At 52.4% G+C, this 57,671-nt stretch carries 56 protein-coding genes, 1 tRNA gene and 1 pseudogene (2 of these 58 only partly in view); 32 read left to right on the forward strand and 26 right to left on the reverse strand.

Annotated elements, in window-relative coordinates; translation table 11 throughout:
• Positions 1-508 carry the 3' portion of a hypothetical protein gene (locus tag BLO43_RS07700; RefSeq protein WP_090906580.1) on the forward strand. 122 nt of this gene lie to the left of the window's left edge, so 508 of the gene's 630 nt are visible here — the last part of the coding sequence; its start codon lies beyond the left edge, outside the window; its stop codon occupies positions 506-508.
• Positions 509-920: 412 nt separating this feature from the next.
• Here the strand turns inward: BLO43_RS07700 and BLO43_RS07710 are convergent.
• The 9 genes and pseudogenes from BLO43_RS07710 to BLO43_RS07750 all read right to left on the reverse strand — a co-directional run.
• Positions 921-1,121: pseudogene (locus BLO43_RS07710) on the reverse strand (helix-turn-helix domain-containing protein); the annotation flags it as partial.
• Positions 1,122-1,222: 101 nt separating this feature from the next.
• Positions 1,223-2,314 carry a redox-regulated ATPase YchF gene (gene ychF, locus BLO43_RS07715; RefSeq protein ID WP_090906582.1) on the reverse strand — a complete coding sequence of 364 codons (1,092 nt, stop codon included), beginning with the start codon at positions 2,312-2,314 and terminating at the stop codon, positions 1,223-1,225.
• A 73-nt stretch (positions 2,315-2,387) separates the two neighbouring features.
• Entirely contained in the window at positions 2,388-2,972 is a 585-nt protein-coding gene (gene pth / locus BLO43_RS07720; RefSeq protein WP_090906583.1) for an aminoacyl-tRNA hydrolase, read from the reverse strand.
• Between the two features lie 88 nt (positions 2,973-3,060).
• Entirely contained in the window at positions 3,061-3,747 is a 687-nt protein-coding gene (locus tag BLO43_RS07725) for a 50S ribosomal protein L25/general stress protein Ctc (protein ID WP_090906584.1), read from the reverse strand.
• 57 nt (positions 3,748-3,804) lie between these two features.
• Positions 3,805-4,755, reverse strand: coding sequence for a ribose-phosphate pyrophosphokinase (locus BLO43_RS07730; protein ID WP_074631217.1), 951 nt, complete (start codon positions 4,753-4,755; stop codon positions 3,805-3,807).
• 101 nt (positions 4,756-4,856) lie between these two features.
• Positions 4,857-4,931: transfer RNA gene (locus BLO43_RS07735), tRNA-Gln, on the reverse strand.
• 2 nt (positions 4,932-4,933) lie between these two features.
• Positions 4,934-5,782 (reverse strand): 4-(cytidine 5'-diphospho)-2-C-methyl-D-erythritol kinase, encoded by an 849-nt coding sequence (ispE, locus tag BLO43_RS07740; RefSeq protein ID WP_090906585.1) that lies wholly within the window; start codon positions 5,780-5,782, stop codon positions 4,934-4,936.
• Between the two features lie 16 nt (positions 5,783-5,798).
• Complete coding sequence (gene lolB / locus BLO43_RS07745; RefSeq protein ID WP_090906586.1) at positions 5,799-6,497, reverse strand: lipoprotein insertase outer membrane protein LolB; 699 nt, start codon at positions 6,495-6,497, stop codon at positions 5,799-5,801.
• 5 nt (positions 6,498-6,502) lie between these two features.
• Entirely contained in the window at positions 6,503-8,224 is a 1,722-nt protein-coding gene (locus tag BLO43_RS07750) for a tetratricopeptide repeat protein (RefSeq protein ID WP_090906587.1), read from the reverse strand.
• Positions 8,225-8,751: 527 nt separating this feature from the next.
• On the opposite strand from BLO43_RS07750, the gene BLO43_RS07755 reads away from it, so the two are divergent.
• The 8 genes from BLO43_RS07755 (at position 8,752) to BLO43_RS07790 (ending at position 15,021) form a co-directional block, all read left to right on the forward strand.
• The gene (locus BLO43_RS07755; RefSeq protein ID WP_090906588.1) at positions 8,752-9,486 is read left to right on the forward strand and encodes an ABC transporter ATP-binding protein; all 735 of its coding nucleotides are present in this window, start codon (positions 8,752-8,754) and stop codon (positions 9,484-9,486) included.
• 22 nt (positions 9,487-9,508) lie between these two features.
• Positions 9,509-10,255, forward strand: a complete 747-nt coding sequence (locus BLO43_RS07760) for an ABC transporter permease (RefSeq protein WP_090906589.1) — start codon at positions 9,509-9,511, stop codon at positions 10,253-10,255.
• Positions 10,256-10,275: 20 nt separating this feature from the next.
• Positions 10,276-11,631 carry a GldG family protein gene (locus BLO43_RS07765; RefSeq protein ID WP_368086135.1) on the forward strand — a complete coding sequence of 452 codons (1,356 nt, stop codon included), beginning with the start codon at positions 10,276-10,278 and terminating at the stop codon, positions 11,629-11,631.
• Positions 11,632-11,658: 27 nt separating this feature from the next.
• Positions 11,659-12,474, forward strand: coding sequence for a bifunctional DNA-formamidopyrimidine glycosylase/DNA-(apurinic or apyrimidinic site) lyase (mutM, locus tag BLO43_RS07770; RefSeq protein WP_090906590.1), 816 nt, complete (start codon positions 11,659-11,661; stop codon positions 12,472-12,474).
• An 84-nt stretch (positions 12,475-12,558) separates the two neighbouring features.
• On the forward strand, positions 12,559-13,371 hold the full coding sequence (proC, locus tag BLO43_RS07775) for a pyrroline-5-carboxylate reductase (RefSeq protein WP_090906591.1): 813 nt from the start codon (positions 12,559-12,561) through the stop codon (positions 13,369-13,371).
• Between the two features lie 38 nt (positions 13,372-13,409).
• A complete protein-coding gene (locus BLO43_RS07780; protein WP_074631197.1) occupies positions 13,410-13,982 on the forward strand; it encodes a YggT family protein in 573 nt (190 codons plus the stop codon).
• Between the two features lie 59 nt (positions 13,983-14,041).
• Positions 14,042-14,371, forward strand: a complete 330-nt coding sequence (locus tag BLO43_RS07785) for a DUF167 domain-containing protein (protein ID WP_254773385.1) — start codon at positions 14,042-14,044, stop codon at positions 14,369-14,371.
• A 95-nt stretch (positions 14,372-14,466) separates the two neighbouring features.
• A complete protein-coding gene (locus BLO43_RS07790; RefSeq protein ID WP_090906715.1) occupies positions 14,467-15,021 on the forward strand; it encodes a pseudouridine synthase in 555 nt (184 codons plus the stop codon).
• Positions 15,022-15,144: 123 nt separating this feature from the next.
• Here the strand turns inward: BLO43_RS07790 and BLO43_RS07795 are convergent, their stop codons facing one another.
• Positions 15,145-16,365, reverse strand: a complete 1,221-nt coding sequence (locus tag BLO43_RS07795; RefSeq protein ID WP_090906592.1) for a hypothetical protein — start codon at positions 16,363-16,365, stop codon at positions 15,145-15,147.
• Between the two features lie 544 nt (positions 16,366-16,909).
• Here BLO43_RS07795 and BLO43_RS07800 point away from each other — a divergent pair.
• Genes BLO43_RS07800 through BLO43_RS07810 form a run of 3 tightly spaced genes read left to right on the forward strand, consistent with a single transcriptional unit; the run spans position 16,910 to position 18,518 of the window.
• Positions 16,910-17,386, forward strand: a complete 477-nt coding sequence (locus BLO43_RS07800) for a cupredoxin domain-containing protein (protein WP_090906593.1) — start codon at positions 16,910-16,912, stop codon at positions 17,384-17,386.
• Positions 17,383-17,865, forward strand: coding sequence for a DUF411 domain-containing protein (locus BLO43_RS07805; RefSeq protein ID WP_090906594.1), 483 nt, complete (start codon positions 17,383-17,385; stop codon positions 17,863-17,865). The genes BLO43_RS07800 and BLO43_RS07805 overlap by 4 nt, the downstream gene beginning before the upstream one ends.
• Positions 17,866-17,870: 5 nt before the next feature.
• Positions 17,871-18,518: a c-type cytochrome gene (locus BLO43_RS07810; RefSeq protein ID WP_254773386.1), complete on the forward strand. Its 648-nt coding sequence runs from the start codon at positions 17,871-17,873 to the stop codon at positions 18,516-18,518.
• A gap of 187 nt (positions 18,519-18,705) precedes the next feature.
• Here BLO43_RS07810 and rplS read toward each other — a convergent pair whose 3' ends face one another.
• From rplS to polA, 5 genes are all read right to left on the reverse strand, one after another.
• The gene (gene rplS / locus BLO43_RS07815; RefSeq protein WP_074631182.1) at positions 18,706-19,104 is read right to left on the reverse strand and encodes a 50S ribosomal protein L19; all 399 of its coding nucleotides are present in this window, start codon (positions 19,102-19,104) and stop codon (positions 18,706-18,708) included.
• Positions 19,105-19,143: 39 nt separating this feature from the next.
• Positions 19,144-19,914, reverse strand: coding sequence for a tRNA (guanosine(37)-N1)-methyltransferase TrmD (gene trmD, locus BLO43_RS07820; RefSeq protein WP_090906596.1), 771 nt, complete (start codon positions 19,912-19,914; stop codon positions 19,144-19,146).
• A gap of 2 nt (positions 19,915-19,916) precedes the next feature.
• A complete protein-coding gene (gene rimM / locus BLO43_RS07825) occupies positions 19,917-20,429 on the reverse strand; it encodes a ribosome maturation factor RimM (RefSeq protein ID WP_090906597.1) in 513 nt (170 codons plus the stop codon).
• Positions 20,430-20,451: 22 nt separating this feature from the next.
• On the reverse strand, positions 20,452-20,718 hold the full coding sequence (rpsP, locus tag BLO43_RS07830; protein ID WP_090906598.1) for a 30S ribosomal protein S16: 267 nt from the start codon (positions 20,716-20,718) through the stop codon (positions 20,452-20,454).
• A gap of 212 nt (positions 20,719-20,930) precedes the next feature.
• Positions 20,931-23,693: a DNA polymerase I gene (gene polA, locus BLO43_RS07835; RefSeq protein ID WP_090906599.1), complete on the reverse strand. Its 2,763-nt coding sequence runs from the start codon at positions 23,691-23,693 to the stop codon at positions 20,931-20,933.
• A gap of 20 nt (positions 23,694-23,713) precedes the next feature.
• Between polA and BLO43_RS07840 the strand changes: the two genes are divergently transcribed.
• From BLO43_RS07840 to BLO43_RS07855, 4 genes are all read left to right on the forward strand, one after another.
• A complete protein-coding gene (locus BLO43_RS07840; protein WP_090906716.1) occupies positions 23,714-24,442 on the forward strand; it encodes an LOG family protein in 729 nt (242 codons plus the stop codon).
• A gap of 51 nt (positions 24,443-24,493) precedes the next feature.
• Entirely contained in the window at positions 24,494-24,856 is a 363-nt protein-coding gene (locus BLO43_RS07845) for a DUF2782 domain-containing protein (RefSeq protein WP_074631166.1), read from the forward strand.
• A 183-nt stretch (positions 24,857-25,039) separates the two neighbouring features.
• Positions 25,040-25,990 carry a homoserine kinase gene (locus tag BLO43_RS07850; protein WP_090906600.1) on the forward strand — a complete coding sequence of 317 codons (951 nt, stop codon included), beginning with the start codon at positions 25,040-25,042 and terminating at the stop codon, positions 25,988-25,990.
• A gap of 57 nt (positions 25,991-26,047) precedes the next feature.
• Complete coding sequence (locus BLO43_RS07855; protein WP_090906601.1) at positions 26,048-26,770, forward strand: BPSS1780 family membrane protein; 723 nt, start codon at positions 26,048-26,050, stop codon at positions 26,768-26,770.
• A gap of 8 nt (positions 26,771-26,778) precedes the next feature.
• Here the strand turns inward: BLO43_RS07855 and BLO43_RS07860 are convergent, their stop codons facing one another.
• Together BLO43_RS07860 and BLO43_RS07865 are read right to left on the reverse strand one after the other, a co-directional pair.
• A complete protein-coding gene (locus BLO43_RS07860; protein WP_090906602.1) occupies positions 26,779-29,025 on the reverse strand; it encodes a UvrD-helicase domain-containing protein in 2,247 nt (748 codons plus the stop codon).
• Between the two features lie 240 nt (positions 29,026-29,265).
• The gene (locus BLO43_RS07865; RefSeq protein WP_090906603.1) at positions 29,266-30,138 is read right to left on the reverse strand and encodes a phosphoribulokinase; all 873 of its coding nucleotides are present in this window, start codon (positions 30,136-30,138) and stop codon (positions 29,266-29,268) included.
• Positions 30,139-30,763: 625 nt separating this feature from the next.
• Between BLO43_RS07865 and rplM the strand changes: the two genes are divergently transcribed.
• The 6 genes from rplM (at position 30,764) to erpA (ending at position 34,823) form a co-directional block, all read left to right on the forward strand.
• Positions 30,764-31,198, forward strand: a complete 435-nt coding sequence (gene rplM / locus BLO43_RS07870; protein WP_090906604.1) for a 50S ribosomal protein L13 — start codon at positions 30,764-30,766, stop codon at positions 31,196-31,198.
• A gap of 3 nt (positions 31,199-31,201) precedes the next feature.
• Complete coding sequence (gene rpsI, locus BLO43_RS07875; RefSeq protein ID WP_074631155.1) at positions 31,202-31,594, forward strand: 30S ribosomal protein S9; 393 nt, start codon at positions 31,202-31,204, stop codon at positions 31,592-31,594.
• A 396-nt stretch (positions 31,595-31,990) separates the two neighbouring features.
• The gene (gene argC, locus BLO43_RS07880) at positions 31,991-33,019 is read left to right on the forward strand and encodes an N-acetyl-gamma-glutamyl-phosphate reductase (RefSeq protein WP_090906717.1); all 1,029 of its coding nucleotides are present in this window, start codon (positions 31,991-31,993) and stop codon (positions 33,017-33,019) included.
• A 201-nt stretch (positions 33,020-33,220) separates the two neighbouring features.
• Positions 33,221-33,961 carry a DUF6776 family protein gene (locus BLO43_RS07885; protein WP_074631152.1) on the forward strand — a complete coding sequence of 247 codons (741 nt, stop codon included), beginning with the start codon at positions 33,221-33,223 and terminating at the stop codon, positions 33,959-33,961.
• A gap of 10 nt (positions 33,962-33,971) precedes the next feature.
• Positions 33,972-34,391 carry a bactofilin family protein gene (locus tag BLO43_RS07890; protein WP_074631150.1) on the forward strand — a complete coding sequence of 140 codons (420 nt, stop codon included), beginning with the start codon at positions 33,972-33,974 and terminating at the stop codon, positions 34,389-34,391.
• A 63-nt stretch (positions 34,392-34,454) separates the two neighbouring features.
• Entirely contained in the window at positions 34,455-34,823 is a 369-nt protein-coding gene (gene erpA / locus BLO43_RS07895; protein WP_090906605.1) for an iron-sulfur cluster insertion protein ErpA, read from the forward strand.
• A 105-nt stretch (positions 34,824-34,928) separates the two neighbouring features.
• Here erpA and BLO43_RS07900 read toward each other — a convergent pair whose 3' ends face one another.
• Positions 34,929-36,035 (reverse strand): anhydro-N-acetylmuramic acid kinase, encoded by a 1,107-nt coding sequence (locus BLO43_RS07900; protein ID WP_090906606.1) that lies wholly within the window; start codon positions 36,033-36,035, stop codon positions 34,929-34,931.
• A gap of 79 nt (positions 36,036-36,114) precedes the next feature.
• On the reverse strand, positions 36,115-37,467 hold the full coding sequence (locus BLO43_RS07905; protein WP_254773387.1) for a M23 family metallopeptidase: 1,353 nt from the start codon (positions 37,465-37,467) through the stop codon (positions 36,115-36,117).
• Positions 37,468-37,681: 214 nt separating this feature from the next.
• Between BLO43_RS07905 and BLO43_RS07910 the strand changes: the two genes are divergently transcribed.
• The 8 genes from BLO43_RS07910 to BLO43_RS07945 all read left to right on the forward strand — a co-directional run bounded on the left by BLO43_RS07910 (position 37,682) and on the right by BLO43_RS07945 (position 47,534).
• A complete protein-coding gene (locus BLO43_RS07910) occupies positions 37,682-38,878 on the forward strand; it encodes a sensor histidine kinase (protein WP_254773388.1) in 1,197 nt (398 codons plus the stop codon).
• Positions 38,879-39,025: 147 nt separating this feature from the next.
• Positions 39,026-40,531: an apolipoprotein N-acyltransferase gene (lnt, locus tag BLO43_RS07915; protein ID WP_090906607.1), complete on the forward strand. Its 1,506-nt coding sequence runs from the start codon at positions 39,026-39,028 to the stop codon at positions 40,529-40,531.
• A 186-nt stretch (positions 40,532-40,717) separates the two neighbouring features.
• A complete protein-coding gene (gene glyQ, locus BLO43_RS07920; protein ID WP_090906608.1) occupies positions 40,718-41,623 on the forward strand; it encodes a glycine--tRNA ligase subunit alpha in 906 nt (301 codons plus the stop codon).
• A complete protein-coding gene (glyS, locus tag BLO43_RS07925; protein ID WP_090906609.1) occupies positions 41,620-43,743 on the forward strand; it encodes a glycine--tRNA ligase subunit beta in 2,124 nt (707 codons plus the stop codon). The genes glyQ and glyS overlap by 4 nt, the downstream gene beginning before the upstream one ends.
• Before the next feature lie 14 nt (positions 43,744-43,757).
• The gene (gene gmhB / locus BLO43_RS07930; RefSeq protein WP_090906610.1) at positions 43,758-44,291 is read left to right on the forward strand and encodes a D-glycero-beta-D-manno-heptose 1,7-bisphosphate 7-phosphatase; all 534 of its coding nucleotides are present in this window, start codon (positions 43,758-43,760) and stop codon (positions 44,289-44,291) included.
• Positions 44,288-45,058: a lysophospholipid acyltransferase family protein gene (locus BLO43_RS07935; protein ID WP_175443894.1), complete on the forward strand. Its 771-nt coding sequence runs from the start codon at positions 44,288-44,290 to the stop codon at positions 45,056-45,058. Before gmhB ends, BLO43_RS07935 begins: the two co-directional genes overlap by 4 nt.
• Positions 45,021-45,782, forward strand: coding sequence for a M48 family metallopeptidase (locus tag BLO43_RS07940; RefSeq protein WP_090906611.1), 762 nt, complete (start codon positions 45,021-45,023; stop codon positions 45,780-45,782). The genes BLO43_RS07935 and BLO43_RS07940 overlap by 38 nt, the downstream gene beginning before the upstream one ends.
• Positions 45,783-46,064: 282 nt before the next feature.
• Complete coding sequence (locus BLO43_RS07945) at positions 46,065-47,534, forward strand: patatin-like phospholipase family protein (protein ID WP_090906721.1); 1,470 nt, start codon at positions 46,065-46,067, stop codon at positions 47,532-47,534.
• 230 nt (positions 47,535-47,764) lie between these two features.
• Here BLO43_RS07945 and BLO43_RS07950 read toward each other — a convergent pair whose 3' ends face one another.
• Together BLO43_RS07950 and BLO43_RS16920 are read right to left on the reverse strand one after the other, a co-directional pair.
• Positions 47,765-48,436, reverse strand: a complete 672-nt coding sequence (locus tag BLO43_RS07950) for a PEP-CTERM sorting domain-containing protein (protein ID WP_090906612.1) — start codon at positions 48,434-48,436, stop codon at positions 47,765-47,767.
• 378 nt (positions 48,437-48,814) lie between these two features.
• A complete protein-coding gene (locus BLO43_RS16920; protein ID WP_217628050.1) occupies positions 48,815-49,372 on the reverse strand; it encodes an FxDxF family PEP-CTERM protein in 558 nt (185 codons plus the stop codon).
• Between the two features lie 504 nt (positions 49,373-49,876).
• Here BLO43_RS16920 and BLO43_RS17065 point away from each other — a divergent pair.
• Positions 49,877-50,011: an LPS translocon maturation chaperone LptM gene (locus tag BLO43_RS17065; protein ID WP_074631108.1), complete on the forward strand. Its 135-nt coding sequence runs from the start codon at positions 49,877-49,879 to the stop codon at positions 50,009-50,011.
• Positions 50,008-51,261 carry a diaminopimelate decarboxylase gene (lysA, locus tag BLO43_RS07965; protein ID WP_090906614.1) on the forward strand — a complete coding sequence of 418 codons (1,254 nt, stop codon included), beginning with the start codon at positions 50,008-50,010 and terminating at the stop codon, positions 51,259-51,261. Before BLO43_RS17065 ends, lysA begins: the two co-directional genes overlap by 4 nt.
• A gap of 25 nt (positions 51,262-51,286) precedes the next feature.
• Here the strand turns inward: lysA and mgtE are convergent, their stop codons facing one another.
• From mgtE to BLO43_RS07995, 5 genes are all read right to left on the reverse strand, one after another.
• Positions 51,287-52,729: a magnesium transporter gene (mgtE, locus tag BLO43_RS07970; RefSeq protein WP_090906615.1), complete on the reverse strand. Its 1,443-nt coding sequence runs from the start codon at positions 52,727-52,729 to the stop codon at positions 51,287-51,289.
• A 427-nt stretch (positions 52,730-53,156) separates the two neighbouring features.
• Entirely contained in the window at positions 53,157-53,855 is a 699-nt protein-coding gene (mtgA, locus tag BLO43_RS07980) for a monofunctional biosynthetic peptidoglycan transglycosylase (protein ID WP_090906617.1), read from the reverse strand.
• Between the two features lie 153 nt (positions 53,856-54,008).
• Positions 54,009-54,827, reverse strand: a complete 819-nt coding sequence (aroE, locus tag BLO43_RS07985; RefSeq protein WP_074631104.1) for a shikimate dehydrogenase — start codon at positions 54,825-54,827, stop codon at positions 54,009-54,011.
• A 96-nt stretch (positions 54,828-54,923) separates the two neighbouring features.
• Positions 54,924-55,706, reverse strand: coding sequence for an energy transducer TonB (locus BLO43_RS07990; protein WP_254773389.1), 783 nt, complete (start codon positions 55,704-55,706; stop codon positions 54,924-54,926).
• 329 nt (positions 55,707-56,035) lie between these two features.
• On the reverse strand, positions 56,036-57,671 hold the 3' portion of the coding sequence (locus BLO43_RS07995) for a ribonuclease catalytic domain-containing protein (RefSeq protein ID WP_090906619.1). It continues 221 nt past the right edge of the window; the window shows 1,636 of its 1,857 coding nt (coding positions 222-1,857); its start codon lies beyond the right edge, outside the window; it ends in the stop codon at positions 56,036-56,038.

Genomic DNA, 57,671 nt, shown 5'->3' on the forward strand with positions numbered 1-57,671 from the left:
CCGTTTCGGGCGCACTGGAAAAGCTTTCGAGTATCGAATGCAGAACATTTCTGCCGTGCTTCACGAACAAGGCAGAAGCTGGATTCCCGGGTTGAAGCCAGCAGGAAACGTTGGAGCCAACGTAAAGCCTCGCGTCATTGCCTTAATACAGTGTTGGGAGGATGACAAACTGCTTAGGACTGAAAAAGCGGTCTCATATAAGAAGAAGTTGCCCGCCATACGAGACTGGCTTATTGAGGTTGCTCGACACAGGGATCAAGTTACATATGGACTGGTAATGGAGGCATTCGGCGTGGATCGCTTCAGCCTGCGCCACGGTATAGACTTTCTGGGCCATCAAGTTGATAACTTGAGCGAGCCGATCCTCACGGCACTGATTGTGGGAAAGAAGACACGAAATGTTCTTCTGGTTTTGCCAAAGAGTTTGACGTTAATGACGATGAAGCTGAACGCCAGCGCTTGTACAATTTCTGGAGCATCCATAAGGAGCCTGCTAAGGTCGAGATAGAGCCATTGGACCTGGAAGTCAGAGCTGCCCGGTTTGTCAGTGTAGAAGCTCGACCGGATCAGGCAGCCTTCCGGCATCGTGTCTCCCTTGCCTTCAAAGGAAAGTGCGTGATCAGCGGCTGTAATGTATGGAAAGCGCTTGATGCAGCACATAAACATGGCCGTGACTGGCGTCTTGGCCATAACCGTGCTGAGGAGGGATATCTACTGCGAAAGGATCTGCACGCCCTTTACGCACAAACTACTTTCGATTACCGATAAGGGAAAGGTTGAATTGGATTCATCCATATTGGAACATTACGGATTGTTTGCAGGAATTAATATTATGGAGCTAAGGAACGCTGGAAGTTAAAAAAATATACCTTTTCATAGCCATACTTATGGCTGCACAGGTGCGACACACCATATCCCTGCTAATTTCGGAGGTACTGATAAAGCGTTTCCCGGCTTATCCCAAACTCTTTTGCCAGCTTTGTTTTGTTAGAACCTGTCGCGGCTTGCTCACGCAGCTGAGCGATCCTCTCCGCGTTTAATGCGGGCTTCCTGCCCTTGTAGACGTTTCCTTTAGCTTTTGCCAGGGCTATTCCCTCCCGCTGTCGTTCCTTTATGAGCGCAACGGATCAATGCGGATGCACAGGGACTAAAATTCCCGATACTTCCATGATATATCAGGATTTAGTTGTCCGCTAAGATGCGGAATAATCCAATATACCGCTTAGACGTTGAATCGGAAATGCATCACATCACCATCCTTGACTACATATTCCTTGCCTTCCAGCCGCATCTTGCCTGCTTCCTTCGCGCCCTGTTCACCTCTGCAAGCGATGAAGTCGTCATAAGCAATGACTTCAGCGCGGATGAAACCTTTCTCGAAATCGGTATGAATCACGGCGGCTGCCTGCGGGGCGGTATCGCCCCTGGATATGGTCCAGGCGCGCACTTCCTTTACGCCTGCGGTGAAATAGGTTTGCAGCCCGAGTAGCTGGTAGGCGGCGCGAACCAGTCGATTCAGCCCCGGTTCTTCCAGATTCATATCGGCCAGAAAGACCTGTTTATCCTCGTCCGGCATTTCCGCAATTTCCGCTTCCAGGGCTGCACAGATCACCACCACCGGCGCGCCCTCCCGCGCAGCATATTCCTGTACGCGTGCCAGCAGCGGATTTCCGGTGAACCCCTTTTCGTCAACATTGGCGACATAAATAGCGGGTTTGCCGGTCAGCAGGCAGAGCGGCTTCAGTAATTGCTGTTGCTCCTCATCCAACCCCAGGCTTCTGGCGGGATTGCCCTGATCAAGGTGAGCCCGTGTCTTTTCCAGCAGCGCCACCAACTTGATCGCGTCCTTGTTGCCGGACTTGGCCAGCTTGGTTTCGCGTTGCAATCCCTTTTCCACTGTCGCCAGATCGGCCAGGGCCAGCTCGGTCTGTATGGTCTCGATGTCCGAAATCGGGTCCACGTTGCCGCTGACATGCACGACGTTGTCATTGACGAAACAACGCACCATATTGACGATGCCATCGGTTTCACGAATGGTAGCAAGGAATTTATTTCCCAGCCCTTCTCCCTTGGATGCGCCCGCGACAAGGCCGGCGATATCGACGAACTCGACGATGGCGGGCTGCACCTTTTGCGGGTTGACGATTGCACTGAGTTTGGATAAGCGCTGATCCGGCACTTCGACGATGCCGATATTCGGCTCGATGGTACAAAAAGGATAGTTTTCTGCCGAGATACCCGCCTTGGTCAGCGCGTTAAACAGCGTGGATTTTCCTACATTGGGCAGACCCACGATACCGCATTTCAGGCTCATAAGTTTTTTGAGTTATAGATGATGGATTCGGGCCACAAGTGGCTGGAGGAGAAAAATGAGATGTACACCTTCCTTACATATCATCTTTGATTACTTTTGTATGCAGCTTCAGCATGGCCGCCTGGCAATTGCCTTCCGCAATAAGCGACCAGACTTCCAAGCTGCGATGGATCGCTTCGTCTATCAGCGGGGTTTCTTCCTTGCGCGGCGGCTGCAGCACATAATTTACCACGGCATTTCTGTCGCCAGGATGGCCAATGCCAATGCGCAGGCGCCAGAAATCCTTGGTCGCAAGATGGGCGGCGATATCCTTCAAACCATTGTGCCCGCCTAGGCCGCCGCCCAGTTTCAGTCTGGAAACACCCGGCGGCAAATCCAGTTCATCATGAACCACGAGAACTTGTTCAGGCTGAATTTTATAATAGCGGCATAACGCCGCAACGGCTTTCCCGCTGGCATTCATATACGTCTGCGGATTGAGCAACCACAACTCCGCATCGCCTTGACCGGTACGCGCACACAAACCATGAAACCTCGTCTCGGCTTTTAACGTCATGCGCAATTCATCCGCCAGGCGAAATATCCACCAGGCGCCGGCATTATGACGCGTGGCGGCATATTCCCTGCCTGGATTGCCGAGACCGACGATGAGCTTCATCGAACGTTACAGAAGTGGCTACGTACTAAAAAGAAAAACCCGCCGGAACTGAGGAACCCAGCGGGCTGCATGAAAAAACGACAAGTTACTATTTCTTTTTCCCTGCGTCTTTCTTCTCTCCTTCTTTTGCAGCACCCTCTTTCTTCTGTACGGTCGTCGGAATGTCCCCTGCGGCCACGTGGGCGGCCGCTTCCTCGGCGGCCACTGCACGCGGAATGACGATAGTTGCCACCGGCAAATTTTCGCCTTTGATCAGCGCGGGAATCTCCACGCCTTCCGGCAGTTTCAGATCGCTCAGGTGCAAGGTATTTCCAGCGGCAAGGTCGGTCAGATCAACCGTAATGAATTCGGGCAGATCTTTCGGCAAACAGGAAACGTCCAATTCGGTGAGCACATGACTGACGAGACCGCCAGACAATTTCACCCCTGGTGAAATCTCCGCGTTAATAAAGTGCAACGGCACTTTCATGTGTATCTTCTTATTCTTGTCCACACGCTGGAAGTCGATGTGCAGTACTTGCAATTTGAACGGGTGCATTTGTATATCACGCAACAGCACCTGTTCTTTTTCCCCATCCAGATCCATGGACAGGATGGAAGCATGAAAAGCTTCCTGCTTGAGCTTGTGATAAAGACCGTTATGATCCAGCTCAATCGCTTGTGCCGGATTTTCTCCGCCATAAATAACGCCCGGCACCTTGCCGGAACCACGCAGGCGGCGGCTCGCACCTTTGCCCTGTAACGTGCGCTTGTTGGCGCTGATTTCAATTTGCATCTTGCTTTCTCCAGAATGGGGAGCATCCGCGACCAGATGACTCCGATTAATAAACGCTTACTCCATGAACAATGAACTTACTGAATCCTCGTTACTGATCCTCAACATCGTTTCCGCCAGCAGGCTCGCCACGCTCAGCTGATGAATGCGAACGCAGGCTTTGGCATCCTCACGTAACGGGATAGTATCGGTGACGACCAGCTTGTCGAGTGAGGAATTCTCAATCCGCTCCACCGCTTTGCCCGATAATACCGCATGAGTACAATAAGCCAGCACGCTTTCCGCGCCCTCCTCTTTCAAGGCGCGGGCCGCTTCACATAATGTATTGGCGGTATCCACCATGTCATCCATGATGACGCAGGTGCGTCCATCCACCTCGCCAATGATGTTCATCACCTTGGCAACGTTAAATTTGGGACGGCGCTTGTCGATGATCGCCAGATCGCATTCCAGGCGTTTCGCCATTTGCCTCGCTCGCACCACACCGCCTACATCGGGCGAGACCACCACCAGATTCTGATAATCGCTTTTCCACAAGTCTCCCAGCAGAATCGGCATGCTGTAGATATTATCCACCGGGATGTCGAAAAATCCCTGGATCTGATCCGAATGCAAATCCATGGTCAGCAGCCGGTCTATCCCGACCGTGGTCAGCATGTTCGCCACCACTTTGGCGGTAATCGGTACTCGTACCGAACGCGGCCTCCTGTCCTGACGGGCATAGCCGAAATAAGGCATTGCCGCGGTGATACGTCCCGCAGATGCCCGCTTCAGCGCATCCACCAGTACCAGCAATTCCATCAACGTATCGTTGGTGGGCATACAGGTGGATTGCAAAACAAATACGTCCTTGCCGCGGACATTCTCGAGGATCTCCACCATCACCTCGCCGTCGCTGAAACGGCCCACCGTCGCGCGTCCCACGTGGATGTTGAGATGCCGCACCACATCCTGCGCCAGCTTAGGATTGGCGTTGCCGGTGAAAACCATCAAGCTATCGTAGGCCATGGGCAAGTGACTATTTGAAATTCTTAACCGGCACTGAAGGACAAAAGAGATACGAGCGGCTCCTCGCATATCTTGTATGACTGAACTGGCACTTCAAAACTTGGCTGGGGAGGTAGGGATCGAACCTACGAATGCCGGAATCAAAATCCGGTGCCTTACCACTTGGCGACTCCCCAATTTACTGCTCTGCAAAATCATGCATGGGATGGCGATCCAATCCTTGCGCCATAAAACCTGTCATATCGGCCGGAACTTTTGCCAAAGCCAATTGCGCCGCCGGCTCCGTGGCAAACTCGGCAAATACACAAGCGCCCGAGCCCGTCATCGCCACCTTCCGGGTGTTATCGAGCCGCCTGAGCCACTCCAGATGACGCGCTACCTCGGGAAAAGTCCGGCATACCACCGGCTCCAGATCGTTATGCCCATGCTCGACGGAAAAGGGCGGTATTTTGATTGGAATCGTGTTTCGTGTCAATTCTTTACTGGCAAAAACCTGCGGGGTGGATACGTGCACAGGTGGCATCAGGATGAGATACCACGCGGGCGGGAGCATGATGGATGAAAGCTTTTCACCTATACCTTCCGCAAAAGCATTTTCACCAAAGATAAATACAGGCACATCCGCACCCAGTCCGAGCCCAAGTGTCAACAACTGATTTCTTTTCCAGCCTAGTCCCCATAAACGGTTGAGTGCCAGCAGCGTCGTCGCCGCATCGGAACTACCACCGCCCAACCCGCCTCCCATTGGGATACGCTTTTCCAGAAAAATATCGACACCCAGGGAAATGCCGCTTTCCCGCTGTAGCAATTTTGCAGCGCGTACACACAAATCTTTATCTTCAGGTACACCGGGAGTAGGCGTATGAAGTTTGATCGCGCCATCTTCCCGCAAAGCAAAATTGAACCGGTCCGAAAAATCCACGAAGCGGAAAACCGTTTGCAATAAATGATAGCCATCTTCTCTACGCCCGACCACATGCAGGAACAGATTGAGCTTGGCCGGGGCGAGGCAAACGAGCTTGGTCATCAGTTCAGACTTGGCTTCATTGATTACCCGGATTCCAGCTATCCACCATAAGTTTTATTTGAAGGCCGGGACGTTTAAGCATCAATAATTTTGGACGTGCGGCTTGCGCCTGCTTGGTTTGTGTTTCCGGCACGGGAAAATGACTCAAATAACTAATCTCCCATCCATCCTGACGCATAGCCACAATGGTCCCATCGATATCCCTATCTACCTCGGCTACGGTCGCGGGTGAATTCACGCTTTGTACCCAATATTGCAAACCCATGAGCGGCAGCCGCCAGCCCAATACCCGCTCTGTCAGGGTTTCCACATCAAAGGCATAAAAGGTTTCCTGCTCGGAAGTCGTCAGATATACGCCTTCAGGATTGCGTTGTATCTGTGCCACAGCCTGCCCAAGCGGAGAAAGGAGAAGGATTTCATCGCTCGTATCGACATGATGCCATTGTACGCCACCGGAAAAACTATCTTTGCCACCCGTTACCGAGACTCTGCCAATCAGCCTGAAGGCCGCCGGCTTTGCTTCCACAGTACCCGTCATGGGTTCAATGACGATGGTACTGACAGCGGTGCGTTTATGAATAGGGGTGGTGCAGCCAGGGGAAAGAAACAACACACATAGCATCAGGCCCCACCCCGCAACATTGCGCCACTCCTTAAAAAGTGAAAGCGGCCGAGATCTGCATTGCACCGGCGTTACACCAGCATGGCCCATCATCTGTACTACTTCATGAATTTCTTCATAGTACTAATCAACGTCTCGTTACCGGGATTATTTTTGAGCGCGGTTTGCCAGATTTCTTTTGCCTCATCCTTTATTCCTTGCACCCAGAGAACCTCGCCGAGATGGGCGGCAATTTCCGGATCGGGATTCATTCCGAAGGCTTGTCTCAGATAACTGAGCCCCTGATTGAGGTTGCCCATACGGTAATGCACCCATCCGAGACTATCCATGATATAGGGATCATTAGGGGAAAGCATGATAGCTTTTTCGATAAGTTCCAGTGCTTCCGGCAGACGATCGCTGTGTTCCGCAAGGCCATAGCCTAGCGCATTATAAGCATGAGCGTGATCAGGCTTCAATTGTATGAGCTTGCGCAAATCCTGTTCCATGATATCGGATTTGCCGATTTTTTCTGCTGCCAGCGCACGGTCGTAGAGCAGATCGACATGATCTGGCAGTTTCTCCAAGCCATCACTAAGCAACTGAAACGCTTTCTGATAGGCACCCGTCTCGCGCAACAATTGGGATTCGGCAATTATCAACTGGGCACGTTGCTGATTATTCGTAGCCGGCAATTGCTGCAAGTGCTTGAGGGCCTCATCCGCTTTACCCTTCTTGGTCAGCAGAACGGCATACCGTATCTGTGCCGGAATGTATTGACTTCCACCGGTGACGGAGCGATACCACTCCATCGCCTCATCAGAACGCTGGGTTTTCTCGTATATTCCACCGAGATAATAGCGCACCATACCCGGGTCCCTGTAGTCCAGCTCCAACGCTTTCTTGAAATTCGACTCGGCAATGTCGTACTCGCGTAACTCCATGGATAGCAAACCCACTGCTAGGGCGACGTCAGCGTTACCCGGATTCTCCGCCAGCAATCTTTCGAATTGTTCGCGTGCCTTGACATAATCTTTTTCGACCAGCAATAGCCGGGCATACGTTATGCGCGTATCGTTGGCCTTGGGATAAGTTTTGAGATAGCCTTTGTAAAATTCCATTGCATTGGCATTGGAAGTTCGCGCCAATATCCGCCCTTGATAAATTGCCGCCATCTCCCACTCCGGGCGAAGTACCAAAGCCTGCTTCATTTCGGCCAGTGCAATATCAAAGTGATTAGCAAACCACGCCGCCTGAGACACGGCAAAATGCGCCTCCGGTAACTCGGGATAAGGTTGAGCAAGCTGTCGTACCAATTCGAATGTCGCATTTTTATTGGAATTGCGTACCAGCAGGCTATTCAATTGCATGAAAGCCTCGTCGATACTGCCCCCCTCCGATGCGAGCAGCTTCTCCAGATGAGGCCGCGCCTCATCCAGTCTGTCCGAATTCACCAATAGCGCCGCAATCGTCTGACGGGCAGTTACCGAATTCGGATCGAGTTCCACCCAGATTTTTGCTGCTTCAAGCGCGGGCGCGGCTTGACGTGAATGAAGCGCGATTTCGGTGGCCCGCTGGGCGACGCGTGGATCGCGGGTGCTTCTCGCCAGCTTGAGATAAGTGCGGGTAGCGATTTCCTGATCACCGCGCTGTAAAGCCGTTTCACCCAGTAAAAAGTCGAACAGGATGGGCGGGGTCAAATCCTGATTGGGTAATTTTGACTGTCCAGCCTCAGCTTGCTGCGTCGGCTTGCTCGCATTGAGAGCGGTCTTGCCTGGAATCTGCGCACAGGCGGCGAGAAAAAACAGCAGCAGCAATGCGCCGGGAATTTTAAGATTCATGGAAAATTAAGACAGGGTCCGAAAATAAGGCTAATAGGGAAATATGGAGCGGAATCGACCTTCAGCACAGCCCACATATTAGGTATATTTTACACTTCTCACAAGTGGACGTTGCCAAGCAAGAATGCTTGGAGCGCACATTCATAGGCAGCCTTATAAATTCAAAGTTCCAAATGAGTCTATTTACCGGGCGAACAAACGTAGAAAACAATTAATGAACCTCTGAATATGTCCTTCATGAAGCACGCATCGGCAAAACGAGTTGGCACATGGCTGGGCAAAATCGGAATGAACACAAAGCATGCAACACAGGTTATGGTTGGACCCGCCAATTGCCTGGAGAGTGTACCGCAGTGAGATCTGATTTTACCACAACCCATATCGACGGTATTTTGCGGGCGACCTGCCTGACCAGGCTTGTACCCAAGGAAAGGCACCCCTGATACGGAAAGAGGCGATTGTTTGCAAATTCCGGTTTATAGTGATGCTCTTCCGCACACGCCGCCCAGTCAAACCACCGGACTCAGATGACTGAACCAATCGCTTCATCAACCATTTCCGCGCGTGGCTTATCCCGCTATTTCGGCAACCGCGCCGCCGTGCGTGAAATCAATCTGGAGCTCAAACATGGGGAAATTCTGGGATTTCTCGGCCCCAATGGTGCGGGTAAGACCACCACTATGCGCATGCTCACCGGCAATCTTGCCCCGAGCGCCGGTAGCGTTGAAATCTGTGGGATAGATCTGCTGGATAAACCCCGCGATGCCAAAGCACGTATCGGTTATCTACCCGAGATACCGCCACTCTATCGGGAGTTAACTGTCAATGAATACTTGCAACTCGCCGCCAGGCTGCATCGGGTCAACAACGCAAAAATCCGTTTTGCGCTGGACAGTGTTATACAACGCTGCGGGTTGAATGATACAGGTAAGCGTCTGATTGGTTCGCTGTCAAAAGGCTATCAGCAGCGTGTGGGAATTGCCCAGGCTATCATTCATGATCCGGATGTGATCATTCTTGATGAGCCAACAGTCGGACTCGATCCCAACCAGATACGGGAAATCCGTACTCTCATCCGTGAACTGGGTACGGAGCGCAGCGTCATTCTCTCGACTCACCTCCTGCCGGAAGTTGAGAGCGTGTGCGACCGGGTGCAGATCATGCATAAGGGAAGCACGGTATTTAGTGACTCCGTCATTGGTCTAAAACAGAAGGGAATCAGCCTGGAAGAGATCTTCATGCAGTTCACCATGAATAAGTAAAATTCCAAAAGTTTTCATCGCCATGATTTTGATTATTACCCGGAAAGAACTAAAAATCTTGTTTGGCTCGCCGCTAGCCTGGATATTGCTTGCACTGGTGCAATTAGTGCTGGCCTGGATTTTTCTGGTACATCTCGATACATTTCTGCAGATACAGCCGCAGCTTATGGCAATCGCCAATCCGCCGGGCGCGACGGAAACGATTATTGCGCCGGTATTCGCCATGGCCGCGGTAGTACTGCTTATGATCACCCCCCTTTTAACCGCACGCCTCATCGCCGAGGAGCGCCGCAATCACACCATGACCTTTCTCATTTCGGCACCCATTTCGATGATCGATATCGTTGTGGGAAAATTCCTCAGCCTGATGATTTTCTTTTCCGTGGTGATTGCGCTGGTCGTAACACTGTCAATGTCTCTGCTGGTGGGAGGGACACTGGATCTTGGCTTGTTGCTGAGCAATGTCGCCGGCCTATTCCTGATAACCGCCTGTTTCGCCTCTCTCGGACTTTATTTTTCCTGCCTCAGTGCCCATCCGGCGATTGCGGCTGCCGGCGCTCTGGGCACACTGCTGATTTTGTGGGTATTGGACATTGCGGCGGGGGACGACAGTGACAGCGTCACACGTGATTTCTCTCTGCTCGCACATTATGAAAATTTCAATCGTGGCATGATCGATACTTTTGATCTGGCATACTTCTCGCTGTTCATCCTTGTCTTTCTGGTGCTATCTGTTCGCCGGCTGGATAAGGAGCGGCTGCGTGGTTAACCCTGGCGTCATGTGACTAAATGGCCATGATCACTCACCAACGGCGCAGGTACTGGTTGATACAAAACAGCGTGTTTGTAGTGCTGCTGATATCGTTGGCCGGGTTGCTAGGCTACCTTGCGCGTGAAGCTCGTGTTCAATGGGATATCAGCCAGAATGGCCACAACAGCCTAAGCCAGGCAAGCGTAAAGATACTAGAAAAAATCAACGGCCCGCTTAACGCCACCGTCTACGCCACATCTAAAGACGCGCAATTGGGAAATATTCGTAAAGTCATCCATGAATTCCTCTCGCGTTATCAGCGTGTCAAACCCGATTTCATGGTCACATTCATCGATCCCGCCGAGCAGCCGAAACTCACACGGGAAGCGGGAGTTCAGGTCAATGGGGAAATGGTGGTAACGTTCAATGGCAGAAGCGAACACCTCAGCACGTTCAACGAGCAAGCGTTCACCAATCTGCTGATGCGGTTGGCGCGCCCCAGTGAGAAACTCATAACAATGCTCAGCGGCCATGGTGAGCGCAAGCTGGACGGTAGCGCGAGTCATGACCTGGGAGAATTCGGCAAGCAATTGATGGGGAAAGGGTTCAAGACCGGAACGCTCAATCTTTCTATTGCCCCCGCTGTACCGGCCAACACGAGCTTGCTCGTCATTGCCTCGCCACAAATTGACCTGCAGGAAGGAGAAGTGGGTAAATTGCTTGCGTATATCGGCCGCGGCGGCAACCTGTTGTGGCTAATAGATGAGGGCCCCTTGCATGGCTTGCAACCGCTTGCCGAGAAACTGGAGGTGACGCTCACACCGGGCGTGGTGGTCGATCCTCAGGCTCAGCAGTTGAAATTGCCCATCACTGTCGCGTTAGGCGCGAATTATGGACAGCATCCGGTCACACACAACTTCGACTATATTACGATGTTTCCTTTTGCTCGCCAGATAATCGTCAATGAAAATGAGGTATGGCATAGCGTCTCGCTGGTGGAGGCGGCACACCGCGGATGGGTGGAAACCGGCAAGCAGGATTCCGGCATCGTCTTCGACAAAATGTATGATGTATCCGGTCCCGTAAGCATCGCTGCTACCCTGCGCCGCACTCTGCAAGACCGTGAACAACGCATCGCTGTCATCGGCAGCGGAAATTTTCTTGCCAATACGTATCTGGGCAACGGCAACAATCTGGATTTTGGCATTAATCTCGTCAACTGGCTCACTGGCGACGAAAATCTCATTGCTATTCAACCCCGAGCCACACTCGACAGCAACCTGGTATTAAGTGAATCAACGCTTATCATCATTACTGGCGGTTTTCTCATCGTTCTGCCACTGGTTTTCCTGGCAAGCGGATTGATCATTTGGTGGCTGCGCGGAAGAAGATGAACCCCGAACTTTATAGAGATACTCCAGTTGCCTGAACTACCAGAAGTCGAAGTTATCCGTCGTGGCATCGTCCCTCATCTGGAGGGGCACCGTCTTGCTGGTGCTACGTTGCGAAATCTGAGCCTGCGCTGGCCGGTACCTCACGATCTCGGACACACGCTTTGCGGGTTGAAAATCAATACGGTGACCCGGCGCGGCAAATACCTTCTGTTTGACTGTGGCACCGGAACACTGATCTTGCATCTTGGCATGTCCGGCAGCTTGAGATTGCTTCCCGCCACCACGCCGCCGCAGAAACACGATCATATCGACCTGATACTGGATACCGGCATAATTCTGCGTTTCAAAGATCCGCGCCGTTTTGGCGCAGTGCTATGGAACACCGGTGATGTCATGCACCATGCTTTACTGGCTCAACTTGGACCTGAGCCGCTTACTAAAGCGTTCAATGGGAAATTGTTATACGAAAAGACTCGAGGCCGCAGCGCCAGCATCAAGGAAGTACTGATGAACAGCCGCATTGTCGTCGGCGTTGGCAATATTTACGCCAGTGAAGCGCTCTTCAGCGCGGGCATCAGTCCCATAACCCCCGCAGGGCGGATCGGCGTGCGCAGGTACGAGAAACTGGTGCGAGCAATAAAGGAAACGCTTAATCTCTCGATCGAAGCAGGTGGCAGCAGTTTGCGCGACTTCGTCAACAGCGACGGTAATCCCGGCTATTTTCAGCAACAGTATTGGGTGTATCAGCGAAACGGGCAACCATGCCGGAAGTGCGGTGCAATCATCGTGCAAATCAGGCAGGGACAGCGTTCAAGTTTTTATTGTCCGCATTGTCAAAAATAAGGGGAGAACAGAACAGCGAAATGGTCAGCATGACCCCCTCACTATATCATCACATTTACGAGACTTCACAATCACAGGAGCGACATGAACATCACATTTATCGGCGGCGGCAATATGTCTTTCGCCTTGATCGGAGGACTATTGCAGCAGGGTTATTCGCCTGGGCAAATATGTGTAGTCGAAATCAACGCCGAAAGGCGTGAGAAAATAAAGCACGAATTTGACGTGGAAGCCGTGGCGGGACTCGCCAAAGGCTTATCCGGCAGCGACGTCATCCTGCTGGCGATAAAGCCGCAGCAGCTGTCAGCTGTGGCACGAGAGCTCGCGGCACTGCTTAGAAACCATCTGATTATATCCATCGCTGCCGGTATTCGCGCGACTGATATAAGCCGCTGGATGAGTGGTTATGCACGTGTGGTGCGAGCCATGCCCAACACGCCGGCATTGATTCGGGCAGCTGTCACGGGACTATATGCCCTGGATGGGGTCAGTGCGGAGGATAAGCGCAACGCGGAGACTATACTTGGCGCGGTCGGTTCCGTGCTATGGTGCAATCACGAGGAGCTGCTGGATGCGGTGACAGCCTTGTCGGGCAGCGGTCCGGCTTATGTATTTTATTTCATTGAGGCCATGCAGAAGGCGGGGCAGGAACTAGGGCTGGATGCGAGCCAGGCACGGCAATTAAGCCTGGAAACCTTTGCCGGCGCTGCCCGGCTCGCAATTCAGAGTGATGAACACGTCGCCACGCTACGTGCTCGGGTAACTTCCCAGGGTGGCACCACAGAGCGAGCGATCCAGTCTCTCGAAAATGACAATGTCAAGCATGCGATCGTGCATGCGATTCATATGGCGAATCAACGCTCGCGCGAATTGGGCGACGAGTTTGGCAGGACATAAAACTTTATCACATAGGTTATTGTTTTCCAGGAACGTATATGCTCAACCAGATACTGATATTTCTGCTCGACACCCTGCTGGGTCTGTTTTCTCTGGCACTGCTGCTGCGTTTTTATATGCAATTGCTCCGCGCGCCCTACCGCAACCCATTGTCTCAATTTCTCGTGGCACTTACCGATTTTATCGTACGGCCTGCCCGCCGGGTCATTCCCGGATATAGCGGAATGGATCTTTCCACGTTGTTATTGGCATGGCTTGCGCAATGCATGTTGCTGACCGGCGTGCTTATGCTTCAAGGATATGAGTTCAGATCGACTATCGGCATCGCGATCACGGGACTGGTGCTGCTGGGATTGATAGAGATTATCAAAATGACACTCTATATTATTCTGGTGGCGATCATCATGCAGGCGGTACTTTCCTGGTTCAATCCTCACACTCCCCTTGCCCCAATGCTCGACAGCTTCACACGGCCATTCCTCGGCGTTATCCGCAGGCGTATTCCACCGATCGGCAATGTCGACCTGTCGCCCCTGTTTGTACTGGTGATTATTCAATTACTGCTGTTCGTCGTAGCGGGGGCAGGCAAGGAGATCTCTCTTCTATTCTGATGTATGAGTATGTCAAAGTATTGATACCTTAAGTATTGATACCTTACGGGAGTTTTTTTGTGTCGCCAGCATTGTCGCACCACGCCTGGCACCACTGCACTGATGGTGGTCAGCGGCTTATCCTTAGACTTCACATACAACCCGGTGCGAAACGCACCGAAGCCGTCGGACTGCATGGCGACGCACTGAAAATCAGGCTTGCCGCGCCACCGGTGGAGGGTGCAGCCAACACTGCACTGCTAAAGTTTCTTGCAATGACTTTTGGCGTACCGCTAAGTCAGGTGACACTCAGACACGGAGTCAAATCCCGGCGCAAAGTCGTTGAAATCTGGCAAACGGTATTAGAACCGGATGTATTGTTTAAGACATCCAATTCCCGGACGGATTAATCTGAATCTTGCAGATGAATTCGCTGCAACTGTTGGATTCAGGTCTATTCCATACTTCCCGGTAAATGCTGTGCAGCCTTATCGGCAAAAAAATCATGTCTCGCCTGATCCTTTTCAATAAACCTTACGGAGTCATTTGTCAGTTCACGCCCGAGGCTGGATACAAGTCTCTCAAAGATTTCACACCGCTGCCCGGTTTTTATTCCGCCGGACGACTCGATGCCGATAGCGAAGGCCTGGTACTCCTCACCGATGATGGCAAATTGCAAAACAGAATCAGCAACCCCGAGCATAAGCTACCGAAAACATACTGGGTGCAGGTAGAGGGTCTGCCCGATGAAGTTGCGCTGGATAAATTGCGCCGGGGAGTGATACTGAGGGATTTCAAGACTATGCCCGCACAAGCACGTCTACTGGATGAGCCGGGGAGCCTCTGGCCGCGCACACCCCCTGTTCGCTTCCGGAAAAACATCCCTACTTCTTGGATCGAATTGACGCTCATGGAAGGCAAGAACCGCCAGGTCAGACATATGACGGCGGCTGTATCTTTCCCTACACTGCGGCTGATCCGCCAGGCTATCGGCGCCTATTCCCTGCACGGCCTTGCACCGGGTGAATGGCGCTTTTCGAATATGCAGCCACCGCTTTAGAATAGCCGGGGAACACCCTTGTCAGGCACACTTATGTGTAGATCGGAAATCCTGGATGCGTTGCCCACTATTTGCTCTTTCCCGGCGACGTCGCCCATTCGCAGCAATGCTCGAAGAGCTGAATTACTTGGCAATCGTGATACTCGGCACGCCAGTGCGCGGCAAATCCGTTATGGTCATTTGAAACAACAGGTACAACATCTGGAAGGCATCCCGGTTCCAACGAGAAAGCGGGCCAGAGGTATTCACTGAGTAGTACCGATTATGCGAGCGGATCGAAAGATCGGCTTCCAATGGCGGTGTATCCGACACGACGAGTCCCATGGTAGCAATCGGATTTTCGTCGCCTTTTATGGCGAGCGTCCGTATGTCTTTCTCGACATGATACTCCGGTTCGTCGCCAAGAGAACGGCCGAGGAAGTTGAGAATTTTGTGAAAGCTTCTGAGCCGGAAAGTTCCTTTCATTGGCCACTCTCCCCCTGGAAGGTTAGGACGAATGTCGAAAGCAACATCGTGGGGATTCCAGATCCCCGCTTCATTGTTCAACCGCGCACGTTCCTCCAGGGATAGCGTTTCGGGATCATAGTTGGTGATGAGAATCGGACCTGGCACTTGTTTACGAAGCGTGTAAGTGTTGTCCTGTTTGTTATAGAGCACGAAAAACTCTTTCTCCAGAGCCTGAAAGCCTTCCGCCGAAACTGAACCGGCGGGAATGATCCAGGTGCGTTCCAGATTCAACGGTTCAGCATAGAGCTGGTTTTGGTCCTGAATGGCCGAAAGATGCAGCACCACGCGACGGAACACTTCGTAGCCCGATGAATCAGAGGGTCTGTTTCGATACGCAACCTGTGGTGTGGAACCCTGAATACGCACTTCCTGCGCCATCAACCTCAACAAGAGATCGATATCAAAGCGCTGGCGGAGCAGAAGCGTGAGCTTGCCTTGCTGAAACGGGGTGAGCAGCCGCTTGGTAAATTCTTCGCCTTCGATCGGGACAATGCTAATAGTAGGATTTTCCGCGACGCTGCCGCCAAATATCGGCATCAACGTCTGTCCGGCAAGCCCTCCCAGCGCGGGAGTGGCCCCTGCGCTGAAGCGAAAATCGAAGGTGGCCGCGACGTTCGAAACCCCGGTAAAATGTATCGGTTGATGGTGATGGGCGCGGGCAATATTTGTCAATAGCTGTTTGGACGCAGCGCTGGTGATGGCTTCATCATAGGCCCCGACTGCACGATTGAGCGCGATGGGTGAGACACAGCCGGAGAGCGCGAACGCGGATACAAGACACAGCGTCAAGAATAACGAGCGCAGAGGGCAAAGGATATCTATATAGGGTATTTTCATCTCGGCAGAGGGAGTAGCAGACAAGTTATTGTTATACGGAGTAAATATAGATACCAGCACACCTGTATGCGGCCGATTTGGCTTATAGCATAGCATTTGGCCAAGCTATAACCGGATTATGTGGAGTTTGTTTAGTACAGACTAAAAACGCTTAGCGGCTGGCCGGCCTATATTTCGCCGCTTTTTGATTAATAAACAACAATCGGCTCTCGATATCTGTCCTCTCCGTCATTCTTTTCGCTTCGATTTTTCAAATCCCACAGGCTGCTCAACCATTAAAAATAGGAACTACAGAGCCGCTTTTCAGTCTATCACGCCATGACATTCCATCTGCCCAATCCTACTGATCAAGATATTTTAACCATTGATAGCGGCACAAGGTAATAAAATATGTTCGCGCTCCAGATTTAAAAGCACATCAGATACGTCCTTGTTAGAATAAAATTGGTGGTGGTGCGTTTTCTTGCTATATTGACATGAAGATAATCATAATAAGTTCGATGCTTAAAAGAGGGGTATGGGATCTCTACGGAAAGGAGAATACATGAAGCACCTTTTGATCGTATCTGCACTAACCTTGGGTTTGATTTCGGCCGGGATCTCCGCCGACGAGAATCATCCAGGCGGAGATAGCACCGTCGGCAGCCCTGGTGATCTGAGCAAAGTGTCACGCACCATTGAAGTCACAATGGTGGAGAACCGGTTTAAACCTTCTGAAATAAAAGTGAAACAGGGTGAAACGATTAAATTCGTGCTTAAGAACACCGGTAAGAAAAAACACGAGATAATGATTGGCACCCCGGATGAAATTGATAAGCATGGAAAAATGATGAAAAAATTCCCCGACAAGGAACACCCCGATGAGCCCAATATGATCTCCGTCAGCCCGGGCAAGACCGGGGAACTGGTATGGCATTTCACTGAAGCCGGTGTGGTCGACTTCGCCTGCCCGCTGCCAGGTCACTTCAAAGGTATGGATTTCCCGGGCATGAAAGGAACAATCGAAGTAGAGGCCAAATGAAAAAACTAACTTACATCTTATTAGCTGGATCCCTTCTCGTCGGCGCCTTGTCGAGTGCTGCCGCTAACGCCACCTCGACAACCGTCGAGGTCTACAAAAGTGCAACCTGCAAGTGCTGTGCAAAATGGGTCGACCATATGCGTGCGAATGGCTTTACCGTCAACACCCACGATGTGGGCAACAAGGAGGTACGCGAGCGAGCGGGTATTTCCACCACGCTTGGTTCCTGTCATACCGCCCTGGTTGATGGTTATGCGATTGAAGGTCACGTGCCCGCGCAGGATATCAAACGGTTTCTCAAAGAACGCCCGCGCGCGATCGGCCTGACCGCTCCGGGAATGCCTCATGGCTCTCCCGGCATGGAAGGCGCGCGCAGCGATCCTTATGACGTGCTTCTAATCAACAAACAAGGCGATACGACCGTGTATAGCCGCCATCTGCCATCTGATCAAAAAGAATCCCTGATGAGATTGAAATGAGGGGTATGAAATCTCCTCTTGCTGTCACTTTCCCTGAGAACCAGAAAAGAAAATCTTTAACCGCCGCATTCGTGCGGATGAATACAAAAGGTATCATGAGCCTGCATTATTTCCTCCTGGCAAGCGTGGTAGCTGTCTTGATTACCGGTTGCGGTGAACCCAAGCCTCCTGCCACTACGCCGGCACCACCCGCTGCTGCACCGGACGCGCCCTCTGTCGACTCAACCCCACCCGCTCCCGAACCGGCACCGGCTGCCGTCGCGCCGGCGGAGCCAAAAAACCTGGCAGCACGCAAGCTTGATCCCGAGAAAATCAAGCGTGGCGAAGCTGTTTATCGTGCAAATTGTGCCAATTGTCATGGACCAAATGGGGAAGCCACGCCAGGCTGGCGGAATCCTGGCGCTGACGGCAGATACCCGCCACCGCCGCTGGACGGCAGCGCCCACGCCTGGCATCACTCAACCGAGACACTGGAAAGAATGATCCGGGTAGGTAGTCCGGCAGATATCGGAGGCATGCCATCGTGGGATGGCAAGTTGACAAATCAGCAAATCGATGACGTGATTGTCTGGATCAAATCACTGTGGCCAGATGAAGTCTACGATATCTGGCACAAGGAAATTGAGAATAAGCCGGAACCGAAGAAAAATTGAGTGCTATTGGTTGCCGGTAGCGATAAGCCAAGGGCAGAGTCGGTATTGGTTACTTCAGCAGCAGCTGGGTTGTAATCAGCCCATACTGACCGGCGCTAGGGTAGGGTCAAGCGGCCGACTCCCGCTTGACCCTTGATCTTTTCGGTGCTTGACTTCGCTCCAGGACTCGGAGCGTTGCGATTGAAGCTTAGGCCAACTCCGCTTTCGCGGGTCCCTTCTTTACCGCGGCACGAGCCGGAAGCTTCTCGCGAATGCGCGCCGATTTACCGGAACGATCCCGCAGGTAATATAGCTTGGCGCGGCGAACATCGCCACGACGTTTGATTTCTACGCTGGCAATTAGCGGTGAATAGGTCTGAAAAGTTCGTTCCACACCCTCACCACTGGACACTTTGCGTACGGTAAAAGCCGAGTTGAGGCCGCGATTACGCTTGGCGATAACAACGCCTTCATAAGCTTGTACGCGTTTACGGTCACCTTCAACCACTTTGACGTTAACAATTACCGTGTCGCCGGGGGCGAAATCCGGAATTGTCTTGCCAAGACGGCTGATTTCTTCGTTTTCAAGTTGTTCGATCAGATTCATTTACCACTCCTTACTTTATTTCGCTTGGTTTCTATTACTTCAGTTCGACTCATAAGCGTGCTTGAACGCTTCCAGCAACTCCGTTTCCTCTCCGGTCAAGCCGCGTTCAATTTTCAACGCCAGTAAATCCGGTCGCCTCAGCCATGTTCTGCCCAGTGATTGTTGCAAACGCCAGCGCTTGATTCTGGCGTGGTTGCCGGACATGAGAACCTCCGGCACGACTTTTCCCTGATACACTTCCGGTCGCGTGTACTGGGGAAAATCAAGCAGCCCACTTACAAACGAGTCCTGGCTGGCTGAATCCGCGTCTCCCAGTACGCCTGGCATCTGCCGCACCATACTGTCTATCAGCACCATTGCCGCGAGCTCTCCGCCAGAGAGCACATAATCGCCGATGGAAATTTCGTCATCCACCTCACGCGTTATCAAACGCTCATCCACGCCTTCATAGCGCCCGGCGAGTAGTACCAATGATGGCAATTCGCACAGTTCCATCACCAGGTCGTGCTCTAGCAAGCGTCCTTGGGGAGAAAGATAGATTACCTTTGTCCCATTAACACCATTACCTGTCTGCCGCGTCCTGGCTGCGGCGACGGCTTTTTCCAGCGGCTGTGCCAGCATCAGCATTCCCGGGCCGCCGCCGTAAGGACGATCATCCACTGTACGGTGATTATCTTCAGTGAAATCACGCGGGTTCCAGGTATGCAACCGGTAAATCCCGTTTTCCTTCGCCCGGCCGGTTATGCCGTATCGGGTGATGGCATCAAACATTTCGGGGAACAGCGTAATGACGTCGAACTCAAAAGCCACGGCTAGTAGTCCACACCCCAGTCCACCGTTATCCGGCAAGCCTTTAAATCCACCTTGACAATCACCTGGCTGACAAAGGGGATCAATCGTTCCTTCTCACCTTCTATCGGACTTTGCACTTGAAGCACATCGTTGGCACCGGTTTCCAGTAACCCGGTTACTTTCCCCAATTCTTCATTCCGCAGATTAATGACTTCAAGGCCGATTAGATCCGACCAGTAGTAGCCATCCTTACCGCTCTTGGACAAACTCGGCAGCTGGCTGCGAGGTACCGCAATCTGCATGCCCTTCAACCGCATTGCCGCAGTACGGTCAGCGTATGGCTCAAGCGCGGCCGTCAATGCATTCCCGTGAACTTCGCATCCGGTAACTTTTACCTCGCGCCATTCCCCATTGCCTTTTCCCAGCCACCAGACTGGATAGTCAAGCAGCCCGTCTACATATTCAGTAAAGGGAAAAACCTTGATCCAGCCTAACACACCAAAGGGGCCGGCAATACGCCCCATCACCACCATTGGCTCGGCTGCTTCGCCTGATTTAGCTGCTTCCTGCGGCTTTTTGTTTTGCACCGAACTGTCTGACCAGCCTTGTAACGGTATCTGATAATCGCGCACCCTGTGATTGCCAATGGGTGACACGATCCAATTGAACACGCAACGCGTCTTCGCCCCCAGCCGCCCTGGGGTTATAAAAGCCAATGCGCTCAATGAACTTGCCGTCACGGGCGTCTCGGGAATCCGCTACTACCATGTTAAAAAACGGGCGTTTCTTGGCACCGCTTCGCGCCAGTCGAATAATGACCATGTATATGCCTATGTGGGTCCGGAACCGAAAAGGGTGAGATTTTACGGTAATCTTTATCCTATTAGCAAGTATATAATATTATTGACAGTATAAAACATCGCTGCCGGGAGCGGGATTAACGACATAAAACAGAATGACTTCAAATCTGTTTGAATGGTGGCGTTAGCAGCGCTCCTACGCTGCTCCCATGGAAGGACTTGTTGTACGACTCCTCAGTGCGCTTGCTCCCAATTCGGACCCACACCCACCTCCACCAGCAGTGGTACATCAAGCGTCGCCGCACCACCCATTAGCCGCGGCAGCTCATCTTTTACCGTTTCGATTTCGTCATCCGGTACTTCCAGTACCAGCTCGTCATGGACTTGCATGATCAATTTGCTACGCAAGCCTGTTTTGGCCAGCCAGCCATGCACTGCGATCATGGCAAGCTTGATGATATCAGCCGCGGTACCTTGCATGGGGGCGTTGATTGCGGCGCGTTCCGCACCCTGTCTGCGATTGCCGTTGGAACTGTTGATCTCCGGCAACCATAATCTGCGTCCGAATACGGTTTCGACGTAACCGTTTTCTCTTGCGGCTTCCCGGGTACGTTGCATGTAATTCGCGACTCCCGGATAGCGGGCAAAGTACCGGTCCATGTAAGCACGGGCGGCGGAACGTTCGATGCCGAGTTGCGAGGCGAGGCCGAATTCGGACATGCCGTAAATCAGCCCAAAGTTGATGATTTTTGCGTAGCGGCGCTGTTCATTATTCACCGCTTCCAGCGCCGCGCCAAACACCTCCGCTGCAGTGGCACGATGTATGTCCTCGCCTGCGGCGAACGCTTTGAGCAATCCCGCGTCCTGTGATATGTGCGCCATGATGCGTAGCTCGATCTGCGAATAATCAGCGGAGATAATGCGATGCCCGGGCGATGCGATAAATGCTTCGCGGATACGGCGGCCTTCGGCGGTGCGTACCGGGATGTTTTGCAGGTTGGGCTCATTGCTGGCGAGCCGCCCGGTCACCGCCACCGCTTGCGCATAATTGGTGTGCACGCGGCCGGTTGCGGCATCCACCATGCGCGACAGCTTGTCCGTATAAGTGGATTTAAGCTTGGCAAGACCGCGGTATTCGAGCAGGATTTTTGCCAGTGGATAATCCGGCGCGAGCTGTTGCAGCACGTCTTCGTCGGTGGAGGGTGTGCCGCCCGGCGTTTTCTTGATAACGGGAAGCTTGAGCTGGTTGAACAGTATCTCCTGAATTTGCTTGGGTGAATTCAGATTGAATGGCTGCCCGGCAATTGCGTGTGCCTGCCCTTCCAGCGCCAGCATTTTCTCTCCGAGTTCGCGGCTTTGGATTTCCAGCAATCTTAAGTCCAGCAATACGCCGTTACGCTCCATTTCAAACAGTATGTCCAGTACCGGCATTTCAAGTGCGCGATAGATGTAATCGAGCTTCGCGTCCTTCGCTATTTCGGGGTACAAGTGTTGATGCAGTTGCAGCGTGATATCGGCATCTTCCGCCGCATATTGCGCCGCACGTTCGATGTCTACCTGATCAAAACCGATACGCCCGGCCCCCTTGCCGGTGATCTCATCATAGCCAATGGTTTTGGCCCCAAGATGCCGCAACGCGAGATTATCCATATCATGCGGACGGTGGGATTCCAGTACGTAAGACTGCAATAGCGTATCGTGGGCAATCCCGTTCAAGGTAATGCCATGATTGGCAAGAATGTGTTTGTCATATTTGAGATTCTGACCCACTTTAGATCTGGTGGAGTCTTCCAGCCAGGGCCTGAGCTTATCGAGCACGAGATCCACCCCCAGCTGCGGCGACACACCCGCATACCGGTGGGTCAGCGGCAGGTAAGCCGCCTGATGAGGCGCAATGGAAAACGAAATTCCGACGAGCTGCGACTGCATCGGATCCAGCCCGGTGGTTTCCGTATCCAGCGAAACCAGCGGCGCGGCATGAATGCGTGCGATCCATTCATCCAGTTGGGATTGCGTGAGAATGGTCTGATAGTCCGCTGACACCCTATCCGAAGATTGCCGATCCGCATTCACTGCCGGATATCCGGTGGCCGAAGGCGCGTCGCCAATCACCCTTGGGTTCCCCGAGCCCGAGCCCGAGCCCGAGCCCGCATTCTGCCGTATTTCCCGCAACCAGGTTTTAAAATCCAGCCGCTCGTACAGCTCGGCCAGTTTTACGGTATCCTGCGGTTGCAGCCCAAGATCGTGTAAAGCGACGGGAAGTACCACGTCACACTTTATCGCCAGTAATTCGCGCGATCGGCTCAACCAGTCGAGCGCCGCACGCAAATTCTCCCCCACCGCGCCACCAATTTCATCTGCATGAATGATAAGATTGTCCAATGTGCCATATTGGTTGAGCCATTTCACCGCGGTTTTGGGGCCGACCTTTTCCACGCCCGGAATGTTGTCCACCGTGTCACCCACCAATGCCAGATAATCGAGCATGCGCGCTGGCGTCACGCCAAATTTGGCAAGCACCGCCGCTTCGTCGAGCGTTTCATTGCTCATGGTATTGATCAGCGTCACTTGCGGATTCACCAGTTGCGCAATGTCCTTATCACCGGTGGAAATGACACAATGCATGTTTTCGCGCACGGCTTGTTTAGCCAGCGTGCCAATCACATCATCCGCCTCCACGCCTTCTACAATCAGCATTGGCCAACCCATGGCGCTTATGCACTCATGCAACGGCGCGATCTGCGCCGCCAGATCGCCCGGCATGGGGGGACGGTGCGCTTTATATTCCGCATAGAGATCGTCGCGAAAAGTCTTGCCTTTTGCATCAAATACGCAAGCGCTATAATGAGCCTGGTAATCCTTGTGCAAACGGCGCAGCATGTTAAGCACACCATAAATCGCACCGGTCGGTTCGTTATTGCGGTTGCGCAAATCCGGCAGCGCATGGAAAGCGCGATACAGGTAGGATGAGCCATCAACCAGCAGCAATGTTTTCATTTAACTTCCAAAGGTTTTCAATGAGCACGCAAGATAAATTAGCCCGTACCATGACAAATGATTTCCGGGAAAAAACCTGGTCGGCGAGGGAGTCGTGGCGCGTGTTCGGCATTATGGCAGAATTTGTCGAAGCGACGGAACGCTTGAATTCAATTCGGCCCGCCGTCAGTATTTTCGGGAGTGCACGTACGCTTCCCGATCATCCCAACTATATATTAACCGAGCAGATCGCACGGCAATTGTCCGATGCCGGCTTTTCCGTCATCTCGGGTGGTGGTCCTGGTATCATGGAGGCGGCCAACAAGGGCGCCTATTTTGGCACGTCGCCGAGTATCGGCCTGAATATCCAGCTCCCACACGAACAACATCGTAATACTTACCAGGACGTCAGCCAGACTTTCCGCCATTTTTTTGCGCGCAAGTATATGTTCGTGAAATTCGCTACTGCTTACGTCGTCTTACCCGGCGGATTCGGCACGCTGGACGAACTGATGGAAGCACTCACGCTGGTTCAGACTGGCAAGACACGGAAAATGCCGATTATTCTGGTTTGCTCAGACTTCTGGCGCGGCATGCTCGACTGGCTGCGGCATACCCTCATAACCGAGGGCATGATTGCCCCGGAAGATATGGATTTGATACAGGTGATCGATGAACCCCGCGAAGTAGTCAAGGCAATATTCAGGTATTATGAAACTAGCGGCTTCGAGCCTTCCACAGCTGAACGGGAAGTTCAGCTCAATCTATAAAACCCGTGTCATTTCAGATAGAATGGGTGCGTTGACCCCGCCGGAGCAGCCATGCGTCTAATAATTCTCATCGTGTTATTGAGCGCTGCCCTGCCGGCAGCGGCACAATCCAAGCCCAAGGATTTGCGGCCGATACCGGAAGTACCGGAACCGCCTGAAATAGCCTTGCCTTCACCGGGCGCCGACCAGGATGATGCCGCGCTTGAACCACAGGTTACGATTACCAGGCGCGGAGAGGATAAGATCGAAGAATACCGCATCAATGGGCGTCTCTACATGATCAAAGTGACTCCCCGCATTGGTCTGCCGTATTACCTGATTGATAATCAGGGAGATGGTACATTTTCCGCTGGTGGCTCCGGGGGACTTGATCAGAATATTCGGCCCCCAATGTGGATATTGCGCCAGTTTTAAATCCGAATCTGAATCCGAAGTAGACAGGTGCAGGTGCGGAAAATCCATACGCATCATGGCGCTCAAATTGATAAATGAACTGAAAAACGAAGCGGCCAACCGCTGGATTTAGATTAAACGCCCTTAAAGAACAAGAAGTTCGATGGGATTATAAGACTTCTTCTCTCCCTTTTCCTCTCGCTCATGTCTGTCTTCACTACCGTCACTCAACATCAGCTTTCCACATGGCTGAATAACTATTCGCTGGGTACGCTGATTGATCTGCAAGGTATCTCCTCCGGCATCGAAAATACGAATTATTTTGTCACGACCAACCGGGGCAAATATGTTCTCACCTTGTTTGAAAAACTAACCTCGTCCGATCTGCCCTATTACTTGAACCTGATGGCCTATTTGTCGCAACGCAGCATTCCTTGCCCTTGTCCGATAGCCAATCTTGACAAGGGGTTCCTTGGCGAACTCAATGATAAGCCGGCAAGCATCGTTACTTGCTTGCCCGGCAAATCACAGGAACGTCCCACCCCTGCGCATTGCGCCGAGGTCGGCGCGCTCCTCGCGAACATGCATTTATCCGGTCTGTCCTACCCCGAAAGAATGGAGAACCCACGGGGTCTCGAATGGTGTAAAGCCACGGCGCCTTGTGTCATCCCGTTTCTTACGGGGGAGGAAATAGCGATTCTTGAGGAGGAACTCCATTTTCAGTCGCTGCATTATTCCGATGATCTGCCGTGTGGCGTGATTCATGCGGATCTATTTCGTGACAACGTACTATTCACCGGCGATACGATAGGGGGGGTAATCGATTTCTATTTCGCCTGCAACGATAGGTTGCTGTACGATATTGCTATTACGGCCAATGACTGGTGTTTAAGTGAAAATAGCGAGTTAGACGTAAAACGTGTGCTGTCGCTACTCGAAGCCTATCACCGTATCCGCCCGCTTACCGCGATCGAGAAGGGTGCCTGGCCGATAATGCTGCGAGCCGGGGCTCTGCGCTTCTGGTTGTCGCGGCTGCATGATTATCACTTGCCGCGCATGGGAGAACTCACTCATGCCAAGAATCCCGCTCACTTTATGCACATATTGAAGAACCATGCGGCATCCCACTCAAGACTGGCACAAGTTTGGGTGTGAACGGTAAACCGCACCACAGAATTGGTAGCAGGCGCTACTCTACCGGAGATACAGAAAATGGAAGTCAGGCAGGTCGATGCAAAACAAGGGTGGCAATGGATTGTGACCGGATTCTATATATTCCGCCAGATTCCACTGGTGTGGATTTTGCTGTGCACCACTTTGCTTCTTATCGCCGTCACCTTATCGCTTATTCCAATGGCGGGACAGTTCATCTTCACCCTCCTTTCACCGGTGTTTCTAGCCGGGTTAATGATAGGATGCAGAGCCCTGGAACAAGGCGAGAAACTGGAGATTGCTCACTTGCTTGCAGGCTTCAGGAACACCCCTGGACCGTTGATCACGATAGGAGGAATTTATCTGGTAGGGCAAGTGTTGATTCTTGGACTATTCATGCTGGTCGGGGGTGATGTTCTGATGGATCTATTGATAGACGGAAAACGGGTGGATGAGAATGAGTTGAAAAGCGTCTCCGGCAATATGTTGTCCGCCTCGCTGGTCGGCCTAACGCTTTCCGTTCCGCTGATGATGGCTACCTGGTTTGCACCTTTGCTGGTGATATTCAACGGCATGGCCGCAGTGGATGCAATGCGGCTAAGTTTTGTCGCCTGCCTGAAGAACATCATCGCATTCCAGATTTACGGCATTACGCTAGTGGCGCTGGTAATACTTGCCACGATGCCCTATGGCCTGGGATTGTTTATACTGATACCGACTCTGTTTGGCTCTATTTACGCAAGCTACAGGGATATTTTTGTGGATACGGCCGAGTCAGCCTGAGCGGTGAATCACGCAGGGGTCAGTTTGGCATATTCCAGCAATAACCACTTCGTGCCGATGCGGCCGAATCTGACCTCAACGCGAGCATCCGCTCCGTGACCCTCGCAATTGACTATCACCCCCGCGCCAAACTTGGCATGCATCACATTCTGTCCTATGCGCCATTGCGACGCCGTCGAATCCCGAATATTCGATGTGCGAGCTTGAACGCAAGGCTCCTGGATTACCCGGCCTGATCCTTGCCTCCCCCTTCCCCAATCCTCATTCCTGATCGTTGCCTTCTGCATCGGTTGCAGCCACTTGAGCAAGCTATCCGGAATCTCATGCAGGAAACGAGAAGGAATGTTATAGCGGGTCTGGCCATGCAACATGCGGCTTTGGGCGAAACTCAGATACAGGCGTCGTCGTGCCCGGGTCAACGCTACATACATCAGGCGTCTCTCCTCTTCCACGCCACCTGCTTCGTTACGACTATTATCGTGGGGAAATAAACCTTCTTCCAATCCACTCAGAAATACACTGTGAAATTCCAGCCCCTTGGCCGAGTGCACCGTCATCAACTGCAGCGCGTCCTGACCACTACCAGCCTGATGCTCGCCCGCTTCCAGCGATGCGTGACTCAGAAATGCCGTGAGACTGTCATCCTCGGCTTCATGCACAAAGCCGGTGGCAGCATTAATCAATTCGTTCAGGTTCTCCAGGCGGTCCGCTCCCTCGCGCTCAGCGCGATAATGTGCCACCAGCCCGCTATGCTCCAGCATATGCTCGACGGCTTCCGGTAACGGCAGCTTTTCGCAAACCTGGCGCATCGACTCGATCAGCACAGCAAAGCCCTCAACTCCTTTTTTTGGCTTGTCCAACCGTTGATTGCTCTCAAGCCTGATTGGGGCTTGATCTCCCGAATTCGGGATGCAGGCCGCATCGTTTCCATACTTCTGTTGCATTGCCGCCCACAAGCTGCCACCCTGCCGCCTGGCTTCGTCCTGCAATTGCTCCAGGCTGCGCATGCCAATACCGCGTACGGGAAAATTGATGATCCTGAGCAGTGCGTTATCGTCCTCAGGATTTGCCATCAGCCGCAGATAGGCCAAGGCATGTTTGATTTCCTGACGTTCGAAGAAACGCATGCCGCCATATACCCGATAAGCCAGTGAAGCATTGAACAAGGCATGCTCCAGCACGCGCGATTGTGCGTTGGAACGGTAAAGCAACGCTATCTGGGACAGCACGACGCCTTCCGCGCGTAGCGACTTCACTTCGTCCACGATGAAGGAAGCCTCATCAAAATCGGTCGGTGCGTTATACACGCGTATCGGTTCGCCGTGGCCTTCCGAAGTCCAGAGATTTTTGCCGAGGCGGCTGCTATTGTTGCGTATCAGCGTATTGGCCGCATCAAGAATGTTGCCATGCGAGCGATAGTTCTGCTCGAGCTTAATGATTTTTGAGATATGGAAGTCCCTCTCAAAATCTTTCATATTACCGGTGTTCGCCCCACGGAACGCATAAATGCTCTGATCATCATCGCCGACCGCAAATACCGCGGCGCGGTTACCGGCAAGCAGCTTCAGCCATTTATACTGCAAGCGATTGGTATCCTGAAATTCATCCACAAGAATATGATCGAAGCGGCCACGATAGTGCTCGCGCAGATGTTCGTTGCGAGTCAGCAATTCATAACTGCGAAGCAGGAGCTCAGCGAAATCCACCACCCCTTCCTTGTTACACTGCTGCTCATAAAATAGATAAAACTCAACCATCTTGCGGGCGAAATCGTCGTAAATTTCGACCTGCGACGCTCTGAGCCCTTCTTCCTTCGCATTATTGATGAACCATTGCACTTGGCGTGGAGGAAATTTTTCATCGTCCGCGTCGAGTACCTTCAGCAAACGCTTGATCACCGCCAACTGATCGGCAGAATCCAGAATCTGAAAAGCCTGTGGCAAGCCGGCATCCTGATGATGGGCGCGCAACATGCGGTTGCACAGACCGTGGAAGGTACCTACCCACATGCCACGCGTATCGATCGGCAGCATGGAAGCGATGCGGACGAGCATTTCCTTCGCCGCCTTATTCGTGAAGGTAACCGCAAGTATGCCGTGAGGACTGACTTGACCAGACTGGATCAAATACGCAATACGAGTGGTGAGTACCCGTGTCTTGCCGCTGCCTGCACCAGCCAGCACCAGCGCTGATTGATGTGGCAGAGTCACGGCTTCAAGTTGTTCAGGATTTAATTCTGAAATTAGGGAAGACATTGGAAGAAAACTATTTCCGCTTAAATAGCGCCGGAATTACTTGAGTTTCATCGAACCGTGTAAAGGAAGGAATACAAAGATGGTATGCCGGTACAACGTTTCGAGGGACTCAAGAAATTTCTAAATTCCGGGTGAAGCTCACATGGAGCGGAGGGTAAATAACGTGGACGGGCAATCCGCATAGCGGATTGCCCGTCCCTTTGAATTCAAAAGGCATCCTTATCGGCAACGGCTGCCGGACTATTTACTCCGGCTTTTCGTGACGAGATCCAGAATCAGCGGTGTTAATATCAACTCTATGGCCAATCCCATTTTCCCGCCCGGCACGACAATTGTATTCGGACGCGACATGAACGAATCGTGGATCATGGAAAGAAGATAGGGAAATTGCACGTTCTTGGGATCGCGGAAGCGGATCACGACAAAACTTTCATCCAGAGCCGGGATATCACGCGCAATAAAAGGATTTGACGTATCAACTGTCGGGACTCGCTGAAAATTGATATGAGTCAGTGAGAACTGCGGGGTAATGTAATGCACATAATCATGCATACGGCGGAGAATGGTATGAGTCACCGCCTCCGCCGAATAACCACGCGCATTCATGTCACGATGGATTTTCTGGATCCATTCCAGATTAACAATCGGTACGACACCCACCAGTAAATCCACATACTTTGCAGCATCGGCGGTCTCGCTCTTGACCCCGCCATGCAAGCCCTCATAAAACAGCATATCGGAACCCGGCTTTATTGATGTCCAGGGGGTAAATGTCCCAGCCTTCTGCTGATAGGGCGCCGCTTCTTCATCATTGTGCAAATACAGGCGCGTCTTGCCGCCGCCGCTCTCGCCATATTCCTTGAATAACGCTTCCAGTTTCTCGAACTCATTGGCCTCGGGACCAAAATGACTGATGGGATGACCACCGTCTTTCTCCGATTCCGCGACGGCTACCTTCATTGCATCACGATCATAGCGATGAAAACTGTCGCCCTCTACCACCGCAGCAGTCAGTTTCTCGCGACGAAAAATATGCTCGAAACTATTTTTGACTGTCGATGTACCGGCACCTGACGATCCAGTAACGGCGATAACAGGGTGTTTTTGTGACATACAAACGCTCTCCTCAGACAATAAGATAATAGGATGTTACCGTATTTTTCACGCCGATAATCTACAAGTATCAGCAGACTTTTTAACGGTATTGTTCTCCCAACATGATACCCGTTTTCCTAAAAATTTTGGTGAGAATAGATAAAGATTCACGCTCTCGGACGGGCATAGCGACCGGCAGTATCGACAGAAAAATGCCGGGTTAAATGGCCCGGCATTTCAGATAAGGTGTGCCGCAATTCGCAGCGAGTATGATGAATACTGGGAGAATCGCTCGCGGACCGAGCTCCACTGGTAATGGCGTATGAGCGGCGTATTCCTTTCCTAGGGCCTGTTAACACTTATTTTACACCCGCGACGGCGACGGATTTCATCCAGCACGAGGCATGAGTTGTGCGGCGGAGCACGCCTCCGTAAGCGGCGAGTAACGAAGGGCTGAATGAAATCCGTCCCGTCCCTTCGGGTTGCGCACAAAAACGCGGCATCCGCATTTTTTGTGTAGCAACGCGGGTGCGAAATAAGTGTTAACAGGCCCTAGATCCATTTGTGGAATGGTCCGGTTTGACATTCGACCTGGTCTGGCATAGAATTCGCGGCTTTATTGAAATCAGCAAAGGCGGGCGTTGTGAAAACCTTTTCAGCCAAACCACATGAAGTAATCCACGACTGGTTCGTGATCGACGCGGCGGACAAGGTGCTCGGGCGCCTCGCCGCGGAAATTGCCCATCGTCTGCGCGGTAAACATAAACCTATTTTCACGCCTCATGTGGATACCGGCGATTTTATTATTGTAATCAATGTTGACAAGCTGCGCGTCACCGGAAATAAGATGGAAGACAAGACTTATTACCGTCATAGCGGCTACCCCGGTGGTATTTACGAAACCAGTTTCGCCAAAATGCATACACGGTTTCCGGAACGGCCTCTGGAAAAAGCAGTGAAAGGTATGCTGCCAAAAGGTCCACTCGGTTATGCCATGTTAAAGAAGCTTAAAATCTATGCCGGTGCCACGCATCCGCACGCGGCGCAACAACCGCGACAACTCGAAGTCAGGGCTTAAATTATGAGTACAACGTATAACTATGGTACCGGTCGTCGTAAAAGCGCGGTGGCGCGGGTATTCATGAAACCTGGCAAGGGGTTGATTACTGTCAATGACAGACCCGTCGACGAATTCTTTTCCCGTGAAACCGGCCGTATGGTGGTTCGCCAACCGCTTGAGTTAACCGGAAATCTTACAAGTTTTGACATCGTGGTCAACATCCATGGGGGGGGCGAATCGGGACAGGCTGGCGCAGTGCGCCATGGCATTACCCGCGCTTTGATTGACTTTGACGCCACGCTCAAGCCCGTATTGAGCAATGCCGGGCTGGTAACGCGCGATGCGCGCGAAGTGGAGCGGAAAAAGGTGGGGTTACGTAAGGCGCGCCGGCGTAAACAATTCTCCAAACGATAAGTTTTTTGCGTGTCCCCTATTCAAAAGCCGCCTGTTTCTGGCGGCTTTTTTACTTGTTGCTTATAATTTTGAATTGAGCGGCTGTTCGCTCATTTCTCAGCTCGACACTGTGACCCGCAAAGACTTTTTTCATCACCTGTCTTCGCGTCATGGTGAGTTTATTACGCGGTGAATTTAGGGTAATTGATCAACCGGTTGCATTCTCCCTGCAAGGCATCCGGCTAATCGAACCAAAATATATAAAGATGTCTCTAAAAATTCAGGATTCTGGGCAAAGCCTATTTATTATCTGTAACTAAGGATACGAACGAGAATGCGGATACAAAATAGGCCCGATATGTAATATGAAAAATGGTGATGGAGAATCCCATTCTTCGCATAGAAACTGGAGATTTTATGCTTAAAGTTGGTATCGTAGGTGGAACCGGTTATACCGGCGTAGAATTGTTGCGCATTTTGTCGCAGCATCCCGAAGTAAGCATACACGCCATTACCTCGCGCAAAGAGGCCGGAATGAGTGTAGCCGAGTTATTTCCCAGCTTGCGCGGACGGGTCCCACTTAAATTCTGCGATCCGGCCGAAGCGGAACTCAACCGATGCGCCATCGTGTTCTTTGCGACGCCCAACGGTATCGCCATGCAACAGGCCAGATCACTGCTCGATGCGGGAGTGCGGGTGATCGACCTCGCCGCTGATTTTCGTATCAAGGACATAGCGGTGTGGGAAAAATGGTATGGGATGACACATGCCTGCCCCGATCTGGTGGAAGAAGCTGTTTATGGCTTGCCTGAAATCAATCGTGACAAAATCAAAGGTGCGCGGCTCATAGCAAATCCTGGCTGTTACCCCACCGCAGTGCAATTGGGATTCCTGCCTTTGATCGAAGCGGGTATTGTAGACTTGGAGCATCTCGTTGCCGATGCCAAATCCGGTGTCTCCGGCGCGGGCCGCAATGCGGCAGTGCCTACATTATTTGCCGAAGCTTCGGACAATTTCAAGGCCTATGGGGTATCCGGACACCGGCACCTGCCCGAAATCAGACAGGGACTATCTCGTATGGCAGGAGGCCCGGTCGGACTGACATTCGTCCCGCACCTCACCCCCATGATCCGGGGCATTCACGCTACGCTATATGGCAGGCTTAACAAAGATGCCGATTTACAGGCCATATACGAAAAGCGCTACGCCAACGAACCATTTGTTGATGTGCTTCCAGCAGGCGCTCATCCCGAAACCCGCTCGGTGCGAGGTTCGAATCTCTGCCGCATCGCGGTTCATCGTCCGCAAGAGGGTAATACCGCGGTAATATTGTCGGTAACGGACAACCTCGTCAAGGGAGCTGCGGGACAGGCTGTACAGAATATGAACCTTATGCTCGGTTTTCCGGAAATCCTCGCTATCGATCATGTCCCACTCCTGCCGTAACCGCTTGACCGGCTTGAAGAGTCGAAACTGAGAAGTGAGGCCGCGAAGACAGATATTGAAGGCTGATAGCTATTATATTGGCCAAAAGAATGGCGAAATCACCGGCCAGATGCTTCCGCGACAAAATTCCTCTAACCTGAGTCCGGCAGAATTCTTCCAACGCTCGGTGTCTGGCTGTCATAACAGCGTAAACTTACGGCCATGATTAAATCACCTAAAAGAAAATCTGGCATTTTTGCCCCGAAAGTGGCGATACGTCCACACAGGCCTGAATATTTGCGCTGGCTTATTATCGGCTTGCTTACCGCGCTCGCATTGGCTCTGTCATGGGGCATGTACGATGCCGGGCATCAGTTTGCGGGTTTTGATAAAAATGAGATAAACCATGAACTGGACCGGCTATCACGATTGAATAATCGCTTGGAGAAAGAAAACAGCGAGTTACGTATGAAAATGGCCGGACTTGAACGCCAGTTGCAGATGGACACGGTCGCACGTGAAGATATTACCAAGCATGTCAAAACCCTGGAAGATGAAAATATCCGCTTGAAGGAAGATGTCGCATTTTTCCAGAATCTCGGATCGGTTACCGGGAAAACCGAACAACGCGTTTCAGTTAGCCATTTAAAGCTGGCGCGCGGCCAGTTGCCCGGAGAATATCGTTACAGCCTGCTACTGGTCCAGGGCGGGCAACGCGCCAAAGATTTTCAGGGTAGTCTGGAATTCGTCGTCAATTTCCGGCAGAATGGTGAGAAAATGGTCACGCCTCTTGTCAGTGAAAGCCCGTCAAATACATTTGACGTTAACTTCAAGTTTTACCAGCGAGTGGAGAGAAGTTTCCGGATGCCGCCGGATGCTTTAGTGGAGAGCATACAGGTAAAAGTATTTGAAAAAGGCGTAGCGCAGGCAAGGCTAACACAGACCGTTAATCTGTCTTTGTGAAGGAGAGAAAATGTTTGGTGGAAAGAAAACACCCACACCTCAGAACCAGATTGATTCGCTAATCGGCGCGGGAACCCATATCGACGGCAATATCAATTTCAGCGGAGGGTTGCGCGTAGATGGCCATATTACAGGAAACATTACCGCGGTGGGCGACAAGCCCAGCACCCTGGTATTGAGCGATCAAGCGATCGTAGAGGGAAAAATCCAGGTTTCTCACGCGGTTATTAATGGCACCGTAGCCGGCGCCATATATGGAACCGAGTATGTGGAATTACAGCCCAAAGCCAAAATCTCCGGAGATGTCCATTACAAATCCATGGAGATTCAGCTTGGCGCATCGGTTGACGGCATGCTTCATCGTCTTCTGGACAATGCCCAACTCGAAAATAAGGTGGTGGCATTGATACCCGCCACCCATGGTGAGTGACGTTTATTTGACAGGAGGACATAATTTGTTCCCCTGGATTAATTTTGATGCGGATAACTCGATATGAACGCTGCAACTGGGGAAAATTTAGTCGCGGGAACGCAAGTCCCATTGATCTTTACCGATAACGCGGCAAGCAAAGTCAGGGAGCTGATTGAAGAAGAGGGGAATAATGATCTTAAGCTCAGGGTATTCGTTGCGGGTGGAGGCTGTTCCGGCTTTAAATACGGCTTCACCTTTGACGAACTGATAGGCGAAGACGATATGGTAATGGAAAAGAATGGCGTAAAACTGCTGGTCGATGCGATGAGTTTTCAGTACCTGGCCGGGGCGGAAATCGACTACCAAGAAAACGCTGAAGGAGCCCAATTCGTTATCAAAAATCCGGGGGCTGCCAGCACCTGTGGTTGTGGATCTTCATTCTCCGTTTAACTACCCGTGCGGCTTTATTAAAAAAACGGAAGCCGCGGCTTCCGTTTTTGTTTGTAGAAAAATAGTGCCGCTCAGTCAATGAGCGGTCAACTGCCGGATTCAAGGTCAACCCGGATAGATCGCACCGAGCAGGCGGGCGCCGCGCGCACCGGTTACCGTGGGAAGACTGGCAGGAACTCCTGAAATGACCTGCCTCGCCAGCCAGGCAAAGGCAAATGCCTCCAGCCAATCCGCGTCAACGCCGACACTGTCTGTCAATTCCACCTTCCTGCCAGGGAGTGCCATTCGTAATCGTGCAACGAGTGCCGTATTATGCGCGCCCCCCCCGCACAGATAGATTTCCGCGGCATCCGGAAAGTAGGCAAGCACTGCCTCAGCAATTCCCGCTACCGTCAACTGCAGCAAAGTTGCCTGAACGTCTGTCGGCTTCTCATCTCCAGATAGATAGCTCTCCAGCCAGACCAGATTGAATAATTCCCTGCCTGTGCTTTTTGGTGGAGCAAGAGAAAAAAACTGAAGCGCAAGAAGCTTCTCAAGCAGTTCCGGGATCACTCGGCCGGATTCAGCCCACGCGCCGTTCTCATCGTATGGCTTGCCGGTATGATGCAAACACCATGCATCCATCATTATATTACCGGGGCCGCAGTCGAATCCGGTAACCTCTCCATTGGGCGTGAGGCTGGTGAGATTGGAGATTCCACCAATATTAGCAATTACACGATGAACTTGTGAATCCTGGAACAAAATTTGATGGAATGCCGGAACCAGAGGAGCACCCTGGCCGCCCGCGGCGATGTCACGACTCCTGAAGTCCGCTACCACGGTAATACCTGTGAGTTCGACCAGCAATGCGGGGTTGCATAGCTGAATGGTATAGCCTCTCTCCGACTCGGGGCAGTGGCGCACAGTCTGGCCATGGCAGCCAATGGCAGTTATCTGCTGAGGTTCTACGCCGCACTTATTCAGCAAACCCGTCACAGCCTCCGCATAGCGGCGAGCAAGCTCATTACCAAGCATGGCTGCGCGATGCAGCTCGTCATTACCCGGATGGTTCAGATCCAGCAATCGGCCGCGCAACTCACTGTCGTAAGATAGATAACAGGTTTGTAGCAGAAAGGGAGGCGACGAACTAAAATCAGCCAGCACCGCATCAATTCCGTCAAGGCTGGTGCCCGACATAATGCCGATATAGTAAGCGGTTTTCAAATCCATCCGCCTGCGTGCTCTGTTATTTTCGCCTCTATGGGTGGGGGTGGGAACGGAAGTGGGAGAGGGAATAGGATGAAACTGGCTAGTCCAGGAAAGCCAGGCTCGTACCACGCAACATATCCAGCCGAGCCATCAATGGCTTTGTGTACTCATAGAATGCGGGCAGATATTTAGCCGAAACGGGATTGGCGGTGGGCATGGCCATCCGCGTGGGGTCGCGTTGAACACCATTGAAGCGAAATTCATAGTGCAGATGCGGACCTGTAGCCATCCCGGTTGCGCCGACATGACCGATGACATCACCCTGGCTGACACTTTGTCCCGAGCGCAAACCTTTAGCAAAGGTCGATAAGTGACCGTAAACCGTAGAGTACTGCCCATGGTGTTGCAGGATGACGACATTACCGTAACCACCCTGCCAACCAGCAAACAGCACCGTCCCGTCCGCGGCGGCCTTCACCCGCGTTCCTGTTGGCGCGGCGTAATCAATGCCGCTATGAGCGCGCCATGTTTTCAGGATAGGGTGGAAACGTGCGCTGGAAAAGCCCGAACTGATGCGGGAAAACTCCAGCGGCGAACGCAAGAATGCTTTTCTCAGATTTTTTCCGTCGGGTGTGTAATAACCGCTTTCTCCGTTGTCCGCCTGAAAATAGACTGCCCGATGAGGAGTGCCCTGATTAATGAACTCCACCGACAGCACTCGTCCGGGCCTGGCGGGCTCGCCATTACCATAAAGTGAATCATAAACCACTGTGAAACGGTCGCCCTTGCGTAAATCCCGATGAAAATCAATATCGGACGCCAGAATATCGACAATCTGCGTGGCAACGCTGTCCGGAACACCCGCGCCATCGACGGCTGCAAACAGCGAGCTGTTTATCACCCCAGACTTCATTTGAATGTGTGTTTCCAGTTTGACCGGCTGCTCGCTTACCTTGAAGACATCGCCAATCTTTTCCATCACCAGTTGTTCACTTCCGCCGGCGAAATAGCGCAACAAAAGCAATTCGCCCGCCGCGGTAGTCTGCACATGGACGATCTTACCGGTCACCAGTTGATGCGTGGCCTTGATGTTTCTCGAATCGCGCAGGAAACTGGCCGCATCCTGATTATTCACCTCGAGCCGGGACAGCAGGGTTGCGATGGTGTCGCCCGCCTGAATACGTTCCTGGCGCCAGAATGTTATATTTTCGCCGGAAGGCGGAAGAATCTCGGGGAGTTCAAGACCACGGATAACTTCCTCGACGGGAAGATCCTCCAACGAGGTATCGGGCGCAATACCAAAGGCAGCCATCATTCCGAATAACGGAAAACTGGATAACAGGATTAACCAGCGTAGTCGTTTTTTTGTCAGCATAAGCGGTTTATGCGCTAAAATGCTGATTTTGTCGCCCGGCATGCTTACCTCACTTTTGGGAACGTGAAAGTTTAACATAGAAATTGCCATCCATATCGACTACGGGGTCATTATGTCACCTACGGGTGCGGAAAAGTTTCCCTGGCTACGGTCCGGCAGAACTTAGCGTTGAGCAAGAAAAACAGTGCGGGCATTCGCCTTTTGGGCTGAAATCAGGTTTCCTTGAACTATCGCACTAATTCATATAATCCCGCTTTTCTGAGCGTTTTATATTGCCAATGGAGAGCATTGCATGTCCACGGACGACTTGACGCTTGATCTCCTGGCGTACCACGCGTTCCCTCACCTCGCATCTGCCTTAAGGCTGCGGCAGGACGTTATCGTCCGGACGTGGGAGGCCGCCGTGGTTCAGACGCTTCCTGCAGCCGATGCACTCACCCTCCAGAATCTTCGCAACTCAATACCATTGATCCTGCAAGAAATCATAGACGCATTCGCCTCGGATAAACCATCCGTCACTTGCGATCTCGTTGAAGGCAGCAAAATGCATGGGGAGTCCCGCTTCCAGGAAAACTACAATATACGCGAGCTGGTCATTGAGTACCGTCTACTGCGCCGGGTCATCATCGAACAAGTCACGGAAGCAATGGATGAGCGGCTGGATATGCGGAGCAATATCGCTTTGAACATGGCCGTAGACACTGCGCTGCAAAGCGGAGTCATCAGATTTATCGAACACCTGCAACAGCAGAATAGAACCTCCACCGAGGTTCAGGCCAAGTATCTTTCGTTTCTTTCGCATGATCTCCGCAACCATCTGCACCACGCCATGCTTCACGTGCAGCTTCTCGTCAAAAGGCTGACTCAAGTACCTGAGTTCGCGGATAGCGTCGCGGACTTGGAATCCGTCAAGCGTGCAATACTCCAGACGACCGCCGGGATGGATCGGATGCTTCAGTCGGAGCAGTTGCGGAAAGAACCTGTTCATCACACAGCGGAACTAGTGGATCTAAAATTGTTGCTCTCCGAAATTACCAGCCAGTTTGCGCATGAAGCCAAATCCAAAGGGATAAAGCTGGATTCGGACGCACCCGATGGAGCGCAAGCCATCAGTGACGAAGGGTTGCTGACGCTGGTATTGCAGAATCTGCTGGGTAATGCGATGAAATATAGCTCCGAGGGCGAAATAAAAGTACTGGCCCGGAAAGATGCGAATGGTGAAGAAGACATCGATTGGGTATTAAGCGTTAGCGATCAGGGGCCGGGTATTGCACCGGAAAACCTGAGTCATCTGTTTGATGCCTTCCGCCGGGGCGATACGTATGGTCAACCGGGCGTAGGTCTGGGGCTCGCCATCGCCTCGGAAGCGACCCGGCTTTTAGGCGGCAAATTGGAAGTCCAGTCCAAAGTGGGAGTGGGTTCCACATTTCGATTAATGCTGCCCAGGAAGGATCAGGACCAAAACGCGATTCAAGGCAATAAGCCGTGAAGTCAACTCATCGTCTTGCAATTTTGTCTGTCTCCCGCGCAACCGGTTCACTTATATTGGCTCACCGTTAGATCGCCATGAGCGTTTATACCTTGAGTGAATTGCACGCCCTTGTTCGCACCGAACCCGATAACATGATTGATTGAAGTGTCGAAAAAAACACTCCGTTCGCAATTAGCCCTCTCATTTCTGCTCGGCGCAATTACTGTTCTCGGTTTTGCGCCGTTTTATCTTTTTCCAGTTCCCGTTTTCACGCTCGCGCTGCTATGCCACTTCTGGCGCATAAGCGCGACATCCATGCGCGCCGCCTTACTGGGCTTCATCTTCGGCATGGGCATGTTCAGCGCGGGAGTCACCTGGATTTACATCAGCCTGCATGACTTCGGCGCAATGCCGATGCCAGCCGCGGTGCTTGCGCTGGTCGTTTTGTGCGCCTATCTCGCTTTATTCCCCGCATTGACAGGCTGGATATTGACGAAGTTGCGCATCAGTGTGCCCATCGTCTGGTCATTGGCCGCAGGTGCGTTATGGGGGTTGTCCGACTGGCTGCGCAGCTTCTTGTTCACCGGCTTTCCGTGGCTGACACTGGGCTACTCGCAAGCGCCGGCCGGCCCATTGGGAGGTTTTGCCCCCGTCATGGGTGTTTATGGCGTATCACTGGTGCTCGTTCTAAGCGCGGCACTGATATGTCTATTATTCGAAAAGCGATTTCGGGAATGGCGTTACCTGCTGCCGCTTCTGGCAATCTGGTTTATCGGTTTCGGCTTGCAGCAGATCCGCTGGACTGAACCACAAGGTGAACCGGTCACAGTAAGCCTGCTACAGGGAAATATCTCGCAGGATTTGAAATGGCGGGAAGATCAGCTCGTCACATCGATGGATACGTACGCCAGACTCACGCTGGAAAGCAGCAGCCGCCTCATTATCACGCCCGAGATTTCGATACCGCTGTACCGTGACGAGGTACCGTCGAGTTATCTGGCACAACTGGCTACTCATGCCAAACGTAATAATGGCGATATCCTGGTCGGCATGGTTGAAGCCCCCGGCGGACGCAGCGAATACTACAACTCCATGTTCAGCTTCGGCACATCTCCCGATCAGAGCTACCGCAAGTACCATCTGGTGCCGTTTGGAGAATTCATTCCATTGAAGGCTGTGTTCGGCTGGGTCATCGATGTATTGAAAATCCCGTTATTGGATTTCTCGCGTGGAGGGCTTGACCAGCAACCGATGAATCTGGCCGGACAAAGGGTTGCGGTGAACATCTGCTACGAAGATGTATTTGGAGAGGAAATCATCAAGCAATTACCTCAAGCCACGCTCCTCGCCAACGTCAGCAATGACGCCTGGTTTGGCCGGTCCATCGGTCCGCGGCAACACCTGCAGATTTCGCAAATGCGCGCAATGGAGACGGGGCGTTATATGCTGCGCGCCACCAATACCGGCGTTACCGCCATTATTAACGAACGCGGCATCGTGTTGCAGGAAGCGGAAGTATTTACCACAACCGCGCTGCACGGTATGGCGCAAGGATACGTCGGTGCAACGCCCTATGTCCGTTTCGGCAATAATCTGTTATTCATACTCGCCGGCGTATTGCTGGTTATCGGCTTGTTGCCGATTTTTCGCGGCGAGCACAAAAACCTGTAAAATCCCGGCATGTTGGCTTTAAATCAGCACGATTAACCCTAAATTCGTTGGTTGGACGGGGTGAAAAGTGCGCGGTTTTTGGGGTACAGGGTAGGCGCAACGACGCAGAATGGTCGTTCCATTCCAAAATTCCAGACTGATAAATGAGCGATCAACTACCGGATCTAGGTTAACTCAGGCATTTCCATGCTCACATTCCAGGAAATTATTCTCACCCTGCAACATTATTGGGACAAACAGGGTTGCGCGCTGCTCCAGTCCTATGACATGGAAGTCGGCGCCGGCACTTCACACACCGCCACCTTTCTTCGCGCCCTCGGGCCGGAACCCTGGAAGGCCGCTTATGTTCAGCCTGCGCGCCGGCCCAAGGATGGACGCTATGGTGAAAATCCAAATCGCTTACAACATTACTATCAATTTCAGGTCGTGCTGAAGCCTCCTCCTCCCGGTATCCTGGACCTGTATCTTGGTTCACTGGAAGAACTCGGCTTTGATTTGAAGCAAAACGATATTCGTTTCGTTGAGGATGATTGGGAAAACCCAACGCTGGGTGCGTGGGGTTTGGGTTGGGAAGTATGGTTGAACGGGATGGAGGTGACACAGTTTACGTATTTCCAGCAAGTCGGCGGATTGAACTGCAAGCCGATTACGGGCGAGATCACGTACGGTCTGGAGCGGCTTGCCATGTATCTCCAGGGAGTGGAAAACGTGTTCGATCTGACCTGGACGCAAGGTCTCTCCTACCGTGACGTATACCATCAGAATGAAGTCGAGCAATCAGCCTACAATTTCGAGCACAGTGATATGGATTTTTTGCTGAATGCCTTTGCCAGTCACGAAACGCAAGCCCGGTATCTGGTGGAACACGGGCTTGCGCTGCCGGCCTATGAGCAGGTGCTGAAAACCGCGCATACATTCAATCTACTGGATGCGCGCGGTGCGATCTCCGTTACAGAGCGCGCGGCCTATATTGGGCGAATTCGCGATCTCGCCCGTAGCGTAGCGCAAGCCTACTACGAGAGCCGCAGACGGTTGGATTTTCCGATGGCGCCGCGCGAGTGGGTCGAGCAAATGACGGAGAAAATCGCTTGAGCAACGCAACCGGAAATCTGTTGATTGAGCTGCTCGTTGAGGAACTGCCACCCAAATCACTTAAAAAACTGGGTGACAGCTTCGCGGAAGTAATAGCTGCAAACCTCAAGGCCCAGGGCTTGGCCAAAAATGATGTCGTCATCACGGCTTTTGCCTCACCGCGTCGACTCGCGGTGCATATTAAAAACGTGACGGTGCAAGCGGCTGATAAATCCGCTTCACAAAAATTGATGCCCGTGTCAGTTGGCCTGGATTCTAATGGGCAGGCCACACCCGCCCTGCTCAAGAAACTCGGGAGTCTCTGCATCGATGCCACGGATATGCCAGTGTCTCAGCTCAAAAGAACGTTTGATGGCAAGGTAGAGGCCCTGTTCTTCGACAGTGTAGTAAAGGGCGTGGTACTGGCGGAAGGTTTACAGAGAGCCATTGATGAAGCTCTCATCAAGCTGCCGATCGCCCGGATGATGACCTATCAACTGGCCGACGGGTGGAAGAGCGTGAATTTTGTGCGCCCCGTGCATGGTTTGGTCGCCCTGCACGACGCGGAAATCATACCCATCAGCGTCTTGGGTTTGACCGCCGGACGAGAGACACAAGGGCATCGCTTTGAAGCAAGGGTTAAGGCGGTGATGTTGAAGAATGCCGATAGCTATGAGTCGCAACTAAAAAACGAGGGTGCGGTTATTGCCAGCTTTCCAGCACGGCGTGCCGAAATTGTCCGGCAGCTTCAAGCCGTCTCGGCTGAGACAGGCCTGCAACCCGTGGAAGACGAAGCATTGCTGGACGAAGTGACCGGACTGGTCGAACAGCCAAGTGTTCTGGTGGGAAAGTTTGATAATGCATTCCTGGAGGTGCCGCAAGAGTGCCTGATTCTGACCATGAAGGCGAATCAAAAATACTTTCCGCTTCTGGATGCAAACGGCAAGCTCTCCCATCAGTTCCTGATTGTCTCCAACATTCGTCCGGCAGATGCCAGCCAGATAATTACCGGCAACGAGCGCGTACTGCGCTCACGCCTGGCGGATGCAAAATTCTTTTTCGATCAGGATCGCAAGAAAACGCTAGCTGCGCGCGTTGCGGGTTTGGATAAAGTTGTCTATCACAACAAGATTGGCACCCAGGCGGAGCGTGTGGAACGGATTTGGGCAATCGCACAGGCGATTGGTTTGCGATTGGGCGGTAATGAGCTTGCGGCCCAAGCCGGCGAAGCCGCCATGCTATCCAAAGCAGATCTGCTTACCGGCATGGTAGGCGAGTTCCCCGAGTTGCAAGGCATCATGGGACGCTATTATGCCCAGCATGACGGACTGTCACACGATATTGCATTTGCCATCGAAGATCACTACAAACCACGATTTGCGGGTGATGAATTGCCGCGTAATATGACCGGACTCTGCGTCGCATTGGCAGATAAACTGGAGACGCTGGTTGGCATGTTTGGTATCGGACAGATTCCGACCGGTGACAAAGACCCATTTGCATTACGCCGCAATGCCTTGGGCGTGACACGTATGCTGACAGAAAAAAAACTCGAAATTTCTCTGGAAGAGATAATCAGAATTTCAAGTGGAGTGTTCAATAACAAGATTAATTTCGGTGATGCCGAGTCTCATCAGTTGCTGAATTTCATCTATGAAAGAATGTCCAGTCAGTTGCGTGAACAAGGCTACTCACCGCAACAGATTGAAGCGGTCATTGCCAAACGACCGCAATTTTTGAACGAAATTCATCAGCGCCTTGCTGCCGTCCGCGCTTTTTCCGCTTTACCGGAAGCTGAAAGCCTTGCGGCTGCAAACAAACGGGTAAGCAATATTCTGAAAAAGGCTGAAGGTGCGGTCAGCAGCACGGTGAATGCCACACTTTTGCGGGAGCCTGCCGAGCAGGCATTGCATGCCGCACTCAATACCATCATGCCAAAAACAGACATCGCCTTTAAACTCGGAAAATTCAGCCTGGCTCTGCAGGAACTTGCAGCATTGAAAACACCGGTGGACACCTTCTTCGACAAGGTGATGGTGAATACGGAGGATGCCGATCTGCGCGCCAATCGTCTTGCTCTGTTGGCCCAGTTACGGCAGGAAATGAATCGCGTGGCTGATATTTCCAAGTTGGCTACTTAATCTGGACCCCTATTATGAAACTGGCCATTCTCGATCGCGATGGTGTCATCAATTTTGACAGCGACGCATTTATTAAAACGCCGGATGAATGGAAGCCGATTCCCGGCAGCCTGGAAGCGATTGCGCGCCTCACCCAGGCAGGTTATCGGGTCGTGGTCGCCACCAACCAGGCCGGTATCGGCCGGGGGCTGCTGGACATGGCCACGCTCAATGCGATCAATGACAAGATGTGGAAAGCGGCAAACCAGGCAGGTGGACGCATTGATGCGATGTTTTTCTGTCCGCATACCACTGCGGATAATTGCGATTGCCGCAAGCCCGCAACCGGAATGTTCAAGGAAATTTCTCAGCGCTTTGGCCTGGAGCTGAGTGGCGTACCCGCAATCGGCGATTCAATGCGTGATTTACAGGCTGCGGCGGCGGTAGGTGCTATTCCGGTTTTGGTGCTGACCGGCAAAGGCAAAAAAACGAAAGCAGAGGGTGGACTGCCCGAAAACACCCGGATATTCCGTGACCTTGCAGCAGCCGTTGATGCACTGACGGAATGAATATGATCCTGCCGGTGTTGCGTTCAACGCTATATAGCCTATTACAGATCGTCATCACTCCGCTTTATTTCCTGATTGTATTCGCCGCGTTCCCACTGTCGCCCATGAGCCGCTACCGCATCACTTCCGGCTGGGCGCATCTGATGCTGTTTCTGCTGCGCATTATCTGTGGCATACAATATCGCGTTATGGGCGCGGAGCACATTCCGCAAGCACCGAGCATCATACTGTCCAAACATCAGTCGGCATGGGAAACCCTCGCGTTTCAGCAGATTTTTCCGCCCCAGGTGTGGGTACTTAAAAAAGAGCTGCTGCGTGTACCGTTTTTCGGTTGGGGATTGGCGATGAACAGTCCCATTGCGATCGATCGCAGCTCGGGAAAAACGGCACTGAAGCAAATCGTCGAGCAAGGAAAAGATCGCCTGAAGCAGGGTTTCTGGATCGTGGTTTTCCCGGAAGGCACGCGCATTGCGCCGGGAAAAAAAGGAAAATACCACATTGGCGGTGCATGGCTCGCTACGCATACTGGCGCGCCAGTGGTCCCGGTTGCGCACAATGCGGGGGAATTCTGGGGCAAGAATGCGTTTATCAAACTTCCCGGCACGATTACAGTGAGCGTCGGCGCGCCGATAGATCCCCGAGGAATGGAGTCCGGCGATCTCAACACCATGGTGGAAACCTGGATCGAGGCGGAGATGATTCGTATTGGTGACCAGAATCGGAAGGCATATGACAACAGCAAAATTATCCCGATCTCCGAGGGATAGGCGGACAACGCCCGCAGGTGAAATCCACCATGTCAGCTTGAATGGCAAGGAAGTCGCTTATACGCTCAAGCGCTGCAAACGTAGAACAATTGGTATGAAAATTGACAACGAAGGCTTGACTGTCCGCATTCCATTAAGAGAATCGTTGTGCTGGGTCGAATCGGTATTGCAAAACAGGGCCGATTGGGTGGTAGAAAAACTCGATGAATGGAAAAGCAGAAAATCCAGTGAACCGGTGTGGGAGGAAGGTGCCGTTTTTCCACTCCTGGGTGAACCCTGGCGGCTGGCGGCGACAGCTACCGGGGTAATGCAAATGACTCGGGCAACCATGAAGGCAGGAGCCGAAGACAGGCAGATGCAATTGCCACTGCCATCCGTACTGACCGCCCGCCAAATCGAAAAAATTGTGATGGACTGGTATCGCAACAAAGCATTGACATGTTTCAGCGAACGGCTTGCGCTGTATGCGGACAAGCTCGGCGTTGCACTGCCGCAGTTGCGGCTATCGCACGCCAGAACCCAGTGGGGAAGTTGCAACTCGCGTGGCATTGTTCATCTCAACTGGCGGCTGATTCAAATGCCGCTTCATCTGGTGGACTATGTAGTAGCGCATGAATTATCGCACCTCATCGAGATGAATCATTCACCAGCCTTCTGGCAAGCGGTGGGGCGCGTCTACCCGAATTATGCGGGGGCGAGGAAGGAGTTGAAGAAGCTTGGGTGAAAACGACGTCCGGTATATTTTCCCCCCTGTACAGGCATAATTAATGGACTTCGTTTCAATTAAAATGGAGCGGCGGACAATGAGATTCGGAACGGTTTCGTTAGGTTCAACTGTTCAAGGATCTCGGCGACACGGAAGTATATGGCTCCGGGCACCAAAAAAAAAGACACAGAGGGGCGGATGCTCCTCTATGCCTCAGAACCAAGCTATGCTTTAGTCCCATTATTGTACGTAATCGCGCTTGATAGAATTCAAGCCCTCATAACGCTTTGCCGTCAACCCATGAGTCGATCGCGCATTCCATCATTGCTTTTTGTCATCGCGCTGGCCGTACTCAGCGGTTGTGCGACGCGCCCGATCAACCCCCCGCTCGAGCGGGCCGATCTTAACAAAGGGTATCGCTATGAAAACCGCTGGCAGCATCGCGTTGTCTATGACAACGAGAACATAGTCATCCTCGCCTTCTCCGGGGGTGGCACCCGTGCTGCCGCATTCGCATACGGAGCCCTCGAAGCCCTGCGGCGCATGGATCTCATCTTGCCGACGGGCAGGAACATCCGCATGCTCGATCAAGTGGACATCGTCACCGGTGTGTCCGGGGGTGCGTTCACCGCCCTGGCCTTTGGCCTGTACGGCGACAAGCTATTTAATGACTACGAGCAACGCTTCCTGAAACGCAATGTGGAGGGCAAGCTCATGGCGCGCATGTTGAGTCCGGCCAACTGGGGAAAACTGACGTCGAAGGGTTGGGGCCGTTCCGAATTGGCGGCCGAGCTGTACGACGAAATCCTTTTCAACGGCGCTACTTACGGCGATCTCGACCGCGGCGCGGGTCCACTGATCCTGGCGGCGGCCACGGACCTCACAACCGGCTCCCGCTTTGTCTTCACCCAGCGCATTTTTGACATCATCTGCTCGGATCTCAATGCGCTGCCGCTGTCTCGCGCCGCTGCGGCTTCGTCCGCAGTGCCGGTGGTACTCTCGCCCGTCACTATCAACAACTATGGCGGTACCTGCAACAAGATAACGCCCGCTTGGGTGGCGCCGTTCATCGACGCCGCAGAAGTGCCACGACCGGCGGCGCGGGCGATACGTGCACTCCAAGGAGAGGAAGCGTACGGCGACGGTGTCAACCGGCCCTATCTCCATCTCGTCGACGGCGCCGTATCGGACAACGTGGGCATGCGCAGCGTGCTCATATCGCTGGAAATTCTCGAGGCATTGCAGGAATCCGGCGTGCGCACGCGGCTCGACACTGCGAAGAGAATCGTGGTGTTCATCGTCAATTCGATGTCTTCTCCCACGACGAAGTGGGACCAGTCGGAGAGCGTTCCCGGCGTCCTGGATATCCTGAGCAAAACGGCCGGCACGCCGATCGACACGTATTCGTATGAGTCGGTAGAAGTGCTGAAAGATACGGCAGCGCGCTGGCGAACCTTGCGGATGATTCGCGATTCCGCTGCATTGAAGAACAACAAGGATCCAGCGGTTGCCGCCGTGTTGCGCGCCCCGGACGCCGAGATATATGCCATCGACGTCTCGTTTTCCGCGCTGGAAGACAAGGCGGAGCTCCACTTTTTGAATCAGTTGCCTACGTCGTTTATGCTGCCCGCCGAAGCCGTCGACCGTCTGCGCGCTGCAGCGGAGACGCTCATCATGGCGTCGCCCGAATTCCAGCGGTTCCTGAGGGAGGCTGGCGCTAAGCTGATCGTAGGACCAGCGGTTGGTGGCGACCCGGCGATAGCGCACTAGGTCCTAAAGACGAGTGTCTGCATTCGAGGTGCGGCGACTGACCGTTTGTGGCACGTTTCTGCCGGTGGCAAAAGTCGCGAATCGACACCACTGAGACTTTCGGTGCATGGCAGACAGCAGTGGCTTAAATTAAAACGGCCATAGATACCAGCATAATTCTATCAGCCGCCGCTAAAAACGAAAAAAGCCACAAAGCGGCCCCCTCTCTGTGGCTCAGGATCAAGCTTAGCTTAAGAAGTCTTGTTACGACGTGCCATAAAGCCCATCAGACCCAGGCCAGCCATGAGCATGGCATAGATTTCAGGTTCGGGGATGGGAGAAGCTATGTTGATGAAGCTCTCGTTGCCACCCGCTGCAAATCCTTGCACATGCACACCAATGCGCAAATCGCCGTCTCCGCCATTGTTCGGGAGTGCAAGCGCGCTAATAACATTGCTGTATGTCTGACCGGCAGTCAGGTTGAAATCGATGGAAAGCCATTCACCCTGGGTAACACCGTTGGGCGAGACAGGTGCGTCGGAATCCGCCAGAAAGCCTGCGGTTGTCACAAAGGCTGGGCTGACGGTATTGCCACCAGGAAGATTGAGCGGAGTGGCCCCTTGCGAGAAACTTACCCCCGATGAGGACGAAATGGATGCAATCCCGAGCAGCGTACCGTCATCAAAGTAGACATCGGCCAGGGAAGAGGTGGAAGTATTGGTAAAAGTGAACCTCACCTGACTGCCGCCAAGATCTATCACCTCAACATTCAGATTCGCTTCCCCATCCGCCTCAGCTCCAGCGTTGCTATGCGTGATATTTGCAAAACTATAAGATGTCGATACTGCCGCGTGTCCGAGCGGTTGATAAACCGATATCGCGAGGGCAAACAGTAACCCCGGCAATGGCCTTAAGTAACTCATGAACCATCCTCCCAAGAATTTGGTTTCAAAGATTTATGTTGTAAAGAAATGCGTACCAGCATTCTGGCTATCTGTGCACACACGGGATTCTTCATCAATCCGTGCGCTTCAGCAGACCCTGGATTTTCCGGCCCCGGCTCACAACGGGTGTGGCTTTACGGTACGTCAAAAGCTTAGCGAGGGAAAATGACAGCACATACTCCATCAGAATTCATAAACATGAGCTTTAAGGCGCATGCCTGGATTCTACTAAGTGCGGGGTGGAATGTTTTTGGGGTCGATCCGGCAAGCTTGATACCGGCATAATTTTATCAGCCGCTAAAAACGAAAAAAGCCACAAAGAGACCCCCCTCTCTGTGGCTCAGAATCAAGCTTAGCTCAAGAAATCTTGTTACGACGTGCCATAAAGCCCATCAGACCCAGACCGACCAACAGCATGGCATAAGTTTCTGGTTCAGGTACAGGCGAAATGTTCAATACCCCCGCGTATGAGCCGCCAGCTGAACCAGCAACCGTTCCCTTGACTTGAAGGGTGTAGGTGCCAGCATCCAACGTCAACGGATTTAAAACAACGGTTGTTGCAGAGACTGTTGGGCTGTAGTTAACGGTGGTACCCCATGCTTCCATAAGCGTACCCGGGACAACTGCCCCGGTTTGATGCGTGCTACCCGTGTATAAGCGAGCCCTAAGGTCGATAAGACCCAATATACTACTCAGGATTATTGACGAAGTGACTGAGTTGGCGGAACCATTAGGAATCGTAAAAATAAAATCATCAAAAAATGTAGAGCCTGAAGATGCGCTAGCGAATGAGTTGCTATACGCGAGCGAAGTTGGCAAGGGCCCAACATTAAGATGGGTAATTGTGTCAGCGAAAGCACCGGCACTGGAAATGCAAAATATACTTGTAAGGATGAAACTTTTAATCAACTTCATTTCTAGTCTCCCTATTAAAAAAATTACTTGTTGGTATTGATGACTTGGGGGGAGTGGCCATCATATGAAATGATTATGTCAATTGTTGAGGCTGGGATATAGTTAACATGGCCAGCATTACCCAAGGCTATTAGCTCCTTGTAGCTAACCCCCCATACTGGTATTTCGGCTATCTGCATGTTGACGGGCTTCTTTAGTAAAGCCATGGTTTTGGCATATTCTGGGTTTTTTCGGACCGGCTCAAAACGGGCGTGGCTTTACAGCACATCAGAAGCTTAACGAAAAAAATAACAGCCAATGCCAGCCAGGATTTATATACATAAGCTATTAAGCACATGCCATAGAGGAAGACAGTGAAGTAAATGAAGCAACTGCGGTACGCAATAGCGCTGTCAATCAACTGAATAGAATTTTCTGTGGTGGCTGGGTGATCTGGGAAGGACTTATTCAGAGATTCTTACCCTTTATGTTAGTATTTCGTATCAATCATTCCGGTATCGTTCCATGCATAAATTCTGTACCGCTGCTCTGCTGGTTTTGCTGCTCAATGCCTGCGGCCTGAAGGGACCCCTCTATCTTCCACAAGAACAACCTCCACAGCCATCGCAACAATCTCAGGGCGAAGTGAAAAAGAAGTGAGCGGTTTCCCTTCATTTGACTATCGCAATGGCAGACTGTACGGCGAATCGGTTCAACTGGACCGCATTGCCCGGGAATTCGGCACACCCTGTTATGTGTATTCACGCGCGGCGCTCGTTGCGGCCTACCGGGAATTCGACACCGCTTTTGGCGGACACGACCATCTGGTGTGTTATGCGGTCAAAGCCAACTCCAATCTGGCCATTCTCAATTTATTCGCCCGTCTCGGCAGCGGCTTCGATATTGTTTCCGGGGGTGAACTTCAGCGAGTGCTGAAAGCGGGTGGTGATCCGCAAAAAATAGTATTTTCGGGAGTAGGCAAACAGCCAAGCGAAATGCGGGCGGCACTTGCCGCGGGGATATTCTGTTTCAACGTGGAATCGGAAGCGGAATTGGCCGTACTAAACCAGGTAGCAGGCGAGCTGCATAAAATCGCGCCGGTAAGCCTGCGGGTCAACCCCGATGTGGACGCAAAAACACATCCTTACATTTCCACCGGTCTCAAGGAAAACAAATTTGGGGTGCCCTTCGACGAAGCGGAGAAGCTTTATGCCTCCGCACAAGAGTTTGCCAACTTGCGCATCAGCGGACTGGACTGCCACATAGGCTCACAATTGACCAAACTCGGTCCCTTTGTCGAAGCTTGCGGGAAAATACTTGACCTGTTGACTCGCCTTGAAACCCAGGGACTCACTATTGATCATCTGGATCTGGGCGGCGGTCTCGGGATTCGCTATTCGGGAGAAAACCCGCCAGCGGTGCAAGACTATGTCACGGCATTGTGTGCCGCGATCGGCCGGCGTAACCAGCGTATCCTGATCGAGCCCGGCCGCGCGCTGGTGGGTAATGCCGGAGTATTGCTTACGCGTGTCGAGTATCTCAAACATACCCCGCATCGGGATTTCGCTATCGTGGATGCCGCTATGAACGACCTGATGCGTCCAGCACTGTATGACGCCTACCATGAGATCCTGCCGGTTATCGCGAATAGCGGCGGCGATAAAATTTATCAGGTTGTCGGACCCGTTTGTGAAACGGGCGATTTTCTGGGGCATGACCGAAAGCTGACATTGGCGCAGGGCAATCTGCTCGCCATTATGTCCGCCGGGGCCTACGGCATGAGCATGAGTTCAAACTACAATACCCGCCCCCGCGCCGCCGAGGTCATGGTGGACGGTGACCGCATTCATCTTATTCGCCAACGCGAATCCCTGGAACAGCTAATTGCCGGCGAGAAGATTCTACCCTGAGTGAAACTTATCCGGTGGTTCCTGGCTATATCAGAAAAAGAGTTGCGAGTCCCAGGAAAATAAAAAAACCCCCACTATCGGTGACGGCGGTAATCATCACGCTGGAGCCCGCTGCCGGGTCACGGCCAAGTTTAGTCAGGGTCAGCGGAATCACTACCCCCAATGAAGCCGCCAGCAGCAAGTTCAACATCATCGCCAGTGTCATCACCACCCCAAGTGAGGCATTGCCGTAAATGAAAAAAGCAAATAATCCGACCACACTCCCCCATACCAGACCGTTCACCGCGCTCACACTAATCTCCTTGGCAAACAGTTTACGTGCATTGCCTGGATGGAGTTGGCCCAAAGCGAGAGCGCGCACGATCATTGTAATTGTCTGATTGCCGGAATTGCCGCCGATACCGGCAATAATCGGCATGAGTGCCGCCAGCGCCACCAGTTTCTCGATTGAATCTTCAAACACGCCAATCACGCGTGATGCAATAAATGCGGTAATCAGATTGACAGCCAGCCAGGTCCAGCGGTTCTTCACGCTTTTCCATACAGGTGCGAACAAATCCTCTTCTTCCCGCAAACCCGCCACATTCAGCGCTTCGCTTTCCGCCTGCGCGCGGATAAAATCCATCACCGCATCAACGGTAACACGTCCTACCAGTTTGTCTTGGGCGTTGACCACCGAAGTAGAAACGAGATCATAGCGCTCGAATGCCTGCGCTGCCTGGTGTGCATTATCTTTGGGGTGAAGCTTCACCATTTCTTTGGCCATCACCGATCCCACTGTGGCATCGGGATCACTTACCAGGAGCCGGTTCACCGGGAGCACGCCTTTGAGATGCTCATTCCGGTCCACCACGAACAATTGGTCGGTATGGTCAGGCAGCTCATCCAAACGGCGCAGATAACGCAGCACGACTTCCAGCGTCACGTCCTCGCGGATAGTCACCACGTCGAAATCCATCAGCGCGCCCACCGCATCCTCCGGATAAGACATGGCGGCGCGTAACTGCTCGCGCTCCTCCATCGGCAGCGACCGGAATACATCCTCCATAACATCACGCGGCAAATCAGGTGCGAGATCAGCGATCTCGTCGGCATCGAGCTGTCCCGTCGCCGCCAGCATTTCATCGCTGTCCATCGTGGCGATGAGTGTTTCGCGAACCGCGTCCGAAACTTCCAGAAGAATCTCGCCATCGCGCTCCGCCTTGACCAGCTCCCAGATCATAAGACGATCTCCGAGGGGCATGGCTTCAAGGATATAAGCAACGTCCGCGGGGTGGAGCCTGTCGAGCAGGTTTTGCAGTTCCGCCAGATTCTGCTTATGCACCAAGGCTTCGACCAGTTCCTGGCGCGGCATTTGCTGTGTATGCACGAGATCTTCTACCAGCTTGTGTTTGTGCAATAGATGCGTCAGGCGCCGCAAGTTCTCTTGCAGATCTTCGGTCTCCCTGAGGGTATTTGCTTTAGTCATCGCCCATCGCTCTGGTGTATTGCGTCAAAAGTCCCGCTACTTTAAATGAGCTGCATTGCCGCCATGCGACATTATCCTAAATCCGCCGTTTAACCGCTCGTGTTTCATTTTAGTGTCAGGATTCACAAAAGACTTCTTTCGTTGTTGACCCTCACCTTTTGGCGAGTCCGCTAGAAGGCGAATTCGGGATTGTTCGTCGTTGCGTATGGATAGATATGCGTTCCCCTGCTTCTCGCTCGACATCAATCCCGTCATTTGTAGCACCCTATTTGAAACTGTTATGCGCGATATTTCTGACGCACTCGCTTCTCGTCTGGCGGGAGCGCCTGTTTGCAGGGAGACTCAGAATGCAGAGCAAATATTATGACAGGGCGGAGAATGAACGCAAAGTATGGTTCATGTTACCGGACGAACCGGCGAGGAATTGTCAGGGAATTTTCGTGGATGCCATACGGCTAAGGATGATATCAGTCTTTCTCAATAACCACGGCGTATTGCGATTACGATCGTAGAATCTCGGATCAGGAACCATGGCGGCGAGACGGGCGGCTTGTTCCGCGGTGACAGAAGTAGCGGAAACACCGTAATAGTAGCGAATAGCGGCCTCGGCGCCGAATACTCCATTTCCCCATTCAATGATATTCAAATAGATCTCCAGGATGCGCCGTTTGGACATCACCCTTTCCAGCATCAGCGTGATGATGGCTTCCTGGATTTTGCGCCACGGCGTTTTCTCGCCGGAAAGAAACAGGTTCTTCGCAAGCTGCTGGCTGATAGTAGAGCCGCCCGCAACCAGCTTGCCCTTTTTCAGGTTTTTCTCGTATGCCTTCTGAATAGCTTCGAAATCGAAACCCTCGTGTTCCAGGAACTTGCCATCCTCAGCGGCTACGATCGCACGCTTGAGATGAGGTGAAATCCGCTCGTAAGGCATCCACTGGGTGCGTAACGCCATTGTGGAGTCTTTATTTCGTAAATCATGCAACCGATCCTGCATGAATGCACTGGTGGAAGGATTGTAGAAGTTCCAATAGACAACATGGCCGAGAATCCATAGCTGATAGGCAAGTACCGCGGCGATTAATAACAGGAAGAAACGCCATAACCAACGCTTAATAAATTTCTGCATGCACCAGGGATTATGCTGTCAGGTTTTCAACCTAAATCCGCCCAGTAACGAGCTCACCGAAAAGATGAAGCTCGAATGGCGTGAAGGGTTTTGATGGATCATCCTAAATCCGGTAGTTGGACGAGGTAAAACGGTCAGCGACCGGACTTAGGTTCAGGTATGTAATTTGAGCATTTTAATTATCGGCCCGGTTTCCGGCCTTACCCCACGCCACAGGAAGAAAGATTCCGCCGCTTGCTCCACCAGCATACCGATGCCGTCAGCTAGACGTGATGCGCCCTGTTGCTTCGCGAATTGCAGAAAAGGTGTATATCCATCGCCATACATCATGTCATAGGCCAGCGATTCAGCCGCGAAAATACCTGGGGATAACGGCGGCAGTTCGCCCTTCAGGCTGGCGGAGGTGGCATTAATAACAAGGTCAAATTTTTCCCCAAGAATATCCGCGTAATCGCCAGATACAATGGTTCCGTAGCAGGAAAATTGCTGTTGTAACGCATGCGCTTTTTGTTGAGTACGATTGACGATTGCCAGAATACTGGGGTCGTGTTCCAGTAGCGGCAGCACCACACCCCGAGCCGCTCCACCCGCACCCATTAACAATACCCGCTTGCCAGTAAGAGAGAATCCCAGATTGACCATGATGTCGCGCACCAATCCAGCGCCATCGGTATTGGCGCCTAGAGTCCCATCAGCGTTGAATACGAGTGTGTTTACCGCTTGGGCGGCATCGGCTCGCTCAGTCAAGCGGCCGGCAAGCTTACAAGCTTCCAGCTTGAATGGAACCGTCACGTTCATGCCTTTGCCGCCGCGCTCCCGGAAAACCGCCACCGTTGCAGGAAAAGCATTCACCGGCGCAAGTATCGCTTCATATTGCATATCCTGTCCCGTCTGCCGGGAAAACTCGGCATGAATCCACGGTGATTTGCTGTGAGCGACGGGGTTGCCGATGACGGCATAGAAATCGGTCATGAGTCAGTAATAGTCTAAATCCGGCAGTTGAGCGGCGTAAGCAGGGGGAAGTATGCAGTTTTTGGGATACAAGGCAAAGTGGCAACGACGCGGATCTTATTGGCTTGTCAGTTCGTCCGAACGGGTAAACGCCCAAGTACGGGTAATATGCAGGACATCAGTATCTCGGCTGATGTCCGGCGGAAAGGGAGCAAATCCATTTTGTCCCGCCAGATTAACAATGCGTAACGCCGCTTCATCCAGAACTTTCTTCCCTGACGAGCGATTTATTTCAAGCGACTCGAGACTGCCGTCAGACCTGATACCAACGGTGAGTTGAAGGTCTCCATAGAGTTTTTCCCGCCTCGCCGCTTCGGGATAATTCATGTTGCCGATCCGCTCCACTTTGAGGCGCCAATCTTCGACATAACGGGCAAAGCGGTATTCCTGCGTACGAGCACCGATAAATCTGCGTTTTGGACGATGCTGATAAGCTTCACCATCCCGTGCGGTCTGAGCCCCCAGGCGAGCGATCTCGATACTACGTTGAACCAGGTCGCTACCGTTAATACCGGGGCGGTTTTGTTCAGTCTGATTCGAAGGGGGAGCTGTTTGATAAACGTCCTGACCGCTCTCGACAGCGGTCATCATTTGCTTTGTTTCCTGTTCAGGCTGATCCGTTTCTTCAGTAGCCGCGTGCTGATGTTCTGGCGACGATGGAAGATGCGTCTTGGCCCGGCGATTGCTGTCAGTGGCTCCCCCACCCTCCAGGTTAGCTCGCGCCAGCGTATCCGCATTGCGCGACTTCGATGCGGATTGACTGTTGACCAGCACGACTTCCAGCGGCGTAGCGGTCTTGTCGATTTCTGAAGATGGGAGTTTGAAGGTAATCCCGAACAAAACAATCGCGTGAAAAATCACCGAGATCAATATCGTTACGTTCAGGCGCGACGAAGGATCTGACAGCCATCCGCGAGATAAGGCTGAGTTAAAATCCGATATGTTTGGAGTGACGCTCAATTTAATAACGCGTGTAAATTTAGACCAATGTCTGTTTAGGAAACAATATTCATACTACAGCCGATAATTGGACGAAAGGTACGAGTCAAATAGTACGAAATACTGGTATCAGTCATAACACTGATCTATTAAAAGAGCGACCAACTCCCGAATTCAGGTTCATTGTAAAACAACAACGATACGCTCGTCACACAGGTTGACAGCCCAATCTATGCATCCAATTTGCGCAGGAATTTTGCGTGGAAAGTGAGTTCCAGCAAATCAATCTGAGAAATCTCCACTTCAACAGCCGTTTCTGGCGACAATTCCGGTAAGGAGGTTATTCGCGCGACCAAAGGGAGGTGATCCAGTTTCACCAGATTCTCCTTAATTACCTGCGCTCCCGTCGTATTGATATTCTCCTGTAACAGCCAGCGCAAACACCAGTAGCGCTCCATTCTTCGTTGAAAATCTCCATAGATTTCATAAGCCGCTTCGAAATCCCGCATGGATATCCGCAGACTATCACTGTCCCGGGTATAAGGTGGCGTCTCCTTTCGCAGCAGCGCGACCAATTGCCGCTGATTGATGAAATCCACATAGCGGCGCATCGGTGAACTGATCCAGGCATACTGGGAAACACCCAAACCCTGGTGCGGCGCGGGAGAAGTGCCCATCCTGACCTTACCGCCACCCTGGCTGCGATAGATGCCGGCGATACCGCTATCGGCCAGTTGCTTACCCCACTCAGTATTCACATAAATCATCAATTCCGATACCACCTTATCGATCGGTGAACCTCGCCGGCGCTCGCTGATAGTGATACGATCATCTTCAACGTGAAAGCTGTAATCGATTTTCTCATTATTGCTGTCGTTGGTCTTGCCGCGAACCGCTTCCATCTTGCAGGCAAATTTCCATAGCGCCAGCAGTGCCTTGCCAAAAGGATGATCGAGACTTCCCGTCGCCAGAGTGTATTCGTTAAAACGCTCCTCCAACACGTCGTGCCTGAGATTGGCGGCAACCTTTACTCGTTCGATGCGACTGGTTGTGGCAATAACGGTGAAATCGTCCGCCACATCGATATACATTGAAACCGCCGGGCATAACCGTTCTTCGCCCAATGTATAGTGGTGTATCACTACTTCCGGCAGCATGGTTATTTTGCTGCCCGGAAGATACACGGTTGAAAGACGCTGTGCCGCCGCCACATCCAGGAGCGAACCGGGTGCGATTCCCAACGTGGGAACAGCAATGTGGATACCGATGCGAAAGCTGCCCAGGGTCAGTGGCGTGACCGAAAAGGCATCATCGATTTCAGTTGTGGTGGCATCATCTATACTGAAGGCAGTCACATCCGCCAAGGGCAAGTCTATCGCGTCATGCAATTCGCCGCGCGCGTCAAGCGCACCGAAATCTGTTCCTTCGGGAAAATGCTCCAGCAGGAACCGGTTGACATGGTAGTCATGGGTAGACGGTATCGCACCACATTTTTCGAGCAACCCGGGGACACTTAGCTTGGCCGACGTGCAAACGGCATCCAGCGCCTTCCATTCCACGGTATTCTTGTCGGGCCGGTAGAGTAAATTGAACAGCGATGGCCGGAATTCTTCCGGCAGGGTAAACGCGCCCAGCAATTGCACATAGCGAGCTTGCTGTTCTGCCTGCAGGCGCTTTCTTTCTTGGCTGGCAAGCGCCGCCTCCAGTGCTTTCGATGGCGCAGCTTTATAGCGCCCCCGTCCTTTTTTGTAAAAATACATCGGCGCGCTGTGTAGCCGGATCAGCACCGCGGCCGCTTCCTCAGAACTGGCTATGTGACCGAAATAATCCGTAGCCAATGCATCGCTGGCGAACTCGGCCTCACTT

The sequence above is a fragment of the Nitrosospira sp. Nsp13 genome (assembly GCF_900101945.1).
GTDB lineage: Bacteria > Pseudomonadota > Gammaproteobacteria > Burkholderiales > Nitrosomonadaceae > Nitrosospira > Nitrosospira multiformis_D.

Coding starts and splice junctions, on each gene's coding strand:
- BLO43_RS16920 (WP_217628050.1), bottom strand. CDS start 49,372: ATGAAGTTGATTAAAAGTTTCATCCTTACAAGTATATTTTGCATTTCC.
- gmhB (WP_090906610.1), top strand. CDS start 43,758: ATGAAACTGGCCATTCTCGATCGCGATGGTGTCATCAATTTTGACAGC.
- polA (WP_090906599.1), bottom strand. CDS start 23,693: ATGAAAACATTGCTGCTGGTTGATGGCTCATCCTACCTGTATCGCGCT.
- BLO43_RS17065 (WP_074631108.1), top strand. CDS start 49,877: ATGCATAAATTCTGTACCGCTGCTCTGCTGGTTTTGCTGCTCAATGCC.
- BLO43_RS07865 (WP_090906603.1), bottom strand. CDS start 30,138: ATGTCACAAAAACACCCTGTTATCGCCGTTACTGGATCGTCAGGTGCC.
- rpsP (WP_090906598.1), bottom strand. CDS start 20,718: ATGGTCATTATTCGACTGGCGCGAAGCGGTGCCAAGAAACGCCCGTTT.
- BLO43_RS07855 (WP_090906601.1), top strand. CDS start 26,048: ATGGAAGTCAGGCAGGTCGATGCAAAACAAGGGTGGCAATGGATTGTG.
- lolB (WP_090906586.1), bottom strand. CDS start 6,497: ATGATGGGCCATGCTGGTGTAACGCCGGTGCAATGCAGATCTCGGCCG.
- BLO43_RS07840 (WP_090906716.1), top strand. CDS start 23,714: ATGAGCACGCAAGATAAATTAGCCCGTACCATGACAAATGATTTCCGG.
- mtgA (WP_090906617.1), bottom strand. CDS start 53,855: ATGCAGAAATTTATTAAGCGTTGGTTATGGCGTTTCTTCCTGTTATTA.
- argC (WP_090906717.1), top strand. CDS start 31,991: ATGCTTAAAGTTGGTATCGTAGGTGGAACCGGTTATACCGGCGTAGAA.
- BLO43_RS07850 (WP_090906600.1), top strand. CDS start 25,040: ATGTCTGTCTTCACTACCGTCACTCAACATCAGCTTTCCACATGGCTG.
- BLO43_RS07750 (WP_090906587.1), bottom strand. CDS start 8,224: ATGAATCTTAAAATTCCCGGCGCATTGCTGCTGCTGTTTTTTCTCGCC.
- rplS (WP_074631182.1), bottom strand. CDS start 19,104: ATGAATCTGATCGAACAACTTGAAAACGAAGAAATCAGCCGTCTTGGC.
- BLO43_RS07730 (WP_074631217.1), bottom strand. CDS start 4,755: ATGGCCTACGATAGCTTGATGGTTTTCACCGGCAACGCCAATCCTAAG.
- pth (WP_090906583.1), bottom strand. CDS start 2,972: ATGAAGCTCATCGTCGGTCTCGGCAATCCAGGCAGGGAATATGCCGCC.
- BLO43_RS07890 (WP_074631150.1), top strand. CDS start 33,972: ATGTTTGGTGGAAAGAAAACACCCACACCTCAGAACCAGATTGATTCG.
- BLO43_RS07805 (WP_090906594.1), top strand. CDS start 17,383: ATGAAAAAACTAACTTACATCTTATTAGCTGGATCCCTTCTCGTCGGC.
- BLO43_RS07795 (WP_090906592.1), bottom strand. CDS start 16,365: ATGAAAATACCCTATATAGATATCCTTTGCCCTCTGCGCTCGTTATTC.
- glyQ (WP_090906608.1), top strand. CDS start 40,718: ATGCTCACATTCCAGGAAATTATTCTCACCCTGCAACATTATTGGGAC.
- BLO43_RS07905 (WP_254773387.1), bottom strand. CDS start 37,467: ATGTTAAACTTTCACGTTCCCAAAAGTGAGGTAAGCATGCCGGGCGAC.
- BLO43_RS07950 (WP_090906612.1), bottom strand. CDS start 48,436: ATGAGTTACTTAAGGCCATTGCCGGGGTTACTGTTTGCCCTCGCGATA.
- BLO43_RS07900 (WP_090906606.1), bottom strand. CDS start 36,035: ATGGATTTGAAAACCGCTTACTATATCGGCATTATGTCGGGCACCAGC.
- proC (WP_090906591.1), top strand. CDS start 12,559: ATGAACATCACATTTATCGGCGGCGGCAATATGTCTTTCGCCTTGATC.
- BLO43_RS07845 (WP_074631166.1), top strand. CDS start 24,494: ATGCGTCTAATAATTCTCATCGTGTTATTGAGCGCTGCCCTGCCGGCA.
- BLO43_RS07810 (WP_254773386.1), top strand. CDS start 17,871: ATGAAATCTCCTCTTGCTGTCACTTTCCCTGAGAACCAGAAAAGAAAA.
- ychF (WP_090906582.1), bottom strand. CDS start 2,314: ATGAGCCTGAAATGCGGTATCGTGGGTCTGCCCAATGTAGGAAAATCC.
- BLO43_RS07860 (WP_090906602.1), bottom strand. CDS start 29,025: ATGTCTTCCCTAATTTCAGAATTAAATCCTGAACAACTTGAAGCCGTG.
- BLO43_RS07765 (WP_368086135.1), top strand. CDS start 10,276: ATGGCCATGATCACTCACCAACGGCGCAGGTACTGGTTGATACAAAAC.
- BLO43_RS07935 (WP_175443894.1), top strand. CDS start 44,288: ATGAATATGATCCTGCCGGTGTTGCGTTCAACGCTATATAGCCTATTA.
- ispE (WP_090906585.1), bottom strand. CDS start 5,782: ATGACCAAGCTCGTTTGCCTCGCCCCGGCCAAGCTCAATCTGTTCCTG.
- BLO43_RS07800 (WP_090906593.1), top strand. CDS start 16,910: ATGAAGCACCTTTTGATCGTATCTGCACTAACCTTGGGTTTGATTTCG.
- BLO43_RS07940 (WP_090906611.1), top strand. CDS start 45,021: ATGACAACAGCAAAATTATCCCGATCTCCGAGGGATAGGCGGACAACG.
- aroE (WP_074631104.1), bottom strand. CDS start 54,827: ATGACCGATTTCTATGCCGTCATCGGCAACCCCGTCGCTCACAGCAAA.
- BLO43_RS07910 (WP_254773388.1), top strand. CDS start 37,682: ATGTCCACGGACGACTTGACGCTTGATCTCCTGGCGTACCACGCGTTC.
- BLO43_RS07790 (WP_090906715.1), top strand. CDS start 14,467: ATGTCTCGCCTGATCCTTTTCAATAAACCTTACGGAGTCATTTGTCAG.
- BLO43_RS07945 (WP_090906721.1), top strand. CDS start 46,065: ATGAGTCGATCGCGCATTCCATCATTGCTTTTTGTCATCGCGCTGGCC.
- BLO43_RS07760 (WP_090906589.1), top strand. CDS start 9,509: ATGATTTTGATTATTACCCGGAAAGAACTAAAAATCTTGTTTGGCTCG.
- BLO43_RS07725 (WP_090906584.1), bottom strand. CDS start 3,747: ATGCAAATTGAAATCAGCGCCAACAAGCGCACGTTACAGGGCAAAGGT.
- rpsI (WP_074631155.1), top strand. CDS start 31,202: ATGAGTACAACGTATAACTATGGTACCGGTCGTCGTAAAAGCGCGGTG.
- BLO43_RS07780 (WP_074631197.1), top strand. CDS start 13,410: ATGCTCAACCAGATACTGATATTTCTGCTCGACACCCTGCTGGGTCTG.
- BLO43_RS07885 (WP_074631152.1), top strand. CDS start 33,221: ATGATTAAATCACCTAAAAGAAAATCTGGCATTTTTGCCCCGAAAGTG.
- BLO43_RS07755 (WP_090906588.1), top strand. CDS start 8,752: ATGACTGAACCAATCGCTTCATCAACCATTTCCGCGCGTGGCTTATCC.
- erpA (WP_090906605.1), top strand. CDS start 34,455: ATGAACGCTGCAACTGGGGAAAATTTAGTCGCGGGAACGCAAGTCCCA.
- rimM (WP_090906597.1), bottom strand. CDS start 20,429: ATGGTGGTGATGGGGCGTATTGCCGGCCCCTTTGGTGTGTTAGGCTGG.
- mgtE (WP_090906615.1), bottom strand. CDS start 52,729: ATGACTAAAGCAAATACCCTCAGGGAGACCGAAGATCTGCAAGAGAAC.